Below are 50,024 nucleotides of genomic sequence, written 5' to 3'. Positions count from 1 at the left end.
GGGCTGCAGCGTCATAGCCGCTCACCGTCAAGCTCTTATGCCCCAACACCGTCAGGTGTCGTGTGAACTCCGTCACCAGCGGGGCGAGATCGCCTGCGTCCATGCAGCGCAGCCCGTGGCAGTGATCCTCACTCGACTTGGCCATTCCTTGTCTCCCTTCCGTTGCCATCAAGACAGGAAGGGAGGCTCAGATTATGCGGAGTGAGAAAGAGGGCAGCAGGAACTAAACTGTTGATAACGAAGTGGCTCTCGGATTGAACGGCCGCACACTCCGCATAATCGTGGGCTCCGCATAATTGCGGAAGTCTACCGGTTTGGTCGCCACCATCACCCGGACCGCGCCTGACGGACCGATCACCGGCTCGCCTTCAGCGCCTGGACGATCGACGCAATCATCGCCGTGTCCGCCCCACGACCGGCTCGGATCGTAATGCCATCGACTTCAATCTCGATGATCCCGCTATCTGGCTTGCGTACCGCTTTGCGCTCCCGGTGAGCAGTCGGCGCCGGCACCACGGCGTCCACGACCGCGGGCACAAACTGTACTTCGTCCGCTTCGGAATGACCGCCTGCGGCTTCTCGCAACTGACGCCGCCACCCAAACAGCTGCTGCGGCGACAATCCATGCCGTCGAGCCACGGAACATACCGAGTCGCCACTCGCCAGGATCTCCGCGACGATCCGCGCCTTGTCCTCGTCGCTCCACTTCCGCCGACGACCGACACCGGTGAAAACCTCAAGCCGCCGCACCGGCTCCGTGATAGCAGTATGCACTGTGTCCATTCTAAGCCTAACGGTCGAAACCGGACCGCAGACTCGCAGATCGCCCCGTCATCCGGTAGGTGGCCACTGAACAGCGCTTACGGTTCAATCGAGAAGCAATTCGCAGATAAAGTCTGATGTTGAAGCCAATGATGACATCTCAGCAAACCCTTCGAGGGGTGCCGAACCGGTTACGTGGGTGCATTGCGGCCCGCGGATTCGCTAATCTCGACTTGGAGCGCAGCGAATGGGCCCATTTGTAAACCGCAGGCGGCTCATGCGGGCTTCGCCCTGGCAGCGGGTGCACTGAATTCCAGCTATGGTCGCGCTTTGCGCGACGCACCGACGAACGCGGGTGGGCGCGGGTGAGGGAGTATCTCTGCTGTCAAATAGCGTGAGCGAGGGTCTGTGCTGCAACACGTTTCACCTCGCGCCAGGTTTCGGCGAGCTTTGCCCACAGTGCACAGTTGTCAAGCATGGAAGCAATCTCCCCCTCGACCTTGCGGGATTGGCGCTTCAGCAGGGCGATCACCTCGTCGATGCTCTTGCGAATTTCCGTGTTATTGAACCGGCTTGCGGGACGCTGCTTCTGCACGGTAAGATCGTCTGGCGGAGTCTTGCCATAATGGCTTTCAGGCGGTGCTGAGTCCCGCTCGGCAGTGGGGTCCGAGCCGGGTTCTTGGCCTCGGCGAGCAGGCGATGACGGAGGAATAGATCCGGTCAGATTTCTCCAGAATGGCCTCGGTGTAGCGGCGAACGCTGCGAGTATTGGTCAGCGCGCAGTTAATTCCTCTCTCCCAGAAGTCGACCGATGGCTTTGGCTCGTGCCCGACCACAGCGTGTTTCACGGCAGGAAGGCAGCCAACTTCGCAATGCCTGCCAGTCGTTATCAAAGCTCGCGAACCGATGCCCGGGTTCGATACAAGGTAAACGTAGCGCGGACGCCATTTAGATTTTTTGTGTGTAGTCGTTGGAGCGCCGCTAAAGCGGGATGGGGTTAGGTTGAATCGATTTGGGATTCCCAAATCAGTCCGTTTCTGATGCACCATGCTGGCTGGGCGGGAGCCCAGCATGGATGGGCAAGCCGTACTCTCTGGATCTTCGCAAGCGGGTCGTGGCGGCAATTGAGAGCGGGATGTCCCGCAATCAGGCCGCCAAGCAGTTTGGGGTGGCGATCAGCACGGCCATCGGCTGGATAAAGCGAGTCGATGAGACCGGCAGTGTCGAGCCTAGCCAGATCGGCGGCTACAAGCCGAAGGCAATTCGGGCGCGCACGCGGTCTGGCTATCGCAGCGGATCAAGGACGGCGATTTCACCATACGCGGTCTCGTTGCCGAGCTCGCCGGGCGCGGTCTGAAGGTCGACTACCACTCGGTGTGGGACTTTGTGCATGCCGAGAAGCTCAGCTTCAAAAAAGGCGTGGCGGCTGGCGAACGCGATCGTCCCGAGGTCGCGCGGCGGCGGGCGCAGTGGACAAAGTACCAAGGTCGCCTCGAAGCTGAGCGGCTGGTCTTCATCGACGAGACCTGGACCAGGACCGACATGGCGCCCTTGCGGGGATGGGCGCCGCGCGGGCACAGACTTCACGCCAAGGTTCCCCACGGCCGCTGGAAGACCATGACCTTCCTGGCGGCCCTGCGCCATGATCGGATCGACGCGCCGTGGTTCATCGAGGGGTCGATCGACGGCGTGAGCTTTCGCACCTATGTCGAGAAAGCTCTTCTGCCCGTTCTTCGGCCCGGCGACATCGTCGTCATGGACAACCTCGGCAGCCACAGGAGCAAAGCAGTTCGTCAGCTCATCCGTTCGGTCGGCGCTAAGCTCTTCTTCCTGCCAAAATACTCGCCCGACCTGAACCCGATCGAACAGGTCTTTGCCAAGCTCAAGCACCTGCTGCGCAAAGCTGCCGCGCGAACCGTCGACGCGGTCTGCGCTGCAATCGGCCGCGCACTCGATGCCTTCACCCCCGACGAATGCGCCAACTACCTCAAAAATTCAGGCTACCGAACCTAATGTTATCACGCTTTAGAAGAGTCATCTTCGGAAGGGTGCTCACAATGGACGACATTCGGACGAAATAACACAAAGCGATGGAGCGCACAGCCATCTTGACCTCGCTCCCGAGATCCGCGGCAAGCTGCTTTCGATGAGCGCGGCGACGATCGATCGGGCGTTGGGCCGGATTCGGGACGGGCTCGGTCGCCAGCGCCGGCGACCGGGCGCACATGTCCTGCGACGCAGTATTCCGGTACGGACTTCGGCGGATTGGAATGATCCCGCGCCGGGGTTCGTGGAGGCGGACCTTGTCACCCACAGCGGTCCATCGGCGCGCGCCAGTTTCGTACAGACCCTGGTCCTCACTGACGTCGCGACCGGCTGGACGGAATGTGCGCCGCTGATGGTGCGCGAGCAGACGCTACTGAGCACCGCGCTGGTGCAATTGCATAAGCAATGGCGCTTCTTGGCTTGGACACGGACAATGACACTGTTTTCATGAACGAGACGCTCAAGACGTATTGCGACAGGGCCAATCCTATTTTCACGCGCTGCCGGCCGTACCGCAAAACGATCAAGCGTTCGTCGAGCAAAAGAACGGCGCCGTCGTGCGCAGGATGGTAGGCTAACGGCGGTTCGAGGGTTTGGAGGCGGCGACGCTGCTGGCGAGCTCTACCGCTCAGCGCGCCTGCTCGTGAACTTCTTCCAACCTTCGCTAATCGCCGAGCAGCGCGACGGCGCCCGTGTGCACAAGACCTCCAGCGCACCTGCGACGCCGCATCAACGAATAGCCGCCGACGCGCGCACGTCCGATGAAGTTCGCGCCCGTCTACAAGAGACTTTCGCCAGCCTCGACCCCGTCGCCTTGTTGCGCGATATCCGAGTGACGCAGGAGCGGTTGGCGGCGCTTACCGATGCCGAGCCTGCGAGGGCTCCGCGCCCCGCGCCGTTGCGCCACCGAGCCTGACGGACTCAAAGTTCATCGGAACTCTCCCTATTGCTGGATGAAGTGAGAGTTTCAGACCAGTTCGCCAGCACCGGGGCTACGCGTGGAGTCACGTGAACGCATAGGCCCCGCCAAAAAATGCTAAACCCTAGCACCAAAGATCATGCGCGCGACCTTGTCTTCAATCGGGAAGTCTCTGGGAATATTACAAAGTTTGCTGTGGCGTAGGCCTGCTGAAAGATACTTGAGCACGAGAAGTCGGGCGAGTTCGAACAGAGGATCAATGAATAACTTTTTTTTGCCGGGCTGACGTTTCGGCGCTGTTAATATATGATTCCGGTAGAGAATAGATATCTCTGTTAGCGACAGGACAATAATGGATTCATCAGCGAGAGTCTCGTGTACGAGCCTGCGGAATCTTTCCGTCAAGGATTGAATTCGACGCTGATCAGTACCTATATGCTTCACAGCGAAGGCTAAATTCGATGCATTATATCCCCTCGCCTTAATTCCGGCTTCACGAAAGGGCTGCTCATAGCCGCTGTAACCGCCGGCGACATCTACAACCGGATCGATTCCAATGAGACCAACCTCCAATCCCTGGGTCTGCCCAAACGTGTATTTCAGAGCCTCTACACACGCATCAGCAATCGACACAAAGTGAGCTTCATACTCGTTGCAAAGCTCGATGATGTTCGGCTTAAAGTAGATTGTCGTATTGCAAGCAACCGATATTAGCTTACAGCCAGACCTAAGCAAGTCCCGTATCGCGAGCTCCATTTGCGCCCGTACAACTTCCTCGCGCTGGATCAGCTCCATCGACAATCCCATCGCTGGCAGCGAGTGGACGGTAACGTCCGGCATTAACACATCGGGTATATTATTATATAGACGCCGAAAGTGTTCTAAGAAGTCCTTCCACAAGGTTAGACCAGACTCAGGCGAGTTGCCCGTCAAAATTCCAATTTTTGGTCCCGTTGGTGGAGGAAATCGCCGCCAGTCCTCTCTCGTCTTGTCGGTATGCTTTAAATTGCGGCCAAGCCAGATATCTTCATGGCCGCTTACTTCAGCGACCAAAGTACGCGGAAAGATGCGCCCCACGCATTCAATGAGGTCTTTCGCCTCCATCTCCATCGCGTACTCACGGTTGCCAATATTAGTGGTTATCGTCGTCGGGAAGCCCTCTTCGATGAGGAGGGAAGTATCAAAGATTTGGGCAACCTCCGTAACATCAAAATACTCCTTCAGAATCACGTCAATGTTTAGGGGATTCACGAGCCCAAAAAATTCCCCTCCCTTAGACTCGTTTTCATACGTGAACTCGGTCGGATCCACGCCCAAGGAAATGCATATACGGTGACGATTGAAACTTGTATTTGCTCGCGTGTGTGCCGCGTAATATTTCTTTTCTCCGCTCAGTAGACTCGTAAAACTACCGATTTCGCTTTTCATTTCAACCCAAAGCGGAACACCACCATGTTCTCCTGTCCCTAACCTGTCGCGAATTACAATAGCGGAGCGACAAGACGCAGCACTTTGTCCCTGATAGTTTCTGACAATATTGAACCAATGGCCAGAACTAACCAAACGCTCTCTCGTTTTGCTCTCAAGAGTCGGCAAGACGCCAGGCTTTGACATAAACATCTCCTGCAACAATCGCCATCCGATGAGACAGCCCTGGACCGGCATCATCGTAGTTGATCTAAGCCCTACGAGCCCCTCCAAGAACGGGTAGCTCCACCCACTCGTAAGGCGAGCTGAGTTTAGACCACCAGAAGTTAGACTGTTGCGCTTCTCTGCAGCGAGACCCGCGGCCCGGATCGACCTATAAGCGGCGCCTTGCCGCGGTCCCGTAGGGCGCGGGCAACAGACTGCGAGGTTCGAGGGTAGTGATGGTGACCTTGCCCCCAAGTTTTATCCAGTCCTGAGTTCGTCCTGGCTGTTGGATTTGCCCCAGTTGGGCGGTGGTAGCGACGGGAGCTGGCGCGGAGCCGTCGGCATAGCGCAGCGCCAGATCCCGGCGCGGGTTGCACGTGAAGGCGAACTCGGAGGGCGTCTTCCATCCGAGCTGCGAGTGCGGTCGTGCGTCGTTGTAATCGGCGCGCCAGCATCCGAGCGCGACGCGGGTCTGAGCCAGTGACGTGAACAGCGTCTCGTTCAGCAATTCATCCCGGAGCCGACCGTTGAAGCTTTCGATGAAGCCATTCTGCATGGGCTTGCCCGGAGCGATATAATGCCAGGCGACGCGGCTCCGATCGGCCCAGGTCAGGATGGCGTTGCTGGTAAGTTCGGTGCCGTTGTCGCTGACCACCATCTTCGGCTTGCCGCGCTCCATGACCAGCCGATCCAACTCCCGCGCCACCCGGGCCCCGGAGAGCGAGGTATCGGCCACCAGCGCCAAGCACTCGCGGGTACAGTCGTCGACCACGGTCAAGATGCGGAAGCGGCGGCCATCCGTGAGCTGATCGGAGACGAAGTCCAGTGACCAGCGGTCGTTCGGTGCCATCGGCACCGTCATCGGCGCCCGGGTCCCGATCGCCCGCTTGCGGCCGCCACGGCGGCGCACCACGCCAGCTTCTCTTCCCGGTACAGCCGGAATAGCTTCTTGTGGTTGATCGCAAAGCCCTCCCGCTTGAGCAGAACATGCAGGCGCCGATAGCCGAAGCGGCGGCGCTCCTGGGCGATCGCCTTCATGCGCTGGCGAACGCCGGCATCATCCGCTCGGGTCGTCCGATATCTCATCATCATGCGGCAGCAGCCGATGGCTTTACACGCCCGCCGTTCGCTCATCCCGTGGCCATCCACGAGATGCGCGACAGCCTTCCGCTTGGCCGCGGGCGTCACCACTTCTTTCCCAAAAGGTCCTTCAATGCCGCATTGTCCAGCATGGCGTCAGCCAGGAGCCGCTTCAGCTTCGTGTTCTCGTCCTCCAGCGTCCTCAGCCGCTTGGCCTCGGAAACGTCCATCCCGCCGTACTTGGCCTTCCATTTGTAGATGCTGGCGTCGCTCACGCCGTGCTTGCGGCATAGATCGGCGACCGACACCCCGGCCTCGTGCTCCTTCAAGATCCCGATAATCTGCTCTTCCGTAAAGCGGCTACGCTTCATGCTCTGGTCCTCTCGTGGGCCAGAACGAACTTCAAACTGGATTAAGCCTCGGGGGCAAGGTCAATGGCGAGACAGTTGATCGGCGCCGCGTAAGCCCTTCGCCGAAAACGGGCCATGCCCGATTAGCTATCTGGGAACGCTGCGTGCTGATCTCATCATGGCCTGGCTGCAACCGCAGCTCACTCGCGAGAGGCCGGATACATTTACGCAGGCTGTCGAAATCGGATCGCTCAAGAGCCTTGCACAGGCGGGGCAGACCATACATTTCGGCGGATCACGTCCTGTAGCATCTCCTTGTCAAGGCTGAGATCGGCGACCAGCTTCTTCAGCTTGCCCTTCTCCTCCTCGAGCTGCTTCAGCCGGCGGATCTCGGTCGGCAGCAGACCGTCATACTTCTTCTTCCAGTTGAAATAGGTGGCTGGCGGATCCCGGCCTTACGGCAGATCTCCGCCACCGCAACCCCATCATGGCCCTGCTTCAGGATGAACGCCTTCTGGGCGTCCGAAAATTTTGAAGCCTTCATCGTTGGTCGCTCCTTCCCAGCCGGGAACCGATGCGAAAAACTCTAGCCAAAAATGGTCCAGTTTGCCGGCCTCAGGTCACAGGCCATCAACCCGACGGTCTCCTATGAAGGCCTGGGCGGTGCGTGTTGCCCACCGGCAAGGAAGCAAGCGTGCGAAGGTCGCGCTGGCCAGAAAGATGGCTGCCGTCCTTCACCGAATGTGGGTTGATGGAACCGAATTCCGATGGACGGCGGTGGCGTAAGGACGCCATCGCCATTCCAAGAGACGCCCGTCGCGGGGCGTGGGGATGGTCGAGTTCGTATGATCTGTCGTGGCGTCCGCCCTCCAGGTCGGGTGACTACGCCGAAGAGCTTGAACCGACCATTCAACGAATCCCATAGTGTGGCGGTTTTGCCGACCACGAACGGAAGCAAGGTACCCGCGGCAGCGCTCTTAAGGGATTGACAGAAGCATATCGAATACAGAAGACAGCCGACCTGGCTCGCAAGCACGTTTTTTCCGAGGCGACGATCTACAAGGTGAGTGTAGGATGATCCAGATGACGCCGCCATAGGCTTAGTGACATTCACAGCTGTGCCTCAGCCAGATACTGCTAGCCTTAGTAGCTTGGTCAAGCGGCGGCTTCCAGGCAAAGAGGAGTCGTTCTGTGAAACACGCTTTGTGTAACATAGGTCCTGGCGTATTTTTATCTTCCTGTGCCCGCAGTCGTGCAGTCAGAGGAACGTCGTCGTTCATTGAACCACTGGATGTGAAAGGGATGACTATGGATGGAACGACTAGCGAGGCATTACGTAAATGCAGCCTCTCGAAATCCAAAATCAAGGGCGCGTGCTCATGTGATCTTCTTTATGGAATCGCACGCGGAAGTGGCGGCTGGCTGCTCTCATTGATTCTACCTCCGCGCGGATTTTCTTCTGAGCGGCCGTTGAACATTAGGGAGCCGTAGGATCGGCACTCACTGAGAGAGCACCTGAACAGTAGTATGGGTCCAAAAAGCCTTCCTTTCGGTCGCCAAACTCATCCATGTAGACACCTGCCAACTAGGTGGAAATGAAAGGATACCAGAGTGAAGAGCTCCTGCTTCCATGCGAAGACGGCAGATTGGCGAAATCGTCCGGTACAAGTCGAAGAATTTATGATCCCTGCTTCTGATCTAGGCATAGAACTTTATGTCAGAAACAAACATTTGGCTTCGATGTGCAAGTGGAAACCTGAAAGCACGGTTATATGCGTCCATGGCGGCACATATCCCGGACATGCCTTGTACGACACCGCCCTTGATGGGTTCTCTTGGTTGGATTACTTAGCTGGACATGGTAACGACGCTTACGTTTTTGATATTCGGGGTTATGGCAAATCAACTCGACCTATCGAGATGCTACAGGATCCGAATGACAATTTCGCGATTGTGGACGGCGAAACAGCCGTCCGCGACCTCTCTTCAGTGGTGGACTTCGTATTAGCCCGCCGGCAATTATCACGGCTCGCGCTAATCGGATGGTCGTGGGGCACAGACTTGGCAGGACGCTATGCTACAGAAAACGCAGACAAGGTCGGGCGTTTAGTGTTTTTCGGGCCAAGTTGGTTTCCAGTGCCAGCGCTGCCTAGCCGGCTTCCTGAAAAGATCCCCGCCTATCGTATCGTGAAGCGAGACCGCGCCCTAGCTCGATGGCTCAGTGGCGTTCCAGATCAAAAGCGCGATCAAATTTTGCCGCCTGCTTGGGGTCGAACAGTCTTGGACGCTATCTGGTCGACCGACCCGCTCGGTGCGACCGCCGAACCGCCGTTCATTCGTGCTCCAAATGGTTCCGGCAAAGACTGGCGAGATTATTGGTTGGCGGGAAAGCCTTTCTATGACCCTGCTAAGATTCTAGCTCCAACTCTCTTGGTACAGGCGGAATGGGACGCCGAAACCCCACCTTATATGTCCCACACATTGTTTCCGCTGTTGGTCAATTCGCGAGGTAAGCAGTACACCTGCTTTGGTGAGGGCACACACAATGCGCCCTTTGAACGAGACCGACTAAACATTTTCGTGGCCATTCAGACGTTTCTTGAGGGATACAACTACCAAGCGCCGTAGCTCGTCCAACATGTTGTGTTGTCGCGGATGTGGATCAGTCTAGCGCTGCCTTCCATACCATTTCATTCAGAGCAGCTTCGACGACACCAATTTGACGGCCCGGCCGTCGGTCTGCCGTAGGCGCTATCGCTCGGCAAGCATCGAAGCGCTTGTGCCGGATCCACGCCAAGATCGGCCAATTGACCGTCGAACGAGATTTCTTAGCCAGGAGGTCCGGAAGATGAGCGCGCCGGATCGCCGAGGATTGCTTCAGCGCGATCATGAGAGTCTGTCGATCCGCCGGCAATGCCAACTGCTGAGCGTTGCGCGATCGAGCGTCTATCGGCCGCTGCGGCCGGCCAATGACAACGAGCTTGAGCTGATGCGACGGATCGACCAGCTGTTCACGGCCTGGCCGTTCCTGGGCTCGCGGCGGATGATGGCCATGCTCAATGGCGAAGGCTGTCGCATCAATCGCAAGCACGTGCTGCGGTTGATGCGCAAGATGGGCATCGCGGCGCTGGGACCAAGCCCAGTACCACCACGTCGGCGCCGCGACACAAGATCTTCCCGTATCTCCTGCGTCAGATGGTGATCGACCGGCCGAATCAAGTGTGGGCGGCCGATATCACCTATGTGCCGATCGGCCAGGGCTTTCTGTACCTGGTGGCGATCATCGTTGGGCGAGCCGTGCGGTGCCGACCTGGCGCCTGTCGAACACGATGGACACATCGTTCTGCGTGTCCGCGCTCGAAGAGGGCCTTGGCGCGCTTCGGCCGGCCTGAGATCTTCAATACCGACCAGGGCAGCCAGTTCACCAGCGCCGCCTTCACCGGCACGCTAGCCGCCGCTGGCGTCAGGATCTCGATGGACGGTCGCGACCGCTGGATGGACGACGTGTTCATCGAGCGGCTGTGGCGCTCGCTCAAATACGAGGACATCTATCTCAAGAGGACATCTATCTCAAGGGGTATTCGGATGGCCACGAGGCCAAAACCGGAATCGCCCGATGGATGGAGTTTTACAATTTCCAACGCCCTCATCAGGCGCTGGAAAACCGCGCGCCGAGGGCGGTCTGGTGCCATCGGCGCATTCGGCGAAGAGGCTGTGGATATGACGCTTCTCGCAAGCGAGAAGCTCGGACACGCTGCGCGTTGCCCACATCCCCACAGCCACAACAGCAGCAAGCCATAGTAGCGTAGAGTTATTGGGAGAACGAACGGCAGCAGCTCCACTTAGCAAACCGGACCCAGTGGTCCTCAGCATAGGGTCCACTTCAGTCGAGCTGGTAAAATTGCAATGAAAATGCGGTTCAGCGCCAGCGCTTCTCCTCGGCGTCGTAGGTACCCGCAAGTGGATCTTCGATAGCCATTAGCTCACGTTTGAGTAGTTTATTGCTGGAGGTGGTTCTTGGAAGCACCGGGATGAAGGCGATGTACCGCGGCACCTTGAACACGGCGAGACGACTCCGAGCATGTTCGAGAATGCGATGTACAGGCAGATCGCCTGGTGTGAGAGTATCTCTCAGCTCCACATATATCTTTACCTCTTCGCCGCGCTTGCTATCGCGAACCGGCACAGCGGCTACATCCGCAATCTCGGGAATCTCGCGAATGACGGCCTCCACCTCACGCGCGGCTATGTTCTCGCCTGAACGTCTTATCATGTCCTTCGTGCGGCCTATCATCCAATAGAAGCCTAGCTCGTCGCGCCGCAATAGGTCGCCCGTCTTGAACCACTCACCTTCAAACAAGGCGGCGTTTGCTTCCGGCCTGTTCCAGTAACCCTTGAAGATTCCACGACCACTCACCCACAGCTCGCCAACTTCGCCTACCGCGCTTGGCGTGCCATCGTCGTTCATCACTCGCAAGTTCCGGAACGGGGCACGAATCCCCACCGAACCGGAGGCCGCCATCTCGTCAAGATCGTGCGGCATCTGTGTGCCGAACCAGATTTCTGTCATCCCATAGGCATCCTGGGTGCGCACTCGAAACCGCTTCCGGAATTTGCGTACCGTATCAGGATTCCAGCCCCAATTGAGGGTCTGCTTTAAGCACGTCGTTCCGTCTTCGTTGGCAGCTTCAGCTTGGCGCGCTACCAAATCAGGAAAATCGCACCATTCTATTCGGTACTGCTTGACCCAACTGGTGAAGCGCGTCGAGCTAAGTGACGGAGCAATGTACAGTGTGCCGCCCTGCCGATACGACTTCAAAAGATATTGTTGCGCATCGCCATAGAAAAACGGTGTTGCAGAGAGATATCTTTGGTACGGCCGCCCATCCCCGTGCGTCCCCTGTTGCGAGCTCACGCTCCAGTAGTCGTGCGTCAACATGCAGCCCTTGGGAAAGCCCGTTGTCCCCGAGGTATATTGGATATTCAACAGGTCGTCAGGTCCGATATGCTGTTCGACCAGCGAGTCCCCGACGCCCTTGAGCAACTCATCGAGGGTAATGGCTGTCCCGCCGCCACCCTGTCCAACGACAATTACACGCTCATTGGCTAGACCTTGCGGCCAAGGTTCCATTGCCGAGAACATAGACATTGCGGTCTCGTCAACGACGGCGAACGCGGCCTGTGTATCGCTGAGAACGTATTCGATCTCCCTTGGTGTGTATCGCATATTGATCGGGACTATCACCGCACCTAGCTTCGCGATCGCGAACCACAGAATCGGGAATGCAATGCGATTGGGCAGCATGACCCCGATGCGATCGCGCTTCCGTACGCCGAATGCACGCAGCGCATGCGCATATTGGTTAGATGATCGGTCCATCTCTGAGTAGGTCGCGCGCTCGCCGCGCCCGAAGACGTCGATTGCGATCGATGTGGCGTGCGTTCTCGCCCGCATTGAGACCAACTGTCCGACCGTAATGGTCTCATACGCAGATTCAATCGCATGGATTTTGCGCAACGCGCTTGCGACCCGGTCTTGGAGTTGGTTTTCTTTCGGCTTGAGGAATGTCATTGGTCACCCCTTGGGTTAGAGGGAAGTAAAGAAGCCGGTCAACAGGCATCCATTCGGCTCAATAGCTCATCAAGCCGCCGATCACCGGCAGAGGACCGCGCGTGCGATTTCACATGGCATGATCAGTCCGGCGTCATCTCGGCAATGTTGAAACTGGCACAGGCATCAGTTGATCGCATCGATGCCGAATGGCGGAACGCGCCACGTGCGAGCGGCTTTCAATTAGCGATACGCGCCTCATTGCAGCAGGCTGCGTAGAGCGATGAGTCGGCTTCATCGTAAATCAGCCCGAAGGAGGGCGGCACTACCTACTCTAGTGGCAAGCGCTGAACCTCCTCCGACTTCTTTGATAAACATCTGTATGCGTCTAGGCGGATCGTGTCCCGTGGCATGGTGTAACTGGCGCTGGGATACCGCGTTCGCCGGCAGGGCCCGGACAGGTCAGCTGGCGATTGCCCGAAGGCTGACGGTGGGATCATCGCTCAACGGCGCGATGGTTTCCAGCGTCATGTAACGGGCACGCTGGACGGCACACTCATCGTTCTGCTCAATCAGGATGGCGCCGATCAGGCGCACGATGGCGGCTTCATTGGGGAAGATGCCCACCACCTCGGTTCGGCGCTTGATCTCGCCGTTGAGACGCTCGATCGGGTTGGTAACGGGTATGAGATGTCTCGGTGTGTCCCGCGCTGCGGTGTTCTACATCGTAGCGTGTGGTGCGACCATCGGGACAGAGGCGCCGGGAGCACGAAGTGCGGGCAGGCCAATGTTATTCGATGAGCCGAGAGCTCGAGTTAGTAGCTGGCCGCCTCTGCGACTCGCCCGATTGCGCTGGGAGCGCGAATCCGTAGTTGTCGTGTCGCCCGCAGCTCCCGTCATATCTCTGACAGGAGGTGCGAATGCGACGGGTGATTGGCATCGACGTCCACCGAACTTCCGGGGAGGTGGTGTTTTGGGAGGACGGCAGACTCCGACATGCGGGCCGCATCGATATGACGCGGACTGCGCAACAGGATGGCCGTGTCGCGGGCTCTGGCGCCGTTCGTGGCACGGGTGATTATCGCCAATCCGCTGCAGGGAAGGCGATCGCCCAGGCTCACGTTAAGACCGACAAGATCGATGCCGGCACGCTCGCCAGTCTGCAGGCGGCCGGGTACCTGCCGCAGATCTGGACGCCTGACGCGGAGACCGAGCGCAAGCGTCGGCTGGTGGCACGACGCTACCAGGTCGTGCGGCATCGCACGCGGCTCAAGCACGAGGTGCATTCGATCGTGCACGCGCACCTAATCCCGAAGTGCCCGCATGCCGATCTTTCAACGCCCGCGGCCGGGCGTGGTTGGCCGCCCAACAGCTGCCGGACGATGAGCGCGCGGCCATCGATCGGCACGTCCGTGAGCTTGAGACCGGCTGGCGGAAGACCTGGCTCTGCTCGACCGCGAGATCGCGCAGGTCGCCATCGACGATCTCGAGGTCAACAGATTGATGACGATCACCGGCGTCAATCTGGCGGTTGCCGCCGGCATCGTGGCGGCGATCGGCGACATCAGCCGGTTCAACAGCTCGCAGAAGCTGGTGAGCTATTTCGGGCTGAACCCGCGGGTGCGGCAGTCGGGACTGGGAGCCGCCCATCACGGTCGCATCAGCAAGATCGGCCGCAGTCACGCGCGCGCCATGCTGGTCGAGGCGGCCTGGGCCGCGGCCAAGGCGCCCGGTCCACTGCATGCTTTTTTCGTGCGGATCCGCGCCCGGCGTGGCCATCAGGTCGCCGCGGTGGCCGTGGCTCGCAAGCTCAGGGTGCTCTGCTGGCATTTGCTGACGAAGGGCGAGGATTACCTGTGGGCGCGCCCGGCGCTGGTTGCCAACAAGACTCGTGCGATGCAACTTCAAGCTGGACATCCGCAACAGAAGGGCAGCCGGCGCAGCCTATGCCTACAACATCAAGGCGCTGCGCGACCGTGAGATTTTGATTGCCGCCCAGGCGGAGCGAAGCTACGAACGATTGGTGTCGCAATGGAAACCGCGGCGGCCAAAGCCCGGCGCGCGGGCGCCTCAGCTCGGCAGGACAAAATAGGCAGTCCTGTAACGCTTGCAGCCGACGCCTCACGCTTCGCCACGAGGTCGCCCGCGCCCAACAACCATAACCGCCGCTGACGGCAAGTGCCAGCCAGGAATGCAGTCCCGTTCCACGCCAGCATGCCACCGTGCTCGGGCCGGTCAAGGCCAAGCCGTAGGGTGGCCGCAAACGCGGCCAGCCTTGACCGACCCTGCGCGCGGCGGCTGCGAGATCGGTGGCCGGGACGGAAGAATGGCCCGCCGCGCGGCCGAACCAAAGAATGGACGCGATGCCCGCAATCGTCATCGCGGCGCGGTCATAAAAAATCGCTTGTCCATCTCATCCGTCGAGTGCAGCTTGGTGCGGTGCTGCGGCAGGAAGCTCATGTAGGCGAGCACATCGCTCTCGGCCTCGTCGAGGAAGCCGGCAAGCTTGGGCAGCTTGGGGCGAAGCTGATCTGCGACGCGGCGCCACTGGGCCTCGGCATCGTCCTGGGCAAACGCGGTGGCGATGCGATGAAGGCGGAGACGACGCGGCGGCCGCTCTTGCCGGCATGCGCCAGGGCGTTGCGCATGAAGGCGGGGGTCGTTGAAGAATTGGCCAATAGAATTCGCGCGATGCAGCGACCGGCCCGTCCTGGCCCTCGCATCAAAACCCGCGCTACGGGGCGATCTGAAGCCGCAAACGCACTATGAGGACAATCCAAGGCAGAATAAGCGCAAGGAGAGCGGCTGCCAACCGTTTCAGATTGATGGCGGCGACCGTCAGGTAGGCCTGGATCCATATTCAGTAGACCGTGCCGTATGGCGCGCGCTAGTCGGTGCCAGGTTTTGGCTTCGCCGTGGAAGCCCTCTGAGCGCCAGCGATGGCGTTGATAGAGCCGTCAATCCTGCTTACTCCATCGCTGGCGACGGCGGCGGGCGCGCGGAGCAGTGCCGGATAATCGTCACCGACAACGACTGCTTTGTTAACCCGCCCTTTGGATAGCAATCGCCCTTGAGCGGACACCGGGCGCAATCCTTCGCCTTCGAGTAAAAGAAACGGCCGTGCTTGATGGGCCGCGCGGGGCGCAAGATACGTCCTCGCGAGCACTTCAAGGCGTCGTTCTTGGCGTCGTACCGGAAGTGTCTGAGCGGTACGCGACTCTTGATTGGTTCGGCTTTAGCTGGTATCAGAGCGCCGATGCCGCGCCGCTCGAGCGCACCGTTGACTTTAGCGTAGGCATAGCTCGCGTCGGCGGTGACCACCTTGATGTCGACGCCCGCAATCGCTTCAACCTCATCGACTTGCGGCTCGATCACCTCCCCTTCGTTCGTTTTTCCAGTCGTGACCGCGACGTCCAAAATGACGCCGACCTTGTCATCGACGGCCGTGTGCTGCTTGTAAGCGGGCTCCAGCCGCCGGTTTCGGGCATTGGTGGCCATTGTCGCATCCGGATCGGTGGTGCAGATCTTCTTGTACTTGCCGCTTTGCCGGCCCTTCCTCTCAGCCTCGCTTTCATGTTCGCTTTGATTTTCGCTCAGCACATCCACCACATGCTGCTCCGTGAGGCTGCCCCAACTCACGTGGGCGCGGATCAGCGATGCATCGATGGGAACCACTTCGGTTGTTGCGATCGTGGCCTTCAGGCAGGCCTCGACCGTGCGTTTAAAGATCCTACGGAATCGCTCTTTGCCCCAGCGCTCGCGGATGCGGGTCAGGCTTGAATGGTGCGGTAGCTGCTCGTGCAGGGCCATAACCAGCAAACCAGCGAATGCCGATGTTGATCTGAGCCTCACGCATCAGCTTGCGATCGTGTACGATGCCGGTGAGCAGACCCGCGAGCATCAGGCGTACCGCGGATTCTTGATCGATGCCTGGCCGACCGTCGTTCGCGCAATAGCAGTCGGAGACCTCTTCCCGTAGCCAAGATAGGTCGAGCACACGATCGAGCCACGCCAGCACGTGCTCATCTGGGACGAGCTGTTTGAGCGAGCCAGTGATGAAGAGCTCCAGCTGATCCCACTCCTTGCGCCCCAGCATCTCGTTTGCTCCGCCGATCGCGAGCTTAGGGAGCACACTCGGCCTCCGCGAGCATCGGCCTGGCGGCTCATACACGCGCCACTGGCCAAGCAGCACGAGTGGTTCGCTACCGTGCTGCGCGGGCACTATGGCTACTATGGCAGGCCGCACAACTATCCAGCGCTCAACGGCTTCTACCGCGAAGTGCGTCGAATCTGGCTGCGTTGTCTGAGACGGCGCAGCCAGAAAAGTCGGCGCATGAGCTGGCCGGAGTTCGAGACTCTGACGGCACGCTTCCGCTTGCCAAGTCTACGCATCACTCGCACATGGGCCCAGGCGCGGATATGACGCGGGTTACTCTCCGGAAGAGCCGGGTGCGGGAAATCCGCCCGCCCGGATCTGTGAGGGCGACAGCCAAATGGCTAAGCTACTCGACTACGACCTCTAGGCGAGCCAGCAAGGATCGGATGGAGGGCATCAACTTACATTTAGGGCAACTAAATCCAGCAGCCTGATTGACTCGTCGCATCCAGTGGCCGCTAGACGATAGGTGACAGGAATAAATCTCCTCCGCGATTCCATCTTCGGGTGTTGTGGAGGAGGCAGGGTTGGGAGAGGAACGGCGGCTGGTGGCGCTCCACAACCGAAGCGAGTTAACCTCGGCGGGCCACGCCACAGAGATGCCTCCTTTGCAGCGCGAGGATCCGCGATGGAGTTCCGGCTCTTCAAAGATCGCCGTGCCGACTTTCCGGTGACAATCGTTGCGCCGAGCTCGGTGCTTTGCTGGACGACTATTCCGCCCGGCGGACATTGGAGAGCCCGCGATCCGGGGCAAGCAAAGAGCTCGTCGACTCAAGCAGTTGACTGCGATACCCAGGCCACCATGGTAGCGCCTCGCGTCCATGCCGAGTTGAGGCGCTGCGCCGCAGGGCGAGCCCGCCGTCGCATCGAACTAGAATCCGCAGCCACGGCATGAGGGTTGTTATGGCAGGGCACCATGGGTACGAATCCCGTTACTCTCCCGATCGCCCAACTTATCGGGTGCACTGCATCAGCGCGGCGACATTACTTACAATGATGCGTACTGGGATTACGTCTCCCAACTCGCACGTATGAAGTTCAAAGTGGCCGAACGATAGCACAGTTCAGTATCGTTGCCGCATTAGGAGCCCGAGCTCTAGGAAAACCTCAGTCGACGTCTCAGTCGTATCAATCAAACGACCTGGTATCAGGCGCTAGGAACCGCGGCGAAGATACAGACGGCCGCTGACGCGCGACGGCGTTAACTTGCCAGCCATTTCGAGGTCAGCCGCAGCATCGTAGCAGACTAAGGTCCGGACCTTCTCACGCTAGATGGAGTCGTCGAGAACTTGCCAGCGCGGCCATGCCGATGGAAGGTGGCGGATCACTATACGTCGAAATATCAGTTCGTCGCGTCCCACAAATTGGCTGCGTACCCAAGTAGAAGAAAGAGTTGCGCTTCAGCATTGTACAGCAGCGATATCCATCATGATCGTGACGATTTCTGCCCCTGGACGAGCGGGCAGCGGAATGTGGCCGCGTGCTCGATGATCGTGTCCAAGGGGCGCCGTGAAATGCTAAGCCAACGGGCTCTCGTGGACCGATATTGATGCGGGTATGGTGCCGCCGCCTCTCCAATTTGGTAGCTGCCCAGGCGGAGCGGCTAGTGGTTTACTCCGGTTCGATCGCGGCCGCAGCAGGACTGAAGCGGCTAACCTGCGCTATCGTACGGCCTCTGATCCGCGGTTGCGATCTGATAAATTGCGTCGCCTGGTAAGTGACTTCCTGAGCATCGGTGTGGGTGAAAAAGGAACGTTCGATGGGAGTCTTATAGCATCTGCAGGTCGTCGAGATCGGGAGCTCGGCTGCGACCAGCTATTGCGCGCATGTTTGCGGAGTTTCGTGCCGATGTTCAGAAAGTCGAGCCAAGCGGCGGCGATCCGCGTCGCCGCAACGCGCCGCTCACGCCCGGTGACCACATCGCGTCATTCCTGAACCTTAACAATCAAGCATCATCATCGATGCGGCTGCGCCGACCGCGACCACACGGCTGATGGAACTGTCGAAGATTGCGACATTCTGGTGGATGGGCGCGATGTTGAGCCGGGTTGATCTATCTCGAAGCGAGCTGGTTTGGCCGCGAGCCCCTATGCCGCATTCGCCGCCACGGACTCGACAGTGCGCGCTGCGACGGTGATTGGTTGGCCGGCTCAGCAAAATTGGCAAAGAATGGAGGAGGACATTGTGAACGCGGAGCATGCAGGTTCGAATATTTCGCCTGGATTTCTGAGCGCTGGGCGGTCCAACGAAAACTTTGTCCGGGCCCAAAAGGTCTTCCCAGACGGCACCTCGCGCGTGACGATTGAGCGAGATCCAACTCCGCTCTACATCGAGCGTGGGATGGGCAGCTATCTGTTTGATGTTGATGGCCGCTCGTTTCTCGACCTTAATTGCAACTTTACGACGTTGATCCATGGACATGCCTTCGGGCCCGTTATGGAAGCGCTAACGCATCAGCTCCAGCGCGGCACCTGCTTCGCAAATCCGACGGAGAGGGAGATCGAACTCGCTGAACTACTTTGCGGCCGCATTCCGCAGGTTGATCGTGTTCGCTTCGTCAATACGGGAACTGAGGCGGTTTTGTTTGCGATCAAAGCTGCGCGGGCCTTCACCGGACGTCCGAAGATTGCCAAGCTCGAGGGCGCCTACCATGGCGCCTATGACTGGGTCGAGGTCAGTCAAGCAGCGACACCCGATAATTGGGGGGACGCCCTCGAGCCGAAGGCCACAGCCTTCTATCGCGGGATGCCTGCGAGCGTGCTCGACGAAGTAGTTGTGTTCCGCTTCAATGATGTTGAAGGGGTGCGCGGCTTGATATCATCGAATGCGCACGATCTTGCCGCCATCATTCTGGATCCAATGCCGAGCCGCGGTGGCCTCGTTGGACCAAAGCCTGAATTCATGGCCGCGGTGCAGGAATCTGCGCGCAAAAGCGGCATTCTGGTGATTGCTGATGAGGTCCTCAATCTTAGGCAGGGTTTCGAGGGTGCTTCCGCACGTTACGGCCTTGTTCCGGACCTCATCACGATGGGCAAGATCATCGGTGGCGGTTTGCCGATTGGAGCAATCGGCGGGCGCGAGGACGTAATGAAGGTATTCGATGCCTCAGCGGGTAGGCCGCTGCTTCCGCAAGCCGGTACGTTCTCCGCGAATCCACTATCCATGACAGCGGGGCTTGCCGCAATGCGGCATCTGGATCAAGCGGCTTTTGCACACCTTGAGATCCTTGGAGGTATTGTCCGGGACGGGATTCGTCGAGCTATCTCAGCCAGGGACGCGCCGCTGTGTGTGACCGGAGCCGCCTCACTGTTTCGCATCCATCCGAAGGCGCAAACCCCGAATGACTATCGCGACGCCTATCTCCAGCCTGCCGGTGCAGGTCGAATGAAGGAGCTCGTACGCTTCTTTGCGGTGAATGGCATCATCCTGCCGTATGGTGCTGCCGCATCGATCTCGACACCGATGACGCGCGCCGACGCTGAGTTCATCGTGGAGGTGTTCGCCGGCTTTCTCGATAACCATCAAGACATTTTCGGGCGATAACGGTACGCAAATGAACGCACTGTGTCAGCAGTGCTTACCGCACCATTTCATGAAATCGACTCGCTGCAGAGCACGAGCGGACCAATCGCCTACGTGTTTGGTGCCCGAGACCATCCCCGTTTTCGGCTGGAATAGACGAGCCGGAACGGCTCGCTTAGTGTGCCCGCCTATGAGCTGTCCGCTTCAACCAGCACGGCGCTATAGTGCCGCTTCTGATTAAAGTTGCTGCACTTTCATTGGTCTTGAGGTGCGCAACGAGAACTACGCCGAGGTTCGCCGCCGCAGCGCAGCCAAGCGCAAGCGGCGTCATTGCCATCGGGATTGTGAGCCAAGCTCGCTTGGCGCCTCCAGGGCGACCGCACCGGTTCCGCGACGCACCGTCGTGATATCGTGTGGGCTGGTGGAATGCATGGAGTACCTATCAGATTTGGCATCTGCAGCTCCGCGATAGCGAATGGCGGGATTCATTCCCTTTTTAGAGAGCCCTCTGGATTGTAGTCATCTGGCACGATCGCTGCTGATCGCGGTCACCAATTGCGGTGCCTTAGCCGCCGACCGGTCATCGATCTCGATGATTAAGTCTACAGCAAGCACGAAGCGACTTCCGCTACCAACCCTAGTAAGAAGGATCGCTTTCACCTTCTCTGGAAACGAGGAAATGTGTCCTGCCGCCGTTTGCGGCAAATTGCGATCATTGATGTTTGCCGCGTGGGCAGCAAGCATAAACCCCGTCGTTGAGGAGTACTATTTGGTTGTCCGTGAACAATCCTCCAAGCACTTGATTGGGAGTCTGTTTTCCGATTGCGGCGGCATTTGAGATTGCAGGGGATTGAGGCTTCACAGCCCAAAACCCTGCAATTTCGATTTTGGATTTCCCTGCCGCTGCGAACCGTGATTCTGTGCTGCATCGGAGGGACCGATGCGACCGAAGAAGCACAGGACGACAGGCTCGAACGATCTGTTCCGGTCCCGGCTGGACCAGATCATCAACATGCGACACGAGCTGGTTCTGCTCGCCGGCAGGATCGATTGGGACTGGATCGACGGGGAGATCGCGCCGCTCTACAGCGAGAACGGCAGGCCGGGTATCGAGACCCGCTTCATGATCGGATTGCTGCTGCTCAAGCACATCTACGGCCTGTCCGATGAGGGGGTGTGCGAGCGCTGGGTCCACGATCCGTACTTCCAGTTCTTCACCGGCGAAGAGTTCTTCCAGCATGTGTTTCCGCACGAGCGCTCAGACCTGAGCCATTGGCGCAAGCGGCTCGGCGACAAGCTGGAGCGGTTGTTGGCCGAGAGCCTTCGGGTGGCGCACGAGACCGGTGCGTTGCGCAGCCAAGACCTCAAGCGGGTCACGGTCGACACGACCGTGCAGCCGGAGGCCATCAGCTTCCCGACCGACGCCAAATTGCTGCATGCAGCGATCCGCGGGTTGAACCGCCTGGCGAGGAAGCACGGGGTCAGGCTGCGGCAATCCTATGCTCGCGTGGCCAAAAGCGCAGCGATGATGGCTTCCCGTTACGCCCATGCCAAGCAGTTCAACCGGCATCAGCGACAGCTGCGCATCATGCGCAGCCGGCTGGGCCGGATCATCCGCGATATCCGCCGCAAGACCGAGGGCCAGCCCGCACTGGAGGAGGCATTCGCTCTCCCGCTTGGCCGGGCCACCCAGATCCGCTCGCAGCAGCAGCGCCAGCGCGGCTTCAAGCTTTATTCTTTCCATGCTCCGGAGGTCGAGTGCATCGGCAAGGGCAAGGCCGCGGCGCCTTACGAATTCGGCGTGAAGGCCTCCATCGTCACCAACAACCAAAGAGCTCCAGGCGGCTTGTTCGTGCTCCACGCCTGCTCGCTGCCGGACAACCCCTACGACGGTCACACCCTTCGCGACGTCATCGAGCGCACCGAGAGCCTCACCGGCTGTGCGATCGAACGGGCCTATGTCGACAAGGGATATCGCGGCCACGACACACAAAATCCCCGCCGCGTCTTCATCTCGGGCCAGAAGCGCGGCGTCTTCGGCGTCATCAAGCGCGAGCTACGCCGCCGTTCCGCCATCGAGCCCCATCATCGGACACATGAAGAACGAAGGTCACCTTGGCCGCTGCTATCTCAAAGGCCGCGCCGGAGATGCCGCTAACGTTCTCCTCTCTGCCGTTGGCCACAACCTCCGCCGTGTCCTGGGCTTGGCTCAGAGACCTTTTGTCCCTCTTCCTGCTCTCACTCTGGCCAACGCTCAACTGTCCAGTTCAGCCCAATTCGGCTTATTAACGATCGACTAGCTAAGCCTCATTGCACCACCGACCAGTAGCATGGCTGCGGTCGCAAGGGCGAGCGGCGAGGCTTGGCTGACTTGTACCACAATTACCGCAGGCAGAACGGCTCCATAGACATATCGGCAAACCCGTCGAGGCTCGCTCCCATATTTGCAACATCTGGATCGCGACGCTTCGTACGACCTGCCACAAACCCATCAAGGTGGTCCGATAGAACAGCCCAAAGCGCTACCGCCACAGATAGTTCGAGGCGCTCAGAGAGAGCAAGAAATAGACTGGTGGAGGAAAAGACGAGACCTGTGATTGTTATGGCGTTCGCTGGATCCCAAAGGTATTTTAGCATGGACTCTCACCTAGTCTGCAAATGACGTGTCGGCGAGTTCATTCGGTTCCCGAAAATGCGCTCGGCAATTTGCAAATCCTCAGGATTATCAATTTCGTACCAGTTGAGGCCATCGCATCGCGCCGCGGCGAGCTGTAAACCTCGTCTTTCTATCAGATAACCCAAAAGTTCTTCGGTGTAGGTCTGCCTAGCCCCGGCAGCGATGATATCGTCCAGCGTCGGAACGATCGTTGCCTTGAGTATCGGCGCCGAGAGACGTAATAGGTTCATCGTCTTGAATAGCTTTGGGCCATCCGCAACAAGGTTTGACGCCGTTTGCTTCATTCGAAAGCTTGAGATGAAGCCGTTCTGCGACAACAGAACGGCTGATCCTTTCATGGAATCATCGAAGGGAACGACTGCAGCCACATCAGTCCCCCGGCAGATAATCAAATATCGCAACGCATCCTCTTCGAAAAAGACGTCGCCCTCGAGCAGAAAGCAGTCGCCGGAGAGAAGAGCGTCGCGCGCCAGCCACAAAGAATAGGCGCTTCCGGTGCGGTCAAAAACAGTCGACTCGACATATTTGATTCTGAGCTCGCCAAAGCGGCTGCCGCAGGCATACTGAATGGCGTCTTTGCGGTACCCCACGACGATCGTCACCTCTTCCACGCCGACAATTTCCAGGTTGCGGAGGGCGTTGTGAAGAATCGAGGTGCCATTGACCTCGATGAGCGGCTTCGGCCGCAGATCTGTCAGAGGACGCAGGCGAGAGCCGCAGCCAGCGGCGAGAATGACGGCGTTCTTGGGAGCATCGGTCACCATTTAGTTCCTTTTCTTCCCTCCGCTCAGGTGAAGCACCGACGAGTGTCTTCCGCCGCAACGTCTGCTTGCTGAAGCGAAATCAAGCCTGCCGGAGCCTTGAAAATCCACTCTAAGCGTGAAGGCAGACAATGGTCCTCGTCGGTCCCTTTCCAAAGAGGAGGTAGGCCATGGATCCGGTACCTCGAGCTTCTGCCCAGATAGAAAAATGCGAATTTCGGCCGAGCGAGGCGTGCTGCGCCATCTAAGGACATCTCAGTACAACGAAAGCCGTTTGAGATTGAAGTCGCACCTGGGCAGCTAGCAGGAACTCCAGGAAGCTGAGATTTCGGCAACAAATATGCTCCTGTGTCGACGAAACCCTATTTGCGCAATTCAGGGTCGGGCCGCAGATACAACGCTTCCGCACGGGCGAGTTCGTCGTACTTCAAAAGTTCGAAGACTTCGTCGAGAGTAGCGATATTCGGCTCAACGCTCGCGGTGTTTTCCTCAGCGATGATGCGACCGGAAACTTGCCGCATTGCCGCCCGCATGGACTGGTTGGCCCAGATCACTGTGGAGATTCGAGCTTTACGGTACACAGAGATGGGCGTTCGGTAGTATTTCGTCGGAACGATCTCGACCGGAAATCTGTTCTGCCAAGCGCGCGCGAACGAAAGGATTCGTCCGCAGTGCTCCTTCGCGAATGAATGAGGATCGCATCGGCTCCCGCGTCGGCGTAGGCGTGAGCGCGCAAAAGTGCTTCGTCCATCTCATACCCAGCGATCAACACCTCGATCCTTGCCACCTGAACCAAGTCGTCTTCGACCGTATCCTTCACTGCCCGGAGGCCCGAGAATTCGCCGATATCGGCGAGGGGGTGCCGATCCCCAACAAACGAGTTCATCTTCGGAAAACAGTTGTCCTCCAGTGCGACGCCGGCAGCGCCGCGCTGGAAGAGCTTGCGCGCAAGCAGGCGAGCATTGTTGAAGTTCCCGAAGCCGCCGTCGCCGTCAACCAGGACAGGAAGTTGGGTCGAATTCACGATCCGCTCACCGGCGTCGACAAGCTGGCTCCACGATGCTTCGTTCGCGTCGCGGTAACCTAGAGAACAAGCAATCGACAGACCGGACGCCCAGAGCCCCTTAAATCCCGAGCGCTGGGCGATTGTAGCAGACAGGGCGTCATGCGCCTCCATCAGAAATGAGAGCTCGCCATTCGAGCAGACCTGCCACGAAGCATTTCGACAGGCGACGGGGAGTGCATTGATGACCTGCGTTGGGCCGAGCGGATTGTGGTTGATACTTCATACAGAAGTCCTGTTGGCCGGCCGTCGATTGGCGCAATCCGCACTGCTCATACCTTTTCGCTGTGATGCCGATCAATGACCAGCGTTGGTAGGTGATTGGCACGTAAAAGCTTGCATGCTCGCCTTAGAGATGGACGCCGAACGCGGCTGTTGTGATGGGCGGATCCGAGCCGATACGCTGGAAAGGAAAGCTTTGGTGCAAATGAAGGATCTCGGCTCGCCAGCCGGGTGCAACGGCCCTTCACTGAGCATTCACCCGTTGCGGGAGGACGCCTGGCCAAAAGGCGATATCCAGCTCACCACAGATATTGAGCAAATATCGACTGCTACGGTTGTCGTAGTTACTGCTGTTGCGTTTTCGACATATGTCGCAATCCCGTCGATAGGACTGCAGTTGGTGGCAGTCTCCGGAGCAGTGAACCGGAAATCTCCCAAATCTTGTCCTGCCGCGAGAGTTTGCGATGCCCACTGACTCGTATGGCGTTTGCTGATCTCATTCCACGTCCTCTCTGCTCTAGGAGAAACTCATGGCGGATGTGCAAGAGATTTTGTCGGCACGGGGAGGACAGTGCTTAGGATGGGTCGAGGAGGGGAAGTCATCCCGGGCCATCGGAGTCATCCTGAAAGTGAGCGAGAACACCGTCAACTTTCATGTCAAAAATGCAATACGAAAGCTGGAAACGATCACCCGTATCCAATGCGTTGTCAAGGCGCGGCGTCAGCGTCTTATCGAGTAACGGCCGCCATTCCGTTGCCGCTGATGCAGATCTAGCGAATGTAAGGGGCGACTGTGGGTTGCTACGGCGGAATGCGAAGCGAATTACGCGACCGCAGCTGTGTAGCCATGATACAGGCGCTGGTACCAGGGTGTGCTTTTATTTCGTCGCCGATCGTCACTGCGGGGCGCTGTGGACCACATAAACCCTATGTTCGCCCTCTGAGGTGACGGACAGCCGGCCCCGTGGCAAGCTCCTATCGAGGGTTGCGCCTGATGGTCCGGCGCCGAGCCTCGGACGATAGCATTTTCGTGGGGCTGGATATGCACAAGGCGACGATTTCGGTTCCCGTGGCGGAAGCGATGCGCGGCGGGAAAGTTCGGGATCATTCCTTAATCGCGCTGACCAAATCGCCAAACTGGCGAAGAAACTTGGCAAGGGTGACCAGCAGGTAAGTTGTTGCTACGAAGCCGGACCGCTGCGAATATGGCCTGCATCGACAGCTGACGGGTCTGACGCACAATTGCATCGTGGTGGCCCCCTCGCTGATCCCGATGAAGGCTGGGGATCGGGTAAAAACCGATCGGCGCGATGCGGCGATGCTGGCCAAGCTGCACCGGAGCGGGAGCTGACAGCGGTTTGGGTTCCGGATGCGGCGCATGAGGCCATGCGCGACTTGGTGAGAGCCCGCGCCACAGCGATGCGTGTGCTCGGCAAGGCGCGTCAACATCTCCAAGGCTTCCTGCTGCGGCATGGGCACATCTATGCCGGGAAGAAGGCGTGGGCCCTGGCTTATCGTCGCGGGCTCACCACGTTGCGCTTCGATCACCCGGCAAGCCAAAATCGTTCTGCAGGACTCATTCACGCCATGGCAGACGCTGAGGCCCGTCGATGACGAGGCCGTGCAGGCCATGCGCGGCGTCGCCTTCATCGCTGCCGTGACGGTGGTTCCCGAGGTCGGCGACTTCTCCCGCTTCGACAATCCCCGCCAGTTGATGGCCTTTCTCGGCCTCGTGCCGTCGGAGCATTCGAGTGGCGCCACGATCCGGCGGCGGGATCACCAAGGCTGGCAACGCTCTGGCCAGGCGGGCTCTGATCGAGGGGGGATGGACCTATCGCATGCAAGCCTGCGTCAGTCTCAAGCTCCATGACCGTAACGAGCGCCTGCCACAAGCTATCCGCGATATCGCCTGGAAGGCCTAAGGTCAGGCTGTGCGCGCTTCATCGCCGCTTGTCGGCGGCCGGCAAACCCAAGGTGGTCGTCACCACCGCCATTGCACGCGAGATGGTCGACTTCCTGTGGGCGATCACTCGTCAAGTACAACTCGGGCCGGCCGCCAGAAGAGCGCTGCTCGACCATATCGGTGCCCGGGGCAGGAGGCAGGGCGCGAATCCTCGTGGCCTGTTATGAGCCAGCGTTGTCGACGCTCGCCCCCTAGACCGAGGCAGCAGCCCCAAGACGCAACAACGGTCAAGCGGTACCAAACCCGCGCATGAGAGCTTGACCAACCGTCGTCTTTAGCCCCGCCTCCTACCCTGGGCACCTTCGACGTCCAGCGTCCGGGCGTTCAGCCGGAAGCAGCTCCGCTTGATCGAGTCGCTTGACAGCAAACATGAGAGGAGGCCGTGTTGAAGAACTCAGCCGCGTTCGCAAACGAAGGCTGAATCGTCGCCATTGTGCATGTAGAAATGGCCGACGAGCTGCCGCAGTGCCGATCATAGCCCATCCGCGACCGCAGGCGGGGTCATTCTCATCGTGCCCTTCCCATGAGAACTCCGCGCACGCTGAGCCGTCTCGCGCGCCGTAGCGGACATCGAGGAAGCCCTTCAGCGCACCGAAGGCAATTTCACCGTCGGACTTGCCCTTGAAGGTGAGATGCGTCTGTTCGACGAGGTCGAGGAAGTCGCTGTCCCAGTTGTCCATTTCGACGATGCGCCAGCGGCCAGCAAAGGCCCTGGCGAAGCCGGGCACCTTGGCCATCAGCCGGCCTCCGATCAAACTTGGGCAGCCGCACCAGATTGTGGGCGACGGCAGCGAAAGTAAAGGCCCATCCGCGCGTTCACGGCCACGGAATCGGGTCTTCTCTTGCCCGACGACCGTCTCGATCCAGCCGAATGCCTCCTCGATGCGCTTGGAGATGCGCCGGCTGACGGTATAGTCGCCGTGCCGTGTCGTTTGCCTGTCGATCGCAGAGCGGCGGCCGCTGGTGTTCTGCGCAACATGCGGCGTTACGGTCATCGAGCGCAGCTCGTTGACGCAGTCTTCTGCGTCGCAGGTTTTGTCGATGCCAAGCGTGATCGCTGTCAGCCGGTCGGCATGCGGTTCGATCATGTGCAGCGCGGCCACCCGTTCGGCCTACCCGTCGGCCCGCGTCAGGCAGGCGTCGACCAGCAGGCCGTGGCGGTCCGCCATCAGCCTATGCCCGATGAAGCACAGCTTCGTCTCCTTGCCCTTTCCCTTGCGGTAGGGACTGGCATCCGGGCGATTGCGGCGGCGTCGGGCGATTGGCAGTCCATAAGACGGTGTAACGTATTTTCTTCGAAAAAGACGTCGCGGTCCAAAACGAAACAGTCTCCAGACAGGAGGATGTCTCGCGCAAGCCACAGCGAGTAGGCGCTGCCAGTGCATTCGAGACGGAGACTCGGCATAGTGGCTCCGAAGCGACGGCCGCATGCGTATTGGCTGTTTCTTCCGATACCAGCCGGCGATGGTCACTTGCGCGACCCCGGCGGCTGGACGCGTTCGCAGGGCGTTATAGAGAATCGGCGTGCCATTGACTTCAACGAGCGGCTTGGGCCGTGACTCGGTCAGCGGATACAAGCGAGAGCCGCAACCAGCAGCGAGAATGAGAGCGTTCTTAGGTGCAACTGTCGTCATTTCAGTCGCCTGCATTCCATGACGGTGGTCAGCGAGGACATTTTCGGAGCTACACCGACGAGCACATTGACCTCGAGTAGTTCCGATGGCCACTTCTCGGAGGGGGCAGAAAGTGTGATCGAATGTGCTGTTACATGCGCGCGGGAGACATGCCGCGTTGCCGCTATTGCGGCCAGCATTGCGTGGTTGGCCCAGATCACCGTCGAAATACCGGCGTCTCGATATGCAGAGGCAGGTGTTCGGTTGTATTTCGTCGGAACGATCACGACAGGCAGGCAGTTTTGCCAGGCACTTGCGAATGGGAGGTCTCATCGGGGGGCTCTTGCGCGAACCAAAGAGGATTGCATCAGCGCCCGCCGCGGCGTAGGCGCTTGCGCGCATGATGGCTTTCTCCATTCCATGGCCGGCTATTAGCGCCTCAACCTGTGACATCAGGACGGTTCTTTGGCGACTGCATTTTACTGCGCGTAGTCTTCCAGAAAATTCATCGATATCGGCTAACGGATGCCTGTCGCCGACATACAAGTTCGTTTTCGGAAAGCAGGAGTCCTCCAGTGCGATCCTGGCAGCGCCACGCTCGCGAAGCTTGCGCGCCACAAGGCGCGCATTGTTGAAATTGCCGAAACCCCCGCCGCTCTCCACGAGGACCGGAAATTCGGCCGCGCCGACTATTCGCTCAACGACATCGACGAGTTGGCTCCTGGAAGCTTCGTTGGCGTCGCGGTAGCCGAGGGAACTCGCAATGGAGAGGTTTGACGTCCAGAGGCTCTTGAAGCCTGCGCGTCTGGCAATCGCACCGGGAAGCCTATCCTGAGCCTCCATGAGGAAGAAGAGGGTACTTGCTGCAATTCTCAGCGCGGAGCATTTGCGAAAAAAAGTGACCCGCACCTCGCTCAAGGCCGTTATAGGCCGAGGGGTATGGTTGATGTTGCACGCTGACTCCTAGCGCGAGCGTTCGAAATATTGGCCATGAGCACACCCTGTTCTGGCTGTCGAGGGCCGGGCCACCCCAACGGCGCTATCGACAGGTGACATGCATCTGTCATCGGCATCAATGGCCGGCGTTGGTAGTTGACCGAGTACGCTGCCAAATGATGCCGTGGTTACTGCGCAGCTCTAGCAGATGCAAAAGGTTGATTGTTGATAGGGTGTATTTAGATGAGCGAGCGCGAAGGACGCCGGGGGTGTAGTCTGGCTTGTAAAGCGGGGTCCAGGTCAAATGGGGTCGAAATATTCGTGGTCGACGCAGCCCTCGTTCTCGCGCTTAGGACTCGTCAGGATGCCTCAACAAGTGCATCCTCCGGACAGGATCGCTCGAAAATTGCCAGTGTTCCGGCTCTCAAAACCACCGGTGTCCCATTTCCGACACAGGTCTCGATGGCTCCAATTCAGTGGAGTGATGCTATCAAGCGTGCAGTTCTGCGTAGCTTCTGCGAGCGCCAACACTGATACAAGTGCTCTTCTCACACGACGTTGCGCAACGTCTGTGTGCACGGAAGCGTTGCGATCGAGCTGGCTGCCGACTCGCGCAAACCTGTGCGTGCCCGCGGATAAACAACACCAGAAAGGAGGAAATCCTTGCCAGAGTCGTCTTAGGTTCTGGTGCAGCGGCCCGATCAGTCTGAACGGAGTCGACCTGCGCCCCGCGGTCCGCCCGAACTTCGCAATTATCGGTGATCGCCTCTGGAGACGGGCCGCATCGTCCTTAAGGGCACCGCGGATGACCTCAAGCAGAACACGCGTGTCCGCGAAGCTTATCTCGGGCCCAATCCCTCGGGTGAAGAAGGCAACAACATGTACCCAGACACAAATTCAAAGTCGAAAGCGCTCCACGCGGCAAGCCGTCAGCTCGCGCTCGGTTCTGCATTCGGGATGCCGACGGAGTCGGAGATCGATCTTGCCGAACTGCTTGCCGCGCGGCTGCCCTCAGTCGACCAGGTCCGGTTTGCCAACTCCGGGACGGAAGCCGTGACGATGGCGCTGAAGGCGGCGCGTGCGTTTACCGGGCGCCCGAAGATCGCCAAATGCGAGGGCGCCTACCATGGTTCCTACGACTATGCCGAGGTCAGTCTCGATCCAAAGCCGGCGGACTGGGGCGGCAACGCGCCAGTCTCTGTGGCTTATGCCAAAAGTACGCCGCACAAGGTGCTGGCCGACCCCCTCACGATTCCCTTCAACGATGTTGAAGGCGCCACCAGCCTGATCCGGGAGCATGGTCGCGATCTCGCATGTGTGCTGGTCGATCCGATGCCGAACCGCGCCGGCCTCGTACCTGCCGACAAGGCCTACCTCGAAGGCCTGCGTCAGGCGACGCGCGAAGTCGGTGCGCTACTGATCTTCGATGAGGTGATCTCCTTCCGTCTCGGCTACCAGGGCGCCCAGGGGCTTTGGGGCATTGATCCTGATCTCACCACGCTTGGCAAGATCATCGGAGGTGGGTTTCCCGTCGGCGCAATCGCCGGCAAGAGGGAAGTTATGGCCGTCTTCGATCCGCGCCACGGCAAGCCTGCATTGCCCCATGGCGGTACGTTCTCGGCCAACCCAGTCACGATGCGAGCGGGGCTTGCGGCTATGGAACTGTTGGCCAGAAGGCGTTCGCGCGGCTGGACGCGATTGGTGAGGCGGTCCGGAACGGCATCAACGACGCGTTCCGCCACCACCGTGTCCCGGGTACCGCGGTCGGCCTCGGATCCCTCTTGAAGTTACATTTCGCCGAACGCCCGATCGGCGACTACCGCTCGGCTTACATGACCGAAGCTGAGGCCAAACGCCAAAGTGTGTTCAACCTTGAACTTCTTAACCGCGGCGTTCTCGCCGCCGGCCACGGGTTGATCGCGCTGTCGCTGCCGATGCGAGACAGTGATATCGGAACCATTGTCCGCGCGGCCTCGGATGCACTTGCACAGGTCGCGTCCAAAAGATGACGCGTCTTTAAGTTCTTCAAATCGGTAAGTCTCGCGTGAGGCCATTGCGGCGATCCGCGCCTCTGGCACCACTTCGGTTGCGATCTGCTTCCTGCATGCCTATCGCACCGCCTCCCATGAGATCGCCGCAGTGAAGCGCCTTGCGCACGAGCTGCCAGGCGTGAGCGTGTCGCGCTCCAGTGACGCGTTACCGATGTGGCGCCAAGTGTCCTCTATGGCGAGGAGGCTCAGGTCGACTATGGTGAGGGCGCGCCGACGGTTGATCCGAAGAGCGGCCGGTACCGCCGCCCCGCCTGTTCGTGATGACGCTGCGCTACTCGCGGCGCAGCTTCCGGCGGGTGGTCTGGAAGTCGAGTCAGCAGGTCTGGGCGCAGCTTCACGAAGAGGCGTTCCGGTATTTTGGCGGGGTCCCCAGATATGTCGTGCTCGACAACCTGAAGGAAGGCGTCCTCAAGCCGGATTTGTACGAGCCCGAGCTCAACCCGATTTACAGCGCGATGCTGGCTCGTTACGCCGTGGTCGCCGATCCCGCGCGGGTGGCCGATCCAAATCGGAAGGGGAGTGTCGAGAATGCGATTCAACACACCCAGGGCACCGCGCTGACCGGACGGCGCTTCGAGACGCTCGAAGCCCAGAACGAGTTCTTGAGACACTGGGAGGAGAACTGGGCCTCCAAGCGCATCCAGGGTAGCACGCGCCGTCAGGTCGAGGCCATGTTCCAGGAGGAGAAGCCCACCTGCGGCCGTTGCCGGTGGCTGCCTTCCGCATCTTCACCGAGGTCGTTCGGACCGTCTGCGACGATACCACCGTGCGCGTCGACAGCAGCTATTACGCCGCGCGGCCCGCGCCCATCGACAGCCAGGTCGTGGTGCGCATCTACACTTCCACGAGCCTATCAGGCGATCCTGCACAGCCACGAGGTCCAGTATCTCGAGGCCGATGACTTCTTCCACCGCCACGTCCTGCTCCCTCGCGCAACGCGACGCCCGGCTGCGAACCATCATCGACTGCGATCTCCTCGTGCTGGACGATCTGTTCCTCGCACGCGCCATCCCTGACGACGCCGGCGCATTGCTGCAGACCTTGATCAATAGCGCTACAAGCTGCGCCGCAGCGTCATCGTCACCTCCAATCGCGTCGTGCAGGACTGGGGGACAACACCATGAGCACGACGATCCTCGATCGCCTGATGCACCACTGCCACCTGCTCGAGTTCGATGGACGAAGCTATCGCCTCAAAGAGGCCGCTGAAGCCCTTGCCCGCGAAACAATGTCAAACTAACAACCCACCTCTGTGCTGCCTTGGCGTGGAGGAGTTTGACTGACCCTACCCGGGGAAATTTGAAGTGACCCGCGGGGGGAGGCAATATCCCGTCTTCAGAACTCGTCAGGTTATCTCGTGTTTGCCCGCTTCGGGTCGGAAGTTTTAGTGGACGCAAAAGCAAGTGAGTATCGGAAGACATGCAAGGTGATATCATCCCTGTGGGGCTCGGTCCCTATGCCAGAGTAAAGTACATTCCGCTGATCGAGGACGCTGTCGCCAGCGGTTGGGCATCCGCTTTCCATGTCATCGAACTCGAGAGTGTGCAAAACGATGTGAATGCCTTTTTTCGTCCCCGTGGCATACAAGCCGGCGAGCCTCTCATGGGTACCCGATCTCCGGCGCTGGGCGATCGGGTATTCCGGCCACGGGGAGGACGCCCTGATGGCTTTGGCACGACCGGATACAAAAGTTATCGTCTCGACCGAACCGAAGGCCCATTTGGGCTACCTTCGCGCCGCTCTTGGACTTGGCCTTGATTGCCTGGTTGACAAGCCGGTCGTTCTCCCCGTGGGATCTAACGGACGCCCAGCGCCGGACCGTCTTGTTGACGCGGTGGCAGAGCTCAAGGAGATTTGCAATCAAACTGGCGGCCGTTGCGTGATGATGGCACCACGCCGCCACAACACAGTCTACGAGCTTGTTCGACGCTATGCGCGCCGCGCCTCGCAGAACTTCGGCACGCCGATCACCTATATTGGTATCGAGCATCATGCCCGAGTGTGGAACACGGAGGAGGAGATCCTCTGCCGGGAGGGACCATCCTTACCGGTACGCTATGGAATGCTTTGCCATTCGGGCCATCACTACATCGACATTCTCTCCATCCTTTGAGGGGCAATTTCGGTAGTCTGAAGGTCGAGCTGAATGTCCACCGTGCGACCGCGGACCAGGTCAGGCAGATCGGCTCGGATCCGGTGCGCAAGCTTCGCGGTGAGGCGCCAGTCGCGGCGTTCTTGCCGGAACCGCCGTTTTGAGGTGAGACCGATCTCGTCTCCTCCGGCGCCGCAGAGCGTTGTGGGAGCCGCGATACCATCTGCCTGTTTCGCCTCGACCTTCTGCAGACCAGCGTGTCGCTTCGCAACTGGCGGCAGCTCCCAACCGATGTCTACAACAGGAACGGGCGGTTCGGGTCCGAAACCATTCGCTTGAATATCGGTCCCTTCGCCGCGTCGGGGCCAGGATCTTCAAGCGCCCACATTTGAACAAGGAAGGTCCTCCGCAATTGGCGAGGGAGGCACACATCACGGTTTGGCGGAATACGGGTTTCCTCCGCGGCGCAACCATTCAGGAACGGCTGTATCCCGCCGGGGACAAATTTATCCGAAGCGCCGACCTTCGTGCCGGCCGCAAAAGGCTGTTTGACGATTGGCTGGAAGGCCGGAGCGGCAAGAGTTCCCTCGAGTCCCACATGCGGACGATATCGCTGTTTCCTCGTTATTTGGCAGCGGTTACGACGGATGCAGCGAGCAGTGATGAAGCGCCTCCACGACTCGCCATCGATAAATTTCCGGCATGGATGTCGTAACTTCGGCTCACCCTGAGCATTGCGGGCTTGCAGTGTACGCTGCAAAACGCCTAACGGTTGGTAATCGTTGGTCGCCACCGTGCCGCACGTGAGGCGCTCGATCGTGCGTGCGGCATGCAGCAGAATCATTTCGAGCTCGGCGAACACGTCTACCAAACGCCGGGTCAACCTGGCCGAGGCCGGTAATCGCCGGTCAGAACATCACCTTCTGGGAAATCCGTCAGGAATCGAAGAGCCGGGTCTTGCACGCATCGATTGGCTGGCGCCAAGATAACGGTCGGGAATCCCCAACGCTATTCGCCGGCTTGGTACTCGAAGAGGCGGCTCAAACCTCCCTGAGCAGTCGGACACCAAATCTCTCCATAAGAAGACCAAGCACATTAGCACTCGTAAATGCTGCAAAGCGCTGGACTTTGTCGCTCTTATCAGGGTCTGCGAAATCGCATATCGTACAGCGCTAAGAGTGGATTGTGGATTTCGCGAGCGAGGTATTTGCATCGCCCGAAAAGTCATAAATCGCTAAGGCACGATCATTCGAATGGCAGTAGCTGCAAGACAACAAGGTTGTCTTGACGCATCCGCATCCCGTGCGTTTTCGCAACGAGACTTACATTACTGATCGAATGACCAGGAAGAGCATCTGCAGCGAGCTCTATCTGCATTGGCAAGCAAGCACGCCGCCGCGGCTTCCGTCCTCCTGGAGCGCTCATGGCGGCAGAACTCATCGCGCGGACGTGCAGCCAGGCATGACCGGCAGCGTGCTTGCGTGACGCTTCCTTATCGCGCGATCGCCACGGCTTTGCCGCCTGGGGATATATATCATTTTTTATGTTTGCGGCGCATTTGGTGATTGTAGCTGGATTGCTGCTGATCACGTCAGGCTCATGCCGGATCGAAGCTCAGGCGTCGGCTACCGAGCTAAACCTTCAAGGACTTGTTGCAGACGGCCAAGAACTTCACCTTCAGCAGGCTTGGGCTCAATCTTGTAGAGTCGGAACATCCACTCTGCCGGCGAATTTCATTTGGGCGTTCTGAACGCGGCCGCAGCAACCACTCGGGGAAGCGTCTGCCAAGCGTCAAGCAATGCGATTTGGCGAACCAGAAGCTGGAGCGGACAGGACAGATCGTCAAAAGGGAGCTAGGTCGGTCATGATGCGGCCGCCGAGAAGCGGCGATCATTCCTCGATCCGTCTTTCATAAGACGCTATGAGTCCGGCCAGGACGGATCGCGCAGCATTCGGGCATTTGATTGTCGGATTTGTCACGAGCAGGTCCGCCCTACCCAGGATGTATCGGGACGCTGCTTTCGAGAGGGGCCGCATCGAATTTGTAGCGAAGCCGCGCGCGCAAGCACAACGCATAAAACCTAGGTGATCGCCATTAGAGCATATTGTTTTTTACCGGAATCGAGATTCCAGGGGGCAGGATTTCTGATTCAAACTCCATGCTGGAGAACGGGGGCCAGCATGGATGACACGACCCTATTCGGAAGACCTTCGCGAACTTGCGCTGGCGAGGGCTGACGCTGGCGAGACGGTTCGTTCGATTGCAGAAGCACTTCAGATCAGTCCTTCCTGTGTGACGAAGTGGAGGAATCTATGGCGGGAGACAGGAGCGGTTTCTCCCGGCAAGATTGGCGGTCACAAGAAGCCGGTTCTGTCCGGCACCAACGCAGACTGGCTGCGCAACGCCATTCGGGAACAGGAGCGCATCTCCTCTTCCTGCCGCCCTACAGTCCCGACCTCAATCCGATCGAGCAGGTCTTCGCCAAGCTCAAACACCTGCTGCGGGCCGCCCAGACAGGTGATGTCGAAGCGACGTGGCGCAAGGTCGGCGAACTCCTCGATATCTTCTCCAAAGAGGAATGCGCCAACTATCTCAAAAATTCAGGATATGTTTCCGTGTAGAAACATCATGCTCTAGCTTCGCGACGATGCGCCGTGGGCTGAATCGGTAGAACGACCACAGCAAATGCAAGGCGTGTCCACCGGCAGCGCCACAGCTCATCGCATGTTCGCAATTTCATATCGACTTATTCGATGGTTGTCATCCGACTGTTGCAGTTCCGGCCTCTAACGGATCGCGCGAAGGCGAGCCGCCTGAACGAGATTGGTAATCAATTTCTGTGATCTGCAAAGTCCTCATGCTTGAGGATTGGTAGGTCCGGGCGAAGGCACTGATGTGAAACTTGGGAGCAGTGATGACCCGTATCGATCTGACACGACGACAAGCTCTCACCGCTGCCCTTGCCGCAGGCATGTTGACCAGCCCGGGCGTCAAGGCGCTCGGCGGCGACATCAAGAATTCGACGCGGCGGCAACTGAAAGTCGGCATGTCCGGCTTTCCTCGGACATTTGATCCGGTCATCGCGACCGACACCGCCATTCGCCGGATCATGCCGCAGCTTTTTGATACTCTCATCGCCTTCGATCACGCCCACGGCATGGCATTGCGCCCGGCCCTTGCGGAGCATTGGGAGCGGATCGACGCGCAGTCGCTTCGGGTCGTCTTGCGCAAGGGCGTGATCTTTCATGACGGAAGTCCGCTCACGGCTGAAGACGTCGCCTTCAGCCTCGGCCCCGATCATCTGTTGGGGCCCGGACGTGGCGGAATGTCCGAGGCGCTGCAGTCGCTTGATCGGCTCCAGGAAGTCGAGGTCGTCGATCCCTACACCGTCATCGTGCATGCCAAAGGCGCCGACGCGCTCCTTGAACAGCGCCTCGCCACATGGGGGGCGGAAATCGTCAGCAAACGGGCCTTTGCGGCGGCAGGCTCATGGGAGCGCTGGACAGCGGCTCCCGTCGGAAGCGGTCCCTACAAGCTCGTCGATCACAAGCTCGACATCCATGTCACCTTAGCCGCGCATGATGCCTATTGGGGGGGGCGGCCGCCATTCGATGCAGTCGAATACCGCATTATTCCCGAACTCTCGGCCCGCATGAATGGCCTGCTCGCCGGCGAGCTCGACCTCGTCACCGATATCCCGCCGGACCAGTTCAGCGCTATCCAGAAGCGTCCCGATCTCGAAGTCGCAGGCGGAGCCGTTCAGAACATCCGCTCGCTCGTGCTCGACCAGACAGATCCGGTGCTCAAGGATGCACGCATTCGCCGTGCGATGAGTCTGGCTGTCGATCGGAAGCTGATCGTCGAGAGCCTGTGGGAGAATCGGCTCCCGATCCCGAACGGTTATCAGCTCCCGAGCTACGGCCAGGGTTACATCGAGAATTTCCCGGCCCTCACTTACGATCCCGTCAAGGCCAAGGAGTTGCTCGCGGCCGCTGGCTATAAGGGAGAGCAGATCACCTATCGTCTGCTCAACAACTACTACCCCAATCAAGTCTCTGGCGCACAGACCATGATCGAGATGTGGCGTGCCGTAGGCCTGAACGTCAAAATCCAGATGATGGAGAACTTCGCGCAAATCCAGCGCCAGCCGGTGCATGCGATCTACGATACTTCCAACACGGCACTCTTTCTCGACCACCTTGGGCATCCCTGGCGTGAATACGGTCCGAACGGCTCACTGCCGAAATTGGTCGGCGTGTGGCGGAATGAGGAATATTTCGCCCTTGGTGCGAAGCTTCAAGAGACGGTTGAGGCCGACAGGCGCCGGCCGATCATCCGTCGCATGCTCGAGATCATCAATGAGATCGATCCGCCCAGCATCATCCTGCACGTGTCGGGACAGTTCTACGGCAAGCGCCGCGATGTGGCGTGGTTGCCAGGTCTGACGCTTGATCTCAATTTTGGTCCATTCAACCAGGCCCTGAGCCGGACCTGATCCAGATGACCGACGCCTGCAAGGAGCCGATCATCGAGATTGCCGATCTGCATGTTGCTTTCGACAATGTGCCAGCGCTGCACGGTGTCGACCTCAGCCTGAGGCGTGGTGAATCCGTGGGTATGGTCGGCGAAAGCGGTTGCGGAAAATCCGTGACTTGGCTGGCGGCGCTCGGCCTTTTGCCGCAGCGCGCTCAGATTTCCGGCAGCGTAAGGCTGGCTGGTGAAGAGCTCCTTCATGAGCCCGCTTCTCGCCTCGACAAAGTGCGCGGTGGTCGCATCGCCATGATCTTTCAGGATCCGGCAAGCGCGCTTAATCCGGTCCAAAAAGTGGGCGACCAGATCATCGAGGTCCTGCGGCTCCATCGCGGTATGGAGCGCCACGCTGCAAGGGCTGAAGCACGGCGTCTGTTCGACCAGGTCGGTATCCCAGACCCTGCGCGGCGGCTCGATGCCTATCCCCACGAATTCTCCGGCGGACAGAACCAACGCATCATGATCGCCATGGCGCTGGCAGGGCGCCCGGAAATCCTTATTGCAGATGAGCCGACGACTGCGCTCGACGTCACCATCCAGGCGCAGATCCTTGATCTCCTCCAGCAGATCCAGCGCGAGATGGGCATGGCCCTGGTCTTGATCTCGCATGATCTCGGCATCATCGGCGAACTCTGCGAGCGAGTGCTCGTTCTCTATGCCGGCAGGGTCGTTGAAGAGGCGCCAGTTGATCGCCTGTTTGCTCAGCCGCACCATCCTTACACACAGGGGCTTCTAAAGGCCCTGCCTAGTCTGGAGACAAAGCCGCATAGGCTCGTGGCGATTCCTGGCGTCGTACCGAGTGCGACCGACCTGCCAATGGGTTGTGCCTTCGCGCCCCGCTGCGCGCAACGCGTTGAACGCTGCGGCGAATGGGCGTCCGAACTTGCCTCCATCCCCAATGAGGGTCGTCACAAAGCTGCCTGCCTGCATGTCGCCAGTGAGCTCGCGCCCGCAGAGGTCGTCGCCGCATGATGGCTGCACCGCTTCTGCGAGCCGAGGGCCTCGTCCGTCGCTACCGTTTGCGCCAGGGAGTGTTCCGGCATCCGGTCACGGTCAAGGCTGTCGACAGCCTGTCCCTCTCGGTGGCGCGTGGTGAGACACTCGGAATTGTTGGGGAATCCGGCTGCGGCAAATCGACGACCGGTCGGCTCCTGGCCGGCCTCGAACCGCCCGATTCCGGCACGATCAGCTTTGGCGGGGAGCCTTTGCCGGCTGCAGGACATGCTCGTTGGCGTCGCCTCAGAACGCGCATCCAGATGGTGTTTCAAGATCCACTCGGAGCGCTGGACCGTCGTTTGACGATTGGAGAGCAAATCGCAGAACCACTCGAGATTCATCGGCTCGGCAGCAAGAGCGAGAGAGCCGACCGGGTCAAAACACTGCTCGTCGATGTGGGCTTAAGGCCCGATCACGGCGCGCGCTATCCACACGAGCTCTCTGGCGGACAGCGGCAGCGTGCTGTCCTGGCGCGGGCGCTTGCGACCGATCCCGATCTTATCGTGTGCGATGAGCCGGTCTCGGCGCTCGATGTGTCCATCCAGGCGCAGGTCATCAATCTTCTTGCCGACCTGAAGGAGCAGCGCCGGATGGCGATGATCTTCATCAGCCATGATCTGCGCGTGGTGCGGCAAATCAGCGATCGCATCGCCGTAATGTACCTCGGCGTGATCGTCGAAGAAGGCGACCCCAACCTGGTCTTGCGAGACCCTCTGCACCCCTATTCGCAAGCGCTCATTTCCGCTGTGCCCACACCGGGAGCGGGACGTCGTCGCGACCGCACAGTTCTACAGGGCGATCCCCCCAATCCGGCGGCACGGCCGAGGGGCTGCGCGTTCCATCCGCGCTGTCCGGCTGCGCTCCCGGTCTGCGCGCAACTCGCGCCCGAGCTCACATCCGCCGGGGAGGGACGGCGCGTAGCCTGCCATTTGGTCGAAGCTGCCGGCGAGGGACGGAAGGAAACGGTCTGATGGCCCGCTTCGTTGCGATCCGCCTGGCGCGCGCGCTGCTCACCATTGGCATGGTGGTCACCTTCGCCTTTGTCGTCCTGCGCGCCTCGGGCGATCCGGCGCGTGCGATGCTGTCACCGGAAACCCCGGCAGCCGCCGTCGAGGCCTTCCGCAAGGCATGGGGGCTCGATGCGCCAGTTGGGGTGCAATATGCCAGATATGTTCTGGCCATCGTTCAGGGTGATCTTGGCCAATCGATGCGCGACGGCCGAGCCGCCATCACGGTTGTCGCCGAGCGGATTCCTGTGACGTTGATGCTCACTGGGCCAGCCCTCGCGCTCAATCTCCTGCTCGGTATCCCAGCCGGTATCTATGCAGCCTTGAAGCACGGTCGTCTTGCGGACCGTCTGGTCATGGCGATAGCTGTAGCAGGCTTCACCGTTCCCTCCTTCGTGCTTGGGCTGGTGCTCGTGCTTGCCTTTGCTGTTGAGCTGCCCTGGTTTCCCTCGGGCGGTGCGGGCACCTTGCGCCAATTGGTGCTGCCTGTTGTCACGCTCGGGCTTGGCGGCGCGGCGGTTCTCGCCCGCTTCACGCGGAGCGCCATGCTCGAAGTGCTGGGGCAGTCTTATATCCGGACCGCCAGCGCGAAGGGGGTGCCTTGGCGTGGCGTGGTCACAGGCCATGCGCTGCCCAATGCTGCCATCCCGGTGTTGACTATCGTCGGCTTCATGGTCGGCAACCTGATCGCAGGAACGGTGCTTGTCGAAAGCGTGTTTTCTTGGCCTGGCGTCGGGAGTCTGCTCGTCGTCTCCGTCGTGAGCCGAGATCTGGCCGTGGTCCAATGCATCCTGCTCGTCGTGGCCGCGGCCATGATCGTGACGAATGTCTCGGTTGATTTGCTCTACGGCGTGCTCGATCCGCGACTGCGCGATGCCTCGTACCCGATCGGGGGAGCCTAGATAGTGGACGGCTTCGTTGCAAAGAGCCTACCTGCGCCCACGGCAAGGAAGCTGTGGCAGCGCGATCGCGCCGTGCAGCTCGCCCTTGTCTGGCTTACGGTCGTGCTAGCTGTCGTGGTCTTCGCCGATCGCCTTGCGCCTTACGATTATGCGGCGCTCGATCTTCGCCACCGGCTGGCCGCACCCGTGGGCTTTGGCGGCGACGTCGCGCATCTGCTCGGCTCGGACGAATTGGGACGGGATGTGCTGTCGCGGCTCATCGTGTCAATCCGCATGAGCCTTCTCATTGCTTTTGGGGCCACTTTGATTGGTGCATCCCTCGGCACGATGCTTGGCTTTCTCGCCGCCCATTTCCGCGGCTGGGTCGAGCAGGTCATCCTTGCATGCGTCGATTTTCAGGCAAGCATGCCATTTCTCATTTTGGCGCTCGCCGTCCTTGCGTTCTTCGGCAATTCTCTTGTCCTGTTCGTAGCTCTCCTCGGCCTCCATGGCTGGGAGCGCTATGCGCGTGTCACTCGCGCGCTTGCGATGAGCGCGGGCGCGCAAGGCTATGTGATGGCTGTCCATCAGCTCGGCGCCGGACCCTGGCGCCTCTATCTGCGGCATGTCCTGCCGAACATCGCCTCCACATTGATCGTTACCATGACCCTTGCCTTTCCAGACATTATCCTGCTCGAGAGCGGGCTCAGTTTCCTTGGCCTTGGCGTGCAACCGCCGCTGACCTCGCTCGGCAACATGGTTGGCTACGGACGCGATTATCTCACCCGTGCACCCTGGATCCTGGTGCTGCCCTCGCTCGTGATCTCGCTCACGACGCTAAGTATCTCCCTCGTCGGCGACTGGCTGCGCGACCGCATAGACAAAACATTGTCGTGAGCCCTGCTGTGACCGATTCTGATCGACAACACCGCGTTGTTCTGGTGAGCTTCGATGGGCTTCGTCCCGATCTCGTCAGCCCGAAACTGACCCCGCATCTTGATCGGTTGCGGCAGAAGGGCGTCACCCTTGCCCGGCACCTCACGGTTTATCCGAGCGAAACGCGCGCGGCTATGCCGAGCCTCGTCACGGGAGCGTCCCCTGGCCGCCACGGCATGGTCGGCAACAAATATCTCGACCGCAGCGTGCAGCCTCCTCGCTATATCGATACTTCCGACGATCGGATTATCCAGGCGCTCGATGCAGCTAGCGGCGGCCATCTTATGGGGGCCGCTTCACTCGGCGAAATTCTTTCAGCGCACGGCAGGACGCTTGCGGTGCTTGCCTCCAATTCTGCCGGCACGACTTGCCTCTTCAATCACAAGGCCCGCACGCTTGGCCACCACACCATCTCCGGCCATTATGCGCACCTCGCCACCTCTCGGCCGCTGATCGAGGCGCTTCAGGCTCGACTTGGCCCCATTCCTGCGCCTCCACCTCAGGGTACGCCCGACCTCACAGCGCAGAGCTTTCTGACGTCGGCGCTGCTCGAAACCGTCTGGCCCGAAATTCGGCCCGACGTTGCGATCCTGTCCTTTGGCGAACCCGACATTTCGTCTCACTATTGCGGCACAGCACACGGGCGAACATTGGAAGCCTTGGCTTTTGTTGATCGTCAATTCGGTCGCGTTCTGGATTGGTGGGAAGCGGAGGGGAGGCAGCAAAACGTACATCTGTTGGCCGTTTCAGATCACGGTCATGTCACCGTCCACGCACAGGCTGACGTGTACGGAACCCTTAAGACGGCCGGATTTCGCTGCGGCCCGGCGCCTGGACAGGATGTGGACGCGGTACTCGTTCCCGGACAAGTGGGCGCCATCTATCTCACCGACCCGTCAGAGAGCAATGTTCGGCGGGCCGTTGCGGCCATGACCGAGGCGCCGTGGTGCGGACCGATCTTCACCGCAGGTCGCAATGAGGTCGATGGCGTGGCGCCCGGCAGTCTCGCTCGCCAGCTCGTCATGATGGATCATGGCCGCTCTGGAGACATCCTGTTTTCCTATCGTGCCGACGACGAGACCGATCGATTCGGTCTCATCGGCCGTACATGGACTCATGACGCACCGATTGGATTTGGCGTGCATGGAGGCCTTCATCCCAAGGAAATGACGTCCGTCGGCATTCTTGCCGGTCCCGCCTTCCGATCGGATGTCGTCTCGGACATCCCATCGGGGATCTGCGACATCGCGCCGACCATCCTTCATCTGCTCGGGATCGCCGCACCGATCGGAATGGAAGGACGGATTCTCACCGAGGCCCTCGCGGCAGGGACCTCAGTTCCGCCTGCTTCCATCGTCGAGACGGAGCATGAAGCAAGCACCCCGGCCTATCGTCAATGTTTACGCCGTGTGCAGGTGGATTCAGCAACTTACATCGAGGGAGGATGGGCAAATGGCGCTTCGCACGTCAGGTGGAGGCAAAGCAATGACAATTGATTGCGAACAGACCGAACACCGGCGTCTTCTCGAGACCCTCGCATGCAGCGAAGCAGGCCGAGTCAAGGGGTTTGCAGAAAAACTCCTGCCCGAACTCGGAGCTGTCGAGGTGCTCAAGAGCCGCAGCGGCCTCGTGATGCTGCCGATGCGGGACACCGTCCGCGGCACCGACTTCCACCTTGGCGAAGTGCTGGTTGCGGAAGCCCATGTGAAGCTGGCGGACGCCGAAGGCTACGGCATGGTGGTCGGCCGAGACCTCGAGCACGCGATGGCGATGGCGCTGATCGATGCCGCAGCCTTCGCAGGACTGGCGCGGGAGCGGATTGGCGCCTTCGTCGAAGCCGAAGCCACAATCATCGCCGAGACAGATCGCCAGACTCTGCGCGCGATCGAGGCAACCCGTGTCGAGATGGAGACCGTCGGATGAACACAATCGCTTTTCCCATTCCCGACGAGGCGGAGCGGCGAGACAACGCCGCTTTCGAGGCCGTGCTGCGGGGGATGGCCAGGCCTGGTACAGAGCAGCTGCTGCCGGAAAAAGGCCTCCTGCCCGTTGCGCTCTCGCTCGTCGATCTTGAGACCAATATCTATTGCGACGATCCGGCGCTACACGAGGCGCTTGCACGCACCGGCGCTGCCGTCGCCACGCTTGAGGAGGCCGACCATATCTTCCTGTCCGGCCAGTTGACGGCAGCTCTCGCCTCTACAGTGGGGACCGGTTCGTCGCTTTATCCTGATCTGGGAGCGACAGTGGTGGCATCAGCCAAGCTCAACGACGGTCCCCATGTTCGGCTGACGGGTCCCGGCGTCGATGGGGCGCTGACGATCTCGCCTGCAATTGCTCCAGGTTTCTGGGAGGCGCGATCGCGCATCGCGTATCCTGCCGGTTTTGAGCTCGTTCTCGTTGAGGGACGCCGGGTCGTCTGCCTGCCGCGCTCGACTAGGGTGGAGGTGCTCTGATGTCTTACGTTGCTGCACGCGGCGGAGAGCAGGCGATCGAGCAATCGGAGCGCTTGTATCGCGAACGGCTGGGGACAATCGATGCGACTCGGGTCGATGCAATCGCGCGCTCGCTTCCTTGGCTCGTTGACCGGATCATGGGCGAGGCGTCTCTTTATGCGCCCCGACTGGCTGCGCTTGCGCTGGCGCAGTCGGGCGGTGATCTCTATGAAGCCGTTTTGCTGCTGCGGGCCTGGCGGACGACGCAGCCGCGTCTGGCGGTTGCCGAACCGCTGAGGCAAGACAAACTCTTTACGCATCGTCGCATTTCGGCGGCGTTCAAGGATATTCCTGGCGGGCAGATCCTGGGGCCTACTCTCGACTATTCGCATCGCATCCTGCGAACAGATATTCTGGATGGAGCCGGTTTGGAACCTGAACCGGTAGAGATGAGTCCAGAACCGGCGCCTCCGCATCAGCCCTCCCTTGCCTCCTGGCAGAAGGCGCAAGGACTCGTGGTTGATTTCGAGCGGCAGGACGTTCCCAAACAGGACATCCCAGATCTAACGCGAGAGCCGCTACTCTTTCCAGCTGGTCGTGCGCACCGGCTCCAAAGCCTGGCGCGTGCGGACACCGGCGGCCTGATGGCGCTGGGCTACGCGGTCATGCGTGGTTACGGCCCTTCCCATCCGACCGTCAACGAGCTTCGACTGGTTGAAGCGGATGTTGAGATTTCTCATCCGCGCGGCACTGTGTTCTCGGCAGGGCGGGTCAGGGTCTCCCAGGCAGAAGTCGCTTCAAAGGCAGGGGCTGAAACGATCGACCTCGGCTTCTGTGCCACGCTTGGTTGGAATGAGGTCAAGATCATTGCGGGCGGCACGCTGGACCTCAATGAGCCGCATGCAACGAAAGGATCGCCCTTCGAAGAGGAGTTTTTCCTTTCGCACACAGAGCCCGTGGAAGGCGCCGGTTTCTGCCAGCATTTCAAGCTGCCTCACTATGTGACGTTCCAGTCTACGCTCGATGCGATGCGCGATGCACGACGAAAACAGGCCGAAATGGCCTCGCAAGCTGCCGCCGAGGAACCTGCCGAATGAAGAAGCTGAGCCAACTCACGCTGCCATCGCAGCTCATGTCCTATGGCTTTCTCGATCCGTCCGCCAAACGCGAGCTTCGTCGCAAATTGTTGAAGGCGATCGCAATTCCAGGATGCCAGATCCCTTATGCAAGCCGCGAAGTACCCATGGCACGAGGCTGGGGCACGGGTGGGCTGCAGGTCACATTGACGCTTCTCAACTCATCCTCGGTCGTCAAGGTCATCGACCAGGGCGCCGATGACGGTGTCAATGCGGCTTCCATTCGCCGTTTCCTGGCCAAAGTCTCTGGTGCCCGTGAAACAACCGATACCTGCAAGGCGACGATCATCCAATCCCGCCACCGCGTCCCCGAGGAGATCATGCGAGAAGACCAGATCCTCGTTCTCCAGGTCCCCGAACCGGAGCCGCTCCGTCCGGTCGAGCACCATATTTCAGCGGCGCGGCAAATGCATGCCGATGCCAATTACGCCAGGCTTTGGCTGATCCTTTATGAGCAGATGGTGCGAACCGGGCGCATCATGCAGGCTACGGAATATCCATCCCTGGTGAACGGCCGTTATGTGATGTCGCCCTCGCCGATTCCCCGATGGGACGTGCCAAAACTGCACATGGCACGCCACCTTACGCTTCTTTCTGCAGGTCGCGAGAAGCGCCTCTATGCAGTGCCGCCCTTCACCCGGGTCGAGCCGCTCGCCTTCTCGGATGTGCCCTATCGGGTCGAAGACCACGCCCATCTCACTTGTTCTCGTTCGGGCCTGAAGGGCTTCTTCATGAACGAGATCCCAAAGGATGACGGGGGCTCGCACTTCGAGCTATCCGACAGCGGCTTCTGCGAAAAGACACTACGCCGTGCCGCAGGCGAAGACGTGTCGATCGGCGCAACCTGGTATCGAAACGGGGTGATGTCATGAGCCTCATTGAAGCACCTTCGTTCAAACGCGATCTCGACGCGCCGAAACTGAACCGCACGCAACCGATCCTTACGATGCACGGCATCTCGCACCGCTTTGGGGATGTGCGAGCCTTGCAGGATGTTGATGTCACGGTCTATGCCGGCGAGGTTCTCGGTATTGTCGGCGAGTCCGGGTCGGGCAAGTCCACCCTGCTCAGGATGATGAACCTCGAAGAGAAGCCCGATCAGGGCGACTACAGGCTCGCGATACCTGGTGCGACCGCAAACCTGTTTGCGCTGGATCGCTTCGCGCGCCGGATGTTGCGTGCCCGCCACATTGGTATCGTCTACCAGAATCCGCACCTCGGCCTACTTATGCGTAACTCGTCATCTGGCAATGTCGCTGAGCGCTTGCTGATCTCGGGTGAACGGCGTTTTTCGGCGCTTCGATCCCGCGGCCGGCAGGCGCTCGACGCCTCGGAGTTCCCGACCGAGCGCATGGATGCCCCGCCGATCGAACTCTCCGGCGGCATGCAGCAGCGCGTGCAACTCGCCAAGGCGATCGCCCTCGAGCCGGCGCTGCTGCTGCTCGACGAGCCAACGACCGGCCTCGACGTCTCGGTGCAAGCGCTGGTGCTCGATACGCTCAAGCGCCTGCAGCGCGAGCGCGCTATCACCATGGTACTGGTAAGCCACGATCTCGGCGTGATCCGAACAATGGCAGACCGTGTGATGGTGATGCGCAAGGGCCGCGTCGTAGAGGAGGGGCTCGCGGACCAGATATTCCAGGATCCGCAGCACCCCTACACTCAGTCGCTCGTCCACGCCAAGCTGTGAGGCCGGCCATGTCTGATCCCGTGCTTGAGGTCGAGAACCTCGCCAAGCATTTTGATATCCACCATCTGCAGCAACGCGTCTTCGCGTTCTCCGGCGTCGGCTTCCGGTTGTTTCCGGGGCAGTTCCTGCTGCTGCGCGGGAGCAACGGCGTCGGCAAGTCGACCCTGCTGCGGACGCTGTACCGCAGCTATGTGCCAAAGGGCGGCCATATCTGGTTCGATGCGGCGGAAGGACGGATCGACCTCGCCACCGCGGCGGATGTCGACGTCGCCGCCTTGCGTCGGCGGGATATCGGCTTCGTCACTCAGTTCCTGATCGCCCGGCCGCGTGTCGCTGCCGAAGAGCTCGTTGCCGAGCCACTTCGCCTTGCGGGCTGGCCCAAGGCGCAGGCACTCGACGAGGCGCATCGCTGGCTCGACGAATTTGGCGTCAAGCGCGAGCTCTGGCGCGCCTATCCAACGACGTTCTCGGGCGGCGAACAACAGAAGATCAATCTCGCTCGGGCACTTGTGCTGCCGCAGCGGCTGCTGCTCCTCGACGAACCGACGGCAAGCCTTGATGCCGGCGCGCGGCGGGCGCTGATCCGGCGCCTCGGCGCACTGAAGTTGCAAGGCGTAGCGATGATCGGCGTCTTTCACCATAAGGAAGATATCGCGGAGCTGATCGATATGGAACTGACGCTGACGGTGAAGGAGATGGCTGATGTGGCTGAGTGACGTCCGGACGGTTCTGCCAGACGGAGTACTCGAACGCGCCTCTGTTCGGATCGAGGAGGGCCTTATCAAGGAGGTCGTGGAGGGGCCGGTCCGAGGTGGGGTCACCTGTAAGGGCCTGCTGCTGCTGCCGGGATTCATTGACATGCACGGCGATATGATCGAGCGCGATATCGAGCCGCGCCCGCGCGTGCATATGCCGATAGAACTCGGCCTGCGCGATCTCGATCGCAACCTCGCCGGCTGCGGGATCACCACAGCCTATGCGGCGCTCTCCTTCAGTCCATCGTCGACCTACGGCCATGTGCGCAGCTACGAGCACACCTGCCTTGTGATCCGGGAGTTGAGGCGCATGCGAAATCGGCTTTTGGTCGATCACAAGGTGCATGCTCGCTTCGAGCTCACGTTTCCGAATGCCCTTCAGGTCATCAACGACCTTATCGCAGAAGGGAACGTCGACCTGGTCTCGCTCAATGATCACACCCCCGGGCAAGGACAGTACCGCGACATCGAGCGGCTGGTCGATTCCATTGCCGCCCACAAAGGCCTCTCCCAAGCCGAAGCCGCGCAAACCGTCGCGCGCCGTATCGAAGAGGCCAGCCGCCCGGAGCACCAGCTGGCCGCAACACTGTCTGCGATTGCGCTCACCTGCAGAGCCCACAAGGTCGCCATGGCCAGCCATGACGATGATACGCCGCGGAAGGTCGAGATGATGGCAGCGCTCGGGGTTGTTATCAGCGAATTTCCTGTCACTCTCGAGGCAGCCGATGCCGCCCGTTCACGTGGGTTGCGCACCGCGATGGGTGCTCCCAATGCCTTGCGAGGCGAGAGCTATTCCGGCAACCTTTCCGCGCGCCAAGCGCATCGCGAAGGACTGCTGGATATTCTCGCCGCAGATTACCACCCTTCAGCCATGCTGCCAGCCGTATTGGAACTCGCGCGTATCGATCCCCTCGGCCTTGCCGGAGCGGCTCGCCTTGCCAGTGCCAACACCGCTAAAGCGCTCGGGCTTGACGATCGGGGCGAGATCGTGCCCGGAAAACGCGCGGATCTCGTCCTCGCAGACGATCGGGGCATCGGGCACGTGATCGCGACCATTAGCGGCGGCCGGCTCGTCTATTCCAACGGACGCCTCGGCTCCGCTACGGCCAACGCGGCGTAGTGAAGTCCAGCGATCTGGCGTTTGGAGCGAATGCGCAAAACTGCTGGGCGCGTTCCGATGCGCTCGCAGTGCTGGTCACGACGTTCTCCGAGTGGCGGGACAATCACGATTGCGAGGACGGCGACTGGCGCCGCTCGAGATGACGAAGGATCTGTTCAACTGGCCGCCCCCGCGCGAGTTGATCGACGAGCGCTGCGAGGAAGGCGGACGTGGTTGGCGCGTTGGGCTCTGGCGGCTGGGATTGTCCGGCGATGTCCTCGATCACACTCGATCGCGCGGGTGAGGAGGTTCGCCGATTCCGGAGGCTGGCGGAGTTTTGCCGGGGATAAGGGCCCGGAGCATGCCCGGGCTATGACCGCGCGTGTAGTGTGGATCCACCCAACCCAAGGCGGGCATGGGCATACCTGTTTCACCGCGGGCACGATGGCGTTTGCAGGGATTGGAATTGGTGCTCGCGGCCGCCGTCGAGGGCATGACTTTCTTTCTTGGTTCGTGTTCGGCGCACTGATCCCTGTCGTCGCCGTGCCGTGGCTGTTCTTCACAAGATCCAACCGACAGGCCGGCGAGCCGGCCCCGGGGGGATGCTTCCCTTGGCGATCATGTCCGGCCTCGGTTTCGCTGCGATGGTCGGACTTCTGTTCGCTTCCGCACCCGTAACGATCCCAGCTTGCGACAATTACTTCGCGCAATCCGGCCTGAAGGACGTCGTCGCTACTTCGCCGGCGGGCAAGGCCGCCGGATTAGCGGTCGTCACGCTGGCCGATGTCAAAGAGCTAAGCAGAACGCCGACCGAAGCACGGTGCACGGCAAGGGCGAGGATGAATAACGTCAATGTCGTTTCGCTGGTAAGCGTCGTTTTCAAGCCACGGCTTTGAGGGCTTGAGCGCGGTAGGACCAGGGCAGTAGCTGGTCGATGTCGCGGTTTGGATGCCCGTTGACGATCCTGGTCAGGACATCGGTGAGATAGGCGAGCGGATCGACGTCGTTGATCTTACAGGTCTCGACCAAGGACGCGATAACAGCCCAATGTTCCGCGCCACCGTCAGATCCAGCAAACAGCGCGTTTTTGCGGCTGAGCTTGATGCCGCGGATCGATCGTTCGACCGTGTTGTTGTCGAGTTCGATGCGGCCGTCATCGATG

The 50,024-nt window shown here is 59.9% G+C and carries 32 protein-coding genes and 19 pseudogenes; 33 read left to right on the top strand and 18 right to left on the bottom strand.

The window, feature by feature from the left end; all coding sequences use genetic code 11:
- Nucleotides 1–354: 354 nt before the first annotated feature.
- Entirely contained in the window at nucleotides 355–783 is a 429-nt protein-coding gene (gene tnpA, locus HZZ16_RS34790; protein ID WP_197955057.1) for an IS66-like element accessory protein TnpA, read from the bottom strand.
- 364 nt (nucleotides 784–1,147) lie between these two features.
- Nucleotides 1,148–1,357 (bottom strand): hypothetical protein, encoded by a 210-nt coding sequence (locus tag HZZ16_RS34785; protein ID WP_197955055.1) that lies wholly within the window; start codon nucleotides 1,355–1,357, stop codon nucleotides 1,148–1,150.
- A 480-nt stretch (nucleotides 1,358–1,837) separates the two neighbouring features.
- Between HZZ16_RS34785 and HZZ16_RS34780 the strand changes: the two genes are divergently transcribed.
- Nucleotides 1,838–2,775, top strand: a protein-coding gene (locus HZZ16_RS34780) for an IS630 family transposase (RefSeq protein ID WP_376707611.1) whose coding sequence is annotated in 2 segments (ribosomal slippage) — nucleotides 1,838–2,027 and nucleotides 2,027–2,775 — 939 coding nt in all. Because the reading frame shifts where the segments join, the coding sequence is not laid out codon by codon here.
- An 85-nt stretch (nucleotides 2,776–2,860) separates the two neighbouring features.
- Nucleotides 2,861–3,703: pseudogene (locus HZZ16_RS34775) on the top strand (ISNCY family transposase); the annotation flags it as partial.
- Nucleotides 3,704–3,844: 141 nt separating this feature from the next.
- Here the strand turns inward: HZZ16_RS34775 and HZZ16_RS34770 are convergent.
- The 3 genes and pseudogenes from HZZ16_RS34770 to HZZ16_RS34760 form a co-directional block, all read right to left on the bottom strand.
- Nucleotides 3,845–5,341, bottom strand: a complete 1,497-nt coding sequence (locus tag HZZ16_RS34770; protein WP_197955051.1) for an aspartate/glutamate racemase family protein — start codon at nucleotides 5,339–5,341, stop codon at nucleotides 3,845–3,847.
- Between the two features lie 276 nt (nucleotides 5,342–5,617).
- Nucleotides 5,618–6,810, bottom strand: a pseudogene (locus HZZ16_RS34765) (IS3 family transposase).
- Nucleotides 6,811–7,076: 266 nt separating this feature from the next.
- A pseudogene (locus HZZ16_RS34760) lies at nucleotides 7,077–7,333 on the bottom strand (transposase); the annotation flags it as partial.
- Between the two features lie 86 nt (nucleotides 7,334–7,419).
- Between HZZ16_RS34760 and HZZ16_RS34755 the strand changes: the two are divergent.
- The 5 genes and pseudogenes from HZZ16_RS34755 to HZZ16_RS38500 form a co-directional block, all read left to right on the top strand.
- Nucleotides 7,420–7,575: pseudogene (locus HZZ16_RS34755) on the top strand (IS110 family transposase); the annotation flags it as partial.
- 825 nt (nucleotides 7,576–8,400) lie between these two features.
- Nucleotides 8,401–9,417: an alpha/beta hydrolase gene (locus HZZ16_RS34750; RefSeq protein WP_197955045.1), complete on the top strand. Its 1,017-nt coding sequence runs from the start codon at nucleotides 8,401–8,403 to the stop codon at nucleotides 9,415–9,417.
- Nucleotides 9,418–9,637: 220 nt separating this feature from the next.
- A complete protein-coding gene (locus HZZ16_RS34745) occupies nucleotides 9,638–9,991 on the top strand; it encodes an IS3 family transposase (RefSeq protein WP_197955044.1) in 354 nt (117 codons plus the stop codon).
- A pseudogene (locus HZZ16_RS38505) lies at nucleotides 9,985–10,206 on the top strand (DDE-type integrase/transposase/recombinase); the annotation flags it as partial. The gene HZZ16_RS34745 and the pseudogene HZZ16_RS38505, both read left to right, overlap by 7 nt.
- 104 nt (nucleotides 10,207–10,310) lie before the next feature.
- On the top strand, nucleotides 10,311–10,598 hold the full coding sequence (locus HZZ16_RS38500; RefSeq protein WP_376707612.1) for an integrase core domain-containing protein: 288 nt from the start codon (nucleotides 10,311–10,313) through the stop codon (nucleotides 10,596–10,598).
- 110 nt (nucleotides 10,599–10,708) lie between these two features.
- On the opposite strand, the gene HZZ16_RS34735 is transcribed toward HZZ16_RS38500, so the two are convergent.
- Nucleotides 10,709–12,361, bottom strand: coding sequence for a class I adenylate-forming enzyme family protein (locus HZZ16_RS34735; RefSeq protein WP_197955042.1), 1,653 nt, complete (start codon nucleotides 12,359–12,361; stop codon nucleotides 10,709–10,711).
- Between the two features lie 441 nt (nucleotides 12,362–12,802).
- Nucleotides 12,803–13,018: pseudogene (locus HZZ16_RS34730) on the bottom strand (transposase); the annotation flags it as partial.
- A 242-nt stretch (nucleotides 13,019–13,260) separates the two neighbouring features.
- Here HZZ16_RS34730 and HZZ16_RS34725 point away from each other — a divergent pair.
- Nucleotides 13,261–14,432 (top strand): annotated as a pseudogene (locus HZZ16_RS34725) (IS110 family RNA-guided transposase).
- Nucleotides 14,433–14,743: 311 nt separating this feature from the next.
- On the opposite strand, the pseudogene HZZ16_RS34720 reads toward HZZ16_RS34725, so the two are convergent.
- Nucleotides 14,744–14,991, bottom strand: a pseudogene (locus tag HZZ16_RS34720) (transposase); the annotation flags it as partial.
- An 83-nt stretch (nucleotides 14,992–15,074) separates the two neighbouring features.
- Nucleotides 15,075–16,436: pseudogene (locus tag HZZ16_RS34715) on the bottom strand (transposase).
- Between the two features lie 2,229 nt (nucleotides 16,437–18,665).
- Here HZZ16_RS34715 and HZZ16_RS34710 point away from each other — a divergent pair.
- Nucleotides 18,666–20,039: an aspartate aminotransferase family protein gene (locus HZZ16_RS34710; protein WP_197955076.1), complete on the top strand. Its 1,374-nt coding sequence runs from the start codon at nucleotides 18,666–18,668 to the stop codon at nucleotides 20,037–20,039.
- A 498-nt stretch (nucleotides 20,040–20,537) separates the two neighbouring features.
- Here the strand turns inward: HZZ16_RS34710 and HZZ16_RS34705 are convergent, their stop codons facing one another.
- Nucleotides 20,538–20,762 carry a hypothetical protein gene (locus HZZ16_RS34705; protein ID WP_197955041.1) on the bottom strand — a complete coding sequence of 75 codons (225 nt, stop codon included), beginning with the start codon at nucleotides 20,760–20,762 and terminating at the stop codon, nucleotides 20,538–20,540.
- Between the two features lie 196 nt (nucleotides 20,763–20,958).
- Between HZZ16_RS34705 and HZZ16_RS34700 the strand changes: the two are divergent.
- Nucleotides 20,959–22,307: pseudogene (locus tag HZZ16_RS34700) on the top strand (IS5 family transposase).
- A gap of 93 nt (nucleotides 22,308–22,400) precedes the next feature.
- Here HZZ16_RS34700 and HZZ16_RS34695 read toward each other — a convergent pair.
- The 3 genes and pseudogenes from HZZ16_RS34695 to HZZ16_RS34685 form a co-directional block, all read right to left on the bottom strand.
- On the bottom strand, nucleotides 22,401–22,655 hold the full coding sequence (locus HZZ16_RS34695) for a CDP-alcohol phosphatidyltransferase family protein (protein ID WP_246510640.1): 255 nt from the start codon (nucleotides 22,653–22,655) through the stop codon (nucleotides 22,401–22,403).
- Between the two features lie 6 nt (nucleotides 22,656–22,661).
- On the bottom strand, nucleotides 22,662–23,459 hold the full coding sequence (locus HZZ16_RS34690) for a phosphocholine cytidylyltransferase family protein (RefSeq protein ID WP_197955040.1): 798 nt from the start codon (nucleotides 23,457–23,459) through the stop codon (nucleotides 22,662–22,664).
- A 359-nt stretch (nucleotides 23,460–23,818) separates the two neighbouring features.
- Nucleotides 23,819–24,633 (bottom strand): annotated as a pseudogene (locus HZZ16_RS34685) (isocitrate lyase/phosphoenolpyruvate mutase family protein).
- Nucleotides 24,634–25,271: 638 nt separating this feature from the next.
- On the opposite strand from HZZ16_RS34685, the gene HZZ16_RS34680 reads away from it, so the two are divergent.
- Together HZZ16_RS34680 and HZZ16_RS34675 are read left to right on the top strand one after the other, a co-directional pair.
- The gene (locus tag HZZ16_RS34680) at nucleotides 25,272–25,481 is read left to right on the top strand and encodes a response regulator transcription factor (RefSeq protein WP_197955038.1); all 210 of its coding nucleotides are present in this window, start codon (nucleotides 25,272–25,274) and stop codon (nucleotides 25,479–25,481) included.
- A 254-nt stretch (nucleotides 25,482–25,735) separates the two neighbouring features.
- Nucleotides 25,736–26,781, top strand: a pseudogene (locus HZZ16_RS34675) (IS110 family RNA-guided transposase); the annotation flags it as partial.
- Nucleotides 26,782–27,098: 317 nt separating this feature from the next.
- Here the strand turns inward: HZZ16_RS34675 and HZZ16_RS34670 are convergent.
- The 3 pseudogenes from HZZ16_RS34670 to HZZ16_RS34655 form a co-directional block, all read right to left on the bottom strand.
- Nucleotides 27,099–27,441, bottom strand: a pseudogene (locus HZZ16_RS34670) (hypothetical protein).
- 19 nt (nucleotides 27,442–27,460) lie between these two features.
- Nucleotides 27,461–27,942, bottom strand: a pseudogene (locus HZZ16_RS34665) (transposase); the annotation flags it as partial.
- A 282-nt stretch (nucleotides 27,943–28,224) separates the two neighbouring features.
- Nucleotides 28,225–29,160: pseudogene (locus tag HZZ16_RS34655) on the bottom strand (isocitrate lyase/PEP mutase family protein); the annotation flags it as partial.
- A 972-nt stretch (nucleotides 29,161–30,132) separates the two neighbouring features.
- Here HZZ16_RS34655 and HZZ16_RS34650 point away from each other — a divergent pair.
- The 5 genes and pseudogenes from HZZ16_RS34650 to HZZ16_RS34630 all read left to right on the top strand — a co-directional run bounded on the left by HZZ16_RS34650 (nucleotide 30,133) and on the right by HZZ16_RS34630 (nucleotide 33,417).
- The gene (locus HZZ16_RS34650; protein ID WP_311974442.1) at nucleotides 30,133–31,038 is read left to right on the top strand and encodes an aspartate aminotransferase family protein; all 906 of its coding nucleotides are present in this window, start codon (nucleotides 30,133–30,135) and stop codon (nucleotides 31,036–31,038) included.
- Nucleotides 31,035–31,262 (top strand): hypothetical protein, encoded by a 228-nt coding sequence (locus tag HZZ16_RS37730; RefSeq protein WP_246510639.1) that lies wholly within the window; start codon nucleotides 31,035–31,037, stop codon nucleotides 31,260–31,262. The genes HZZ16_RS34650 and HZZ16_RS37730 overlap by 4 nt, the downstream gene beginning before the upstream one ends.
- A gap of 210 nt (nucleotides 31,263–31,472) precedes the next feature.
- Nucleotides 31,473–32,151: pseudogene (istA, locus tag HZZ16_RS34640) on the top strand (IS21 family transposase); the annotation flags it as partial.
- Between the two features lies 1 nt (nucleotide 32,152).
- Nucleotides 32,153–32,544 (top strand): annotated as a pseudogene (locus HZZ16_RS34635) (ATP-binding protein); the annotation flags it as partial.
- A 318-nt stretch (nucleotides 32,545–32,862) separates the two neighbouring features.
- Nucleotides 32,863–33,417 carry a Gfo/Idh/MocA family oxidoreductase gene (locus tag HZZ16_RS34630; protein WP_197955036.1) on the top strand — a complete coding sequence of 185 codons (555 nt, stop codon included), beginning with the start codon at nucleotides 32,863–32,865 and terminating at the stop codon, nucleotides 33,415–33,417.
- A gap of 274 nt (nucleotides 33,418–33,691) precedes the next feature.
- Here HZZ16_RS34630 and HZZ16_RS34625 read toward each other — a convergent pair whose 3' ends face one another.
- Nucleotides 33,692–34,258, bottom strand: coding sequence for a hypothetical protein (locus tag HZZ16_RS34625; protein WP_197955034.1), 567 nt, complete (start codon nucleotides 34,256–34,258; stop codon nucleotides 33,692–33,694).
- Between the two features lie 1,323 nt (nucleotides 34,259–35,581).
- Between HZZ16_RS34625 and HZZ16_RS37725 the strand changes: the two are divergent.
- The 16 genes and pseudogenes from HZZ16_RS37725 to HZZ16_RS34550 form a co-directional block, all read left to right on the top strand.
- Nucleotides 35,582–35,728: pseudogene (locus HZZ16_RS37725) on the top strand (helix-turn-helix domain-containing protein); the annotation flags it as partial.
- Between the two features lie 86 nt (nucleotides 35,729–35,814).
- A pseudogene (locus HZZ16_RS38495) lies at nucleotides 35,815–35,908 on the top strand (transposase); the annotation flags it as partial.
- Nucleotides 35,909–36,311: 403 nt separating this feature from the next.
- Nucleotides 36,312–37,892, top strand: coding sequence for an ABC transporter substrate-binding protein (locus tag HZZ16_RS34615; RefSeq protein WP_197955032.1), 1,581 nt, complete (start codon nucleotides 36,312–36,314; stop codon nucleotides 37,890–37,892).
- 5 nt (nucleotides 37,893–37,897) lie between these two features.
- Nucleotides 37,898–38,899: an ABC transporter ATP-binding protein gene (locus tag HZZ16_RS34610; protein ID WP_197955030.1), complete on the top strand. Its 1,002-nt coding sequence runs from the start codon at nucleotides 37,898–37,900 to the stop codon at nucleotides 38,897–38,899.
- Entirely contained in the window at nucleotides 38,899–39,894 is a 996-nt protein-coding gene (locus HZZ16_RS34605; RefSeq protein WP_197955069.1) for an ABC transporter ATP-binding protein, read from the top strand. The genes HZZ16_RS34610 and HZZ16_RS34605 overlap by 1 nt, the downstream gene beginning before the upstream one ends.
- The gene (locus HZZ16_RS34600) at nucleotides 39,894–40,832 is read left to right on the top strand and encodes an ABC transporter permease (RefSeq protein WP_197955028.1); all 939 of its coding nucleotides are present in this window, start codon (nucleotides 39,894–39,896) and stop codon (nucleotides 40,830–40,832) included. The genes HZZ16_RS34605 and HZZ16_RS34600 overlap by 1 nt, the downstream gene beginning before the upstream one ends.
- 72 nt (nucleotides 40,833–40,904) lie before the next feature.
- Nucleotides 40,905–41,708: an ABC transporter permease gene (locus HZZ16_RS34595; RefSeq protein WP_197955063.1), complete on the top strand. Its 804-nt coding sequence runs from the start codon at nucleotides 40,905–40,907 to the stop codon at nucleotides 41,706–41,708.
- A gap of 8 nt (nucleotides 41,709–41,716) precedes the next feature.
- Nucleotides 41,717–43,243, top strand: a complete 1,527-nt coding sequence (locus HZZ16_RS34590) for an alkaline phosphatase family protein (RefSeq protein ID WP_197955026.1) — start codon at nucleotides 41,717–41,719, stop codon at nucleotides 43,241–43,243.
- Entirely contained in the window at nucleotides 43,200–43,670 is a 471-nt protein-coding gene (gene phnG / locus HZZ16_RS34585) for a phosphonate C-P lyase system protein PhnG (protein WP_246510638.1), read from the top strand. The genes HZZ16_RS34590 and phnG overlap by 44 nt, the downstream gene beginning before the upstream one ends.
- On the top strand, nucleotides 43,667–44,203 hold the full coding sequence (gene phnH, locus HZZ16_RS34580; RefSeq protein ID WP_197955024.1) for a phosphonate C-P lyase system protein PhnH: 537 nt from the start codon (nucleotides 43,667–43,669) through the stop codon (nucleotides 44,201–44,203). The genes phnG and phnH overlap by 4 nt, the downstream gene beginning before the upstream one ends.
- Nucleotides 44,203–45,279 carry a carbon-phosphorus lyase complex subunit PhnI gene (locus HZZ16_RS34575; RefSeq protein ID WP_197955021.1) on the top strand — a complete coding sequence of 359 codons (1,077 nt, stop codon included), beginning with the start codon at nucleotides 44,203–44,205 and terminating at the stop codon, nucleotides 45,277–45,279. The genes phnH and HZZ16_RS34575 overlap by 1 nt, the downstream gene beginning before the upstream one ends.
- Complete coding sequence (locus HZZ16_RS34570) at nucleotides 45,276–46,190, top strand: alpha-D-ribose 1-methylphosphonate 5-phosphate C-P-lyase PhnJ (RefSeq protein WP_283815902.1); 915 nt, start codon at nucleotides 45,276–45,278, stop codon at nucleotides 46,188–46,190. The genes HZZ16_RS34575 and HZZ16_RS34570 overlap by 4 nt, the downstream gene beginning before the upstream one ends.
- Nucleotides 46,187–47,008, top strand: coding sequence for an ATP-binding cassette domain-containing protein (locus HZZ16_RS34565; protein ID WP_197955020.1), 822 nt, complete (start codon nucleotides 46,187–46,189; stop codon nucleotides 47,006–47,008). Before HZZ16_RS34570 ends, HZZ16_RS34565 begins: the two co-directional genes overlap by 4 nt.
- A gap of 8 nt (nucleotides 47,009–47,016) precedes the next feature.
- Entirely contained in the window at nucleotides 47,017–47,724 is a 708-nt protein-coding gene (locus HZZ16_RS34560) for an ATP-binding cassette domain-containing protein (RefSeq protein WP_197955015.1), read from the top strand.
- Nucleotides 47,711–48,883, top strand: a complete 1,173-nt coding sequence (locus tag HZZ16_RS34555; protein WP_197955013.1) for an alpha-D-ribose 1-methylphosphonate 5-triphosphate diphosphatase — start codon at nucleotides 47,711–47,713, stop codon at nucleotides 48,881–48,883. Before HZZ16_RS34560 ends, HZZ16_RS34555 begins: the two co-directional genes overlap by 14 nt.
- 590 nt (nucleotides 48,884–49,473) lie before the next feature.
- On the top strand, nucleotides 49,474–49,758 hold the full coding sequence (locus HZZ16_RS34550) for a hypothetical protein (protein WP_197955012.1): 285 nt from the start codon (nucleotides 49,474–49,476) through the stop codon (nucleotides 49,756–49,758).
- Here HZZ16_RS34550 and HZZ16_RS34545 read toward each other — a convergent pair.
- A partial coding sequence (locus HZZ16_RS34545; RefSeq protein ID WP_197948773.1) for a transposase domain-containing protein occupies nucleotides 49,742–50,024 on the bottom strand: 283 nt, incomplete at its 5' end. The two genes, HZZ16_RS34550 and HZZ16_RS34545, sit on opposite strands and share 17 nt — an antisense overlap.

This window comes from Bradyrhizobium glycinis, assembly GCF_016031655.1.
Taxonomy (GTDB): domain Bacteria; phylum Pseudomonadota; class Alphaproteobacteria; order Rhizobiales; family Xanthobacteraceae; genus Bradyrhizobium; species Bradyrhizobium glycinis.
Note: the sequence above shows the minus strand (reverse complement) of the source record. Positions and strands in the feature narration are given on the sequence as shown.

What these genes read in the sequence shown, in the direction of transcription:
- tnpA (WP_197955057.1), bottom strand. Translation starts at nt 783, where the DNA reads ATGGACACAGTGCATACTGCTATCACGGAGCCGGTGCGGCGGCTTGAG.
- HZZ16_RS34770 (WP_197955051.1), bottom strand. Translation starts at nt 5,341, where the DNA reads ATGTCAAAGCCTGGCGTCTTGCCGACTCTTGAGAGCAAAACGAGAGAG.
- HZZ16_RS34745 (WP_197955044.1), top strand. Translation starts at nt 9,638, where the DNA reads ATGAGCGCGCCGGATCGCCGAGGATTGCTTCAGCGCGATCATGAGAGT.
- HZZ16_RS34735 (WP_197955042.1), bottom strand. Translation starts at nt 12,361, where the DNA reads ATGACATTCCTCAAGCCGAAAGAAAACCAACTCCAAGACCGGGTCGCA.
- HZZ16_RS34710 (WP_197955076.1), top strand. Translation starts at nt 18,666, where the DNA reads ATGGAGGAGGACATTGTGAACGCGGAGCATGCAGGTTCGAATATTTCG.
- HZZ16_RS34705 (WP_197955041.1), bottom strand. Translation starts at nt 20,762, where the DNA reads ATGCTTGCTGCCCACGCGGCAAACATCAATGATCGCAATTTGCCGCAA.
- HZZ16_RS34695 (WP_246510640.1), bottom strand. Translation starts at nt 22,655, where the DNA reads ATGCTAAAATACCTTTGGGATCCAGCGAACGCCATAACAATCACAGGT.
- HZZ16_RS34690 (WP_197955040.1), bottom strand. Translation starts at nt 23,459, where the DNA reads ATGGTGACCGATGCTCCCAAGAACGCCGTCATTCTCGCCGCTGGCTGC.
- HZZ16_RS34680 (WP_197955038.1), top strand. Translation starts at nt 25,272, where the DNA reads ATGGCGGATGTGCAAGAGATTTTGTCGGCACGGGGAGGACAGTGCTTA.
- HZZ16_RS34650 (WP_311974442.1), top strand. Translation starts at nt 30,133, where the DNA reads ATGTACCCAGACACAAATTCAAAGTCGAAAGCGCTCCACGCGGCAAGC.
- HZZ16_RS34630 (WP_197955036.1), top strand. Translation starts at nt 32,863, where the DNA reads ATGCCTTTTTTCGTCCCCGTGGCATACAAGCCGGCGAGCCTCTCATGG.
- HZZ16_RS34615 (WP_197955032.1), top strand. Translation starts at nt 36,312, where the DNA reads ATGACCCGTATCGATCTGACACGACGACAAGCTCTCACCGCTGCCCTT.
- HZZ16_RS34610 (WP_197955030.1), top strand. Translation starts at nt 37,898, where the DNA reads ATGACCGACGCCTGCAAGGAGCCGATCATCGAGATTGCCGATCTGCAT.
- HZZ16_RS34605 (WP_197955069.1), top strand. Translation starts at nt 38,899, where the DNA reads ATGGCTGCACCGCTTCTGCGAGCCGAGGGCCTCGTCCGTCGCTACCGT.
- HZZ16_RS34600 (WP_197955028.1), top strand. Translation starts at nt 39,894, where the DNA reads ATGGCCCGCTTCGTTGCGATCCGCCTGGCGCGCGCGCTGCTCACCATT.
- phnG (WP_246510638.1), top strand. Translation starts at nt 43,200, where the DNA reads ATGGCGCTTCGCACGTCAGGTGGAGGCAAAGCAATGACAATTGATTGC.
- phnH (WP_197955024.1), top strand. Translation starts at nt 43,667, where the DNA reads ATGAACACAATCGCTTTTCCCATTCCCGACGAGGCGGAGCGGCGAGAC.
- HZZ16_RS34575 (WP_197955021.1), top strand. Translation starts at nt 44,203, where the DNA reads ATGTCTTACGTTGCTGCACGCGGCGGAGAGCAGGCGATCGAGCAATCG.
- HZZ16_RS34570 (WP_283815902.1), top strand. Translation starts at nt 45,276, where the DNA reads ATGAAGAAGCTGAGCCAACTCACGCTGCCATCGCAGCTCATGTCCTAT.
- HZZ16_RS34565 (WP_197955020.1), top strand. Translation starts at nt 46,187, where the DNA reads ATGAGCCTCATTGAAGCACCTTCGTTCAAACGCGATCTCGACGCGCCG.
- HZZ16_RS34560 (WP_197955015.1), top strand. Translation starts at nt 47,017, where the DNA reads ATGTCTGATCCCGTGCTTGAGGTCGAGAACCTCGCCAAGCATTTTGAT.
- HZZ16_RS34555 (WP_197955013.1), top strand. Translation starts at nt 47,711, where the DNA reads ATGTGGCTGAGTGACGTCCGGACGGTTCTGCCAGACGGAGTACTCGAA.